This window comes from Pseudomonas sp. Pse35, from assembly GCF_024519715.1.
Taxonomy (GTDB): Bacteria; Pseudomonadota; Gammaproteobacteria; order Pseudomonadales; family Pseudomonadaceae; genus Aquipseudomonas; species Aquipseudomonas paracarnis.
The window spans coordinates 1-51949 of sequence record NZ_JALJRP010000016.1; the positions used below are offsets into that span (position 1 = coordinate 1).

Genomic DNA, 51949 nt, shown 5'->3' on the forward strand with positions numbered 1-51949 from the left:
TTTGGGGCCGCTTCGCGCCCCAGCGGGAGCAAGCTCCCTCGCCACAGTTACCGATTCTGTGTTAACTGACTGGCATTAGGGCTTGCCCACCGCTATCGCAGGCAAGCCCAGCTCCCACAGTTGATGGTATTTCAAATGTAGATCGCAAAAAAAACGCCAACCCTAGGGTTGGCGTTTTCGTGCAGCGCTTAGCGCATCACTGCGGCTTCTTGCGGCCAAAACCAGGACGCTGGCCGGAACCGGCCGGGGCGCCACGGCGCTTACCCGAAGGCTCGTCCGCGACCAGTTTCGGGCCAGGGCGCTTGTTCGCCGCTGGCTTGGCTGGACGCTTGGTGCTGGCGTTGTCGGCCGGGCGATCCGCTTCACCACGGTTGCTGCGACCACCCGCCGGAGCAGGACGCGGCGTACGTGGCGCACGCTCACCTTCTTGACGCGATGGCGCGGTGGGGCGGCGTTCGCCTTCAATGTGCGGCTGACGCGAGATACGACCGCCGGTGGCCGGTGCATCCAGCGCAGGGCGCAGGGTGCGAGCAACACGTTCGGTACGTGGCACTGGGCGCGACGATTTACGCTGCATACGCTCAAGCTTGTCTTTGCTCTTGGCGTTCATCTGCGGCATGGCAACCGGCGTCAGGCCCACTTCGGCGCTGAGGATATCGACTTCGTACTGGCTCATTTCGCGCCAGCGGCCCATCGGCAGGTCGGAGTTCAGGAACACCGGACCAAAACGCACGCGCTTGAGGCGGCTGACCACCAGGCCCTGGGACTCCCACAGGCGACGCACTTCACGGTTACGGCCTTCCATCACCACGCAGTGGTACCAGTGGTTGAAACCTTCGCCACCCGGCGCCTGCTTGATGTCGGTGAACTTGGCCGGGCCGTCTTCGAGCACCACGCCCGCCTTGAGGCGTTCGATCATCTCGTCATCGACTTCACCACGTACACGCACGGCGTATTCACGGTCCATCTCATAGGACGGGTGCATCAGGCGGTTGGCCAACTCACCGTCAGTGGTGAACATCAGCAAGCCGGTGGTGTTGATGTCCAGGCGACCGATGTTGATCCAGCGGCCTTCTTTAGGCTTGGGCATCTTGTCGAACACGGTCGGACGGCCTTCCGGGTCGTCACGGGTGCAGATCTCGCCGTCGGGCTTGTTGTACATGATCACGCGGCGCACCGATTCGGCGGCCTCTTCACGCTTGATGACCTTGCCATCAATGGTGATTGCATCGTGCAGGTCGACGCGCTGGCCGAGGGTTGCCTCGACGCCGTTGACCTTGATGCGCTTCTGGGTGATCCAGGCTTCGACGTCGCGGCGCGAGCCCACGCCGATACGCGCCAGCACTTTTTGCAGCTTTTCGCCTGCTGGGCCGATTTCCTGGTCTTTCTGGTCTTGGTCATTCATCGTAAGCACCTCCCGGTGGGTCGATTCAGGCGTGGCCTGAGGGTATTGAAAGCGGGGCCTTGGCCGAATAGGTCGGCAAGGGGTCGCGAATCATACGCGCATAGCGCGTGTTGCGCATCACAGACTAGTCGATAACGCCCAGCTCATTTGCTTTTCCGCCGACCGGTGGCCCCCAGGGCCAGCAATCGCAGCTCGGCTTCGGCCAGCACCGTGCGCTTGTCGGCTTTATCGAGTTTCTTCCAGGCACGGATTTCACGCTTGCTGCGGCCACAGCCGACGCAGATGTCATCGTTGAATTTGCAGATGCTGATGCACGGGTCTTTCATGGCACTCATGGTCGATCCTCTGTGGGAGCTGGCTTGCCTGCGATGGCATCACCTCCTTGCATCTGGGAGACCGAGGCGTCTGCATCGCAGGCAAGCCAGCTCACACATGGGTTGCGCAGTGAAAGTCAGAGCCGGTCAGTCTTCGAGCTGGCGGCGCTCGTTCTCGATGGCCTCGGCCAGCGCCCGGGCTTCGTCTTCTTCGTCACTCAGGGGCGGCTGTTCGAGGGCGGCGACGGCGGCCAGGAGCTTTTCCCGGGCTTGGGCCACGCCAAGCACATCGTCTTCGGCTTCGACCTCAGGCTCGGATTCAACGTTCACCTCGGTTTCTGGCTCCGCCGCACCATCACGCAGCAAATCGTCGAAGTCGGTCTTGATCCCCTGCTCCATGTCGTCCAGCTCCAGCAACAACGTATGGAAACTGGTTTCGTCCTTGGGCTCCTCCGGCTCGGCGCTGGCGTCGGCCAGTTCCTGCAGGCTTTGCGGCACCGGCGCGTCGTCGAAGTCGAGCACCGGCTCGGCCTCCATTTCGCGCAGCTCGGCCAGGGGTGGCAGGTCGTCGAGGTTTTTCAGGTTGAAGTGATCGAGAAACACCTTGGTGGTGGCGAACATGGCCGGTTTGCCCGGCACATCGCGGTAGCCAACAATGCGGATCCACTCACGTTCCAGCAGGGTCTTGACGATATGGCTGTTGACCGCCACACCACGCACATCTTCGATCTCGCCCCGGGTGATGGGCTGGCGATAGGCGATCAGCGCCATGGTCTCCAGCATCGCCCGGGAGTAGCGCTGGGGGCGTTCTTCCCACAAACGCCCGACCCACGGTGAAAACTTCTCACGGATCTGCAGGCGGTAACCCGACGCCACTTCACGCAGTTCAAAGGCACGGCCCTCGCAAGATTTGCGCAGGATCTCCAAGGCCTTCTTGAAGACCGGCGGCTCCGGGCGTTCGGCCTCTTCAAAGAGTTCGAACAGGCGCTCCAGAGATTGCGGTTTACCCGAGGCCAGGAGAAAGGCCTCCAGCAAAGGGGCCAGTTCGCGGGGTTCAGTCAGATTCATCGATTCAGCTCGTTATTCGGCTCGCGCCCGCACGTGGATAGCCGCAAAAGGCTCATTCTGCACCAGCTCGACCAAGGACTCCTTCACCAGCTCAAGGATCGCCATAAAGGTCACCACCACGCCCAGTCGGCCCTCTTCGGCAGTAAACAACTCGACAAAGGGCACAAACCCACCTCCCTTGAGACGTTCCAGCACATCGCTCATGCGCTCGCGGGTGGACAGCGCTTCACGGCTGACCTGGTGGCTCTCGAACATATCGCCACGGCGCAGTACTTCGGCCATGGACATCAGCAATTCTTCCAGACTCACGTCCGGCAGCAACTTGCGCGCGCGCGCCTCGGGAGCGTCGAGCTTGGGCACCACCACATCACGGCCCACACGGCTCAGGCCGTCGATGCCTTCGGCGGCGGCCTTGAAGCGTTCGTACTCCTGCAGGCGGCGGATCAGCTCGGCGCGCGGGTCATCCTCTTCGGCTTCCACCGTCTCCGAGCGCGGCAACAGCATGCGCGACTTGATCTCGGCGAGCATGGCCGCCATCACCAGGTACTCGGCGGCCAGCTCCAGGCGCACCGACTGCATCAGCTCGACATAGCCCATGTACTGACGGGTGATTTCTGCCACCGGAATGTCGAGGATGTTGATGTTCTGTTTGCGGATCAGGTACAGCAGCAAGTCCAGCGGGCCTTCGAAGGCTTCAAGGAACACCTCCAGGGCGTCCGGCGGGATGTACAGGTCCAGGGGCATTTCCATGACTGCCTGGCCATACACCATGGCAAACGGCAGTTCCTGCTGGGCGCCAGCCTGGGGATCAGCGGCTTCCACGGCTGACATTCAGGCCTCGACCATGAACGGAGCCGGATCGCCACAACCCACACGCACCACTTCTGGTTCGCCATCGGCCAGGTTGATCACCGTGGAGGCCTTGTTGCCACCGTAGCCGCCGTCGATGATCAGGTCGACGTGCTTTTCCAGCAAACGGCGCATTTCGTAAGGGTCGTACAACGGCTCGGTTTCGCCGGGCAGGATCAACGACACGCTCATCAGCGGTTCGCCCAATTCGGCCAGCAGCGCCAGGGCAATCGGGTGTTCCGGCACGCGCAGGCCAATGGTGCGCTTCTTCGGGTGCAGCAACAGGCGCGGCACTTCGCGGGTGGCGTTGAGGATGAAGGTGTAGGGCCCCGGCGTGTGGGCCTTGAGCAGGCGGAAGGTGCCGGTGTCGACCTTGGCGAACAGCCCGAGCTGGGACAAGTCGCTGCAGATCAGCGCAAAGTTGTGCTTGTCGTCCAGCTGGCGCAGGCGTCTTACTCGCTCCACCGCGCCCTTGTCGCCGATCTGGCAGCCAATGGCGTAGGACGAATCAGTCGGATAGATCACCACGCCGCCGGCACGGATGATCTCCACGGCCTGTTTGATCAGGCGCGCCTGAGGGTTTTCCGGATGAATCTGGAAGAATTGGCTCACGTGCTCTACCTGTTCAGACGGTGGCAATAATGGGGTCATGCTTGAATCGCCCCACAACAGCGGCAGATCTTCCGGGACCTGGCGATATTCGCCAATCTCGGACCAGCCGCCTGGGCCATGAAAATCACTGCCGGCACTGACCAGCAGACCAAATTCGCGGGCGAGGATCGCCAGGCTGCCGACCTGTTCGGCGGGTTGATGCCCGTTGACAACCTCGATGGCGTGGCCACCCGCTCCAATATAGTCGCTGATCAGCTTGCGGCGCTTGCTGCGGGTGAAATCGTAATGCCAGGGATGCGCCAGGCTCACCCAGGCCCCGGAGGCCCGCAGGGTCTGGACGGTGTCTTCCAGGGTTGGCCAGTGCAGCTTCACATCGCCCAACTTGCCGGCGCCAAGCCATTTGCGAAAGGCCTCGGCGCGATCCTTCACATAGCCTTCACGCACCATCCAGTCGGCAAAGTGCGGACGGGCCGGTGCGTTGCCGCTGTCGCCCAGTTCCTGCTGGATAGCACGGGCGCCATCGAGGGCACCAGGCATGCCTTTAAGGCTGAGCTTGCGGCTTATTTCTTCGGACCGCAGCCAGCGGCCATCGTGCAATTGGGCAATCGCCGCCACCAAGGGCGGGGCCTTTTGATCAAAACCGTAGCCCAGCACGTGGATGGTGGCGCCGCCCCAGGTGCAGGACAATTCCACGCCGTTGACCAGCTGCATACCCAGGGAGTGCGCGGCCTGGCGGGCTTCGTCGAGGCCTTCAAGGGTGTCATGGTCGGTCAATGCCAAAACTCGCACGCCTTTTTCAAACGCACGCGCAACCAGTACCGCGGGCGCCAGGGCGCCGTCGGAGGCCGTGCTGTGGCAGTGCAAATCAACATTCACGGGGGTGTGTAACCTCAAGTCAGCTGGCGCTATCGCAACCAAGGATGTTTGTTATTATGCCGACACATCCAGCTTCTGGCTCTTACTGTGAAACAATTCATCGACTTCATCCCGCTGTTGCTGTTTTTCATCGTTACCAAACTCGACCCCAGGGTCATCGAAATCGCCGGCCACGAGCTGTCGTTCGGGGGCATCTACAGTGCCACTGCGGTACTGATCATCAGCTCTATCGTAGTGTACGGCGCCATCTTCATCTCGCAGCGCAAGCTGGAAAAAAGCCAATGGCTCACCCTCGTCGCCTGCCTGGTGTTCGGCGGCCTGACCCTGGCCTTCCACAGCGAAACCTTCCTTAAATGGAAAGCCCCGGTGGTCAACTGGCTGTTCGCCCTGGTGTTTATCGGCAGCCACTTCATCGGTGACCGCCTGCTGATCAAGCGGATCATGGGCCATGCGCTGACCTTGCCGGAGCCGGTGTGGGGGCGCTTGAACGTGGCCTGGATCGTGTTCTTCCTGTTCTGCGGCGCCGCCAACCTGTTCGTGGCCTTCACCTTCCAGGACTACTGGGTCGACTTCAAAGTGTTTGGCAGCCTGGGCATGACCGTATTGTTTTTGATCGGCCAGGGCATCTACCTGTCACGCCACCTGCATGACACCACACCGAAAACCGAGGACTGACATGCTCTACGCCATCATTGCCACCGACGTTGCCAACTCCCTGGAAAAACGCCTGAGCGTACGCCCGGCCCACGTCGAGCGCCTCAAACAGCTGCAAGCCGAAGGCCGCATGGTACTGGCCGGCCCGCACCCGGCCGTCGACAGCAACGACCCAGGCGACGCGGGTTTCAGCGGAAGCCTGATCGTCGCCGAGTTCGCCTCCCTGGCCGACGCCCAGGCCTGGGCCAAGGCTGACCCTTATGTCGCAGCAGGCGTCTACGCCGATGTAGTGGTCAAGCCGTTCAAGCAAGTCTTGCCTTGAGCCTGGCTGCGTCGAACCTAATCGTTTCGGCGCACTCCTAATGGCTCACGGCGTCACCGGTGGGGCCTTCGCCGCCGACAATGGCTAAATTGAGTGAGTCATGAGCGAGCTGTTACTGATAGATGATGACCAGGAGCTCTGTGAGCTGCTGACCAGTTGGTTGAGCCAGGAAGGTTTCCAGGTACGCGCCTGCCATGACGGCTTGAGTGCCCGAAAAGCCCTGGCCGACAGTGCGCCGGCGGCCGTCGTACTGGATGTTATGCTGCCCGACGGCAGCGGCCTGGAGCTGCTCAAGCAATTGCGCAACGACCACCCGGAGCTGCCGGTGCTGATGCTCTCGGCCCGGGGCGAACCCCTGGACCGCATCCTCGGCCTGGAACTGGGCGCCGACGATTACCTGGCCAAGCCTTGCGACCCACGCGAACTGACGGCGCGCCTGCGCGCCGTATTACGCCGCAGCCACCCGGCCGCGGTATCGACCCAGCTGGAACTGGGGGACCTGTGCTTCAGCCCGGTGCGCGGCGTGGTCAGCATCGATGAACAGGAGTTCGCCCTCACCGTCTCCGAAAGCCGCCTGCTCGAAGCATTGCTGCGTCAGCCCGGCGAGCCCCTGGATAAACAGGAACTGGCGCAGATCGCCCTGGGCCGCAAGCTGACCCTGTATGACCGCAGCCTGGATATGCACGTCAGCAACCTGCGTAAAAAGATCGGCCCACACCCCGATGGCCGGCCACGGATCGTGGCGCTGCGTAGTCGTGGTTACTACTACAGCCTCTAAACATCACGCTCAACCCTGGGGGAGCTGGCTTGCCTGCGATAGTGGTGGGCCAGTTAGCATGAGGGTGACTGACACACCGCTATCGCAGGCAAGCCAGCTCCCACCCGCGTTCTCATCAGCCTCGAGGGTTTTGTCAGTTCCTATCAAACCCGTCTTTACCGAAGCTTTACCCTCCCCTGACCGCCGCTGACCTTGCGCTGCGTAACCTACTCACATCCGGACTCACCGGAATAGAGACAGGAGAATCACCATGCGCAAGACCCTTATCGCTTTGATGTTCGCCACTGCCCTGCCCACCGTTGCCATGGCAATGCCGGAAGGCCCAGGCCCGATGGGTGGTCCTGAAAGCCACATGATGGGCGGCCCAGGCCACGGTGAACACGGTCCGCGTGGCAAAGGCGGCCCGTTCAGCCAGCTGGACTTGAGCAAGGAACAGCGCGAGCAGATCCGCAAGCTGATGGGTGACCAATGGCACGCCCGCAAAGACCTGGTCAAAAAGTACCTGGACAAACTGCCAGCCGCTGACCAGAAGGCGATGCAGGACGAAATCGCCGCAGGCAAGCAGAAAACCCAGACCGATATCCGTGCCGTGCTCAAGCCCGACCAGCAGAAGAAGTACGACGAAATCGTCAAGAAACAAGCCGAACGCCGCGCCGAATGGAAAGAGTTCCAGGCCTGGAAAGCCCAGCAAGCGCAAAAAGCGCAATAATGACCTAGCTTCACCCCAGCCCAGTGGTTCGCGCCGCTGGGCTTTTCCTGTTTGAGGGTTTCCTGTGCGTTCATTGTTCTGGCGTATCCTGGCGAGTTTCTGGCTGGCCATCGCCCTGGTTGCCGGTTTGTCGATCCTGCTTGGGCACATGCTCAACCAGGATGCCTGGATTCTCAGCCGCCACCCTGGCCTCAACAACCTGGCCCAAGAGTGGACGCAGCTCTACGAAACCCAGGGCGAAGACGCCGCCCAGGAGTTGCTGCAGCAGCGCAAACGCCAGTACCACATCGACGTGCAAGTGCTTAACGAAAGCGGCGACCCGGTGGTGCGCGGCACCTTCCCGCGCCGCGCCGCCGCGTTCGAAGCCCGCCAGAACGACAGCCAGGACGGCCACCTGCCGTGGCGACGCCTGACCGCCGAGTACACCAGCGCCAAAACCGGCGACACCTACCTATTGATCTACCGTATTCCTCACCCGGAGCTGGACGCCTGGCACCGCAGCAGCCTGCTGTGGCCGCTCAGTGCATTGGCGATTACCCTGGTGGTGCTGACCCTGTTCAGCCTGCTGGTGACCTTGTCCATCACCCGCCCACTCAGCCGTTTGCGCGGCGCGGTGCATGATCTGGGGCAAACCACTTATCAACAGAACAGCCTGGCGCAACTGGCCAATCGGCGCGACGAGTTCGGCGTGCTGGCCAACGACTTCAACCGCATGGGCGCACGCCTGCAAAGCCTGATCGGCAGCCAGCGCCAGTTGCTGCGCGACGTGTCCCACGAACTGCGCTCGCCGTTGGCGCGCTTGCGTATCGCCCTGGCCCTGGCCGAACGCGCCAGCCCCGAAGAACGGGAAAAACTCTGGCCGCGCCTGACCCGCGAATGCGATCGACTGGAGGCCTTGATCAGCGAGATCCTGGTATTGGCGCGGGTCGACGCCGACAACGCCAGCGCCGAAGACATCGACCTCACCCCGTTGCTTAAAACGCTGCAAAAGGACGCCCAACTCAGTGCCCCCGAGCAAGTGGTGCAACTGACGACTGCCAATGACTTGCAGCTTAAAGGCTGGCCGACCATGATCGAACGCGCCGTGGACAACCTGCTGCGCAATGCCCAGCGCTTCAACCCGGTGGGCGAACCGATTGAATTGCAGGCCCAGCATCAAGGCGGGCGCATTCTGATCAGCGTACGCGACCACGGCCCCGGCGTTGAAGCCGAGCACCTGAGCCAATTGGGCGAGCCGTTCTACCGGGCGCCAGGCCAGACCGCCCAAGGCCATGGCCTGGGCCTGGCCATCGCCCGTCGCGCCGCCGAGCGCCATGGCGGTAACCTGATCCTGGCCAACCATCCCGATGGCGGCTTTATCGCCAGCATCGAACTGCCCTTGATCCCTGGGGTTGCCACACCGGTGGGATGATCTTCTATAGTGGCCCTTCTCTTACGGAGGGCCTTTGATGACAGACCTGCTGACTCCCATCCAAGCCGCACTCGCTTTACCGCACGCCCCACTGCCCCAGACCCAGGCCGGCGCCTTGCCCTCGACCTTCGCCGTGACAGACCTGGCGGCCGCCAGCATCGGCGCCGCGGGCCAGGCCGTCGCCCAGTTGATTGAGCAACAAACCGGGCGCCTGCCCAGCGTCAGCGTGGATCGGCGCCTGGCCTCGTTGTGGTTCTCCTCGTCGATTCGCCCCGTGGGGTGGCAAGTGCCGCCTTTGTGGGACCCGGTAGCGGGTGATTACGCCAGCGTGGATGGCTGGATCCGTCTGCACACCAACGCGCCCCATCACCGCGCAGCGGCCGAGCGGGTATTGGGGCCTGCCGCTGATCGCGCAGCCATGGCGAGTAGAGTCGCGACCTGGAAAGCCGCCGAACTGGAACAGGCGGTTGTCGATGCGGGCGGTTGTGCGGCGCAGATGCGTAGCTGGCAAGCCTGGCAGCAGCATCCCCAAGGCTTGGCGGTAAACGCCGAAGCGTTGATCCAGCGTCAGGTCTTCGAACCCGGCACCGACAAACCCTGGCTCGGTTCCGCAGCGCGCCCACTGGCCGGCATCAAGGTGCTGGATTTGACCCGGGTGCTGGCCGGCCCGGTGGCCAGTCGTTTCCTCGCCGGCTTGGGTGCCAGCGTACTGCGCATCGACTCGCCCACCTGGAACGAACCTGGCGTCGTCCCGGAAATGACCCTGGGTAAACGCTGCGCCCGCCTGGATCTAACGAGCCACGACGACCGGCAAGTGTTCGAAGCGTTGCTCAAGGACGCCGACATCCTGTTCCACGGTTACCGCGCCGATGCCCTGGAGCAACTCGGTTATACCCTTGGCGAACGTCAGCACATCGCCCCCGGACTGATCGACGTCAGCCTCAACGCCTACGGCTGGAGCGGCCCATGGCGTAATCGTCGTGGCTTTGACAGCCTGGTGCAGATGAGCAGCGGGATTGCCGAGGCCGGCATGGCCTGGAAACAGACGGATAAACCGCTGCCGCTGCCGGTGCAGGCGCTGGATCACGCCACCGGCTATTTGATGGCCGCCAGTGCGATCCGGGCTTTGGCCGAGCGCCTGGACTCCGGACGCGGCGGTTCGGCGCGCTTGTCGTTGGCGCGTACGGCGAAGTTGCTGGTGGAGGCCGGGCAAGTGCCACAGCAAGCGGCATTGCGCGAAGAAGACATCAATGACCAAGGCCTGGTGGTGGAGCAGACAGCCTGGGGCCAGGCCCACCGGCTACTGGCGCCGCTGAGCATCAGTGGCACGCCGTTGCAGTGGGATTTGCCGGCGGTGGAACTGGGCTCGCACCGGCCGCAATGGTGACTAATACCCTGTAGGAGCGAGCTTGCTCGCGAAGGTCGCCAACGATAACGCGGGAAACCTGATACACAGCGGCGTTCTCAGGTTTTTCGCGAGCAAGCTCGCTCCTACAGGGTTGTCCACAAATGCTGCGCCGCATACGCCCTCAACGGCCGCCACGCGTCGGCCCGCGCCAATAACTGCCGCGCCGACACCGGCCCACCTTCCAAAGCCGCCAAAGCATTGATCAGCCCGATATCCCCCGACGCAAACGCATCCGCCTCGCGCAACTGGCGCATGGCGATGTACTGCGCGGTCCACTCTCCAATCCCCGGCAATGCCACCAACCGTGCAACGCCGTCCTGGAGGCTGGCCTTGGGTTCGAAAAGCTGTGGGTCATCCAATAGCGCCTGGGCCACACCAGACAACGTACGGCCGCGCGCCTTGGGCATGCCCAGGGCGGCCAGGTCCGCCGCCGCCAGCACTTCAGGTGTTGGAAACAGGTGGGTAATATCGGCGTGCGGGGTTTGCAGGGTCTGGCCATACTGCGCCACCAGCTTGCCCGCCAGGCGAATCGCCGCCACCACGGTGATCTGCTGGCCCAGCACTGCACGAATCGCCAGTTCCAACCCATCCCAGGTGCCAGGCAACCGCAGGCCAGGGCGGGCCGCAACCAGTTGCGCCATCAGGGGGTCTTGCGACAATTGCGCGTTGATCACCTCAGGCACCGCGTCCAGATCAAACATCCTGCGCAAGCGCCGCTCGATCTCAGGCATCGCGGCAGGCTCGGGAAAGTCGACCGTCACCTCCAGCCAATCCCCCGCGCCCGGTTCGACGCTGACCCAGCCATGTCGCCCCGCCACACTGATACTGCGCCGATACACGCCGGCAACCACGGTTTCCAACCCGGTAATCGCCCGCGCCGATAGGAACCCCAGCATCGCCGCCCAGTCGTAGGGCGGTTGATACGCCAATCTCACAGTGACAATACCCCGCTATACAGCCCATACGCGGCTAACCCGGCGCCCGCGATCACGCCGCTGAAAATGCCTTTTTCCACGGTGGTAAACAAGGGTTGGCCCTGCTCGCGCTTGGCCAGGGCAAACAGGATCACACCCGGTGCGTACAGCAACGCCGACAGCAGCAAGTACTTCAAGCCCCCCGCATACAGCAGCCAGATCGCATAACCGAGGGCAACCAGCCCCACCAGCAGATCTTTCATGCGCCGACGCTGCCAGCCTGCATAGGTTTCGCCGCGCGCGCTCAACAGCACCGCATAGGCCGCCGACCACAAGTAAGGCACCAGGATCATCGAGGACGCCAGGTAGATCAGGGTGGTGTAGGTGCTGGCTGAAAACAGCGTGATCACCAGGAATGCCTGGATCATCACGTTGGTCAACCATAAGGCATTGACCGGCACCTGATTGGCGTTTTCCTTCTTCAGGAACGCCGGCATGGTCTTGTCCTGAGCGGTGGCATAGAGGATTTCCGCGCACAGCAGCGCCCAGGAGAGCAACGCCCCGAGCAGCGAAACCGCCAGGCCGAGGCTGATCAATACCGCGCCCCAAGGCCCGACGATATGCTCCAACACACCGGCCAGGGACGGGTTCTGCAATTGCGCCAACTCCGGCTGGCTCATGATGCCCAGGGACAGCACGTTCACCAGCACCAGCAAGGCCAGCACGCCCACAAAACCAATCACCGTGGCGCGCCCCACGTCCGAGCGTTTCTGTGCTCGCGCCGAGTACACACTGGCGCCTTCGATGCCGATAAAGACAAACACCGTGACCAGCATCATGTGGCGCACCTGCTCGACCACGCTGCCCATCTGCGGGTTGCCCAGGCCCCAGATATCGCGGGTGAAGATATCCGCCTTGAATGCAACCGCAGCGATCACGATAAACATCAACAGCGGTACGATCTTCGCCACCGTCGTCACCTGGTTGATGAACGCTGCCTCTTTGATCCCGCGCATCACCAGAAAATGCACGGCCCACAGCAACAGCGACGCGCAGCCGATGGCGAGCGGTGTATTGCCCTGGCCGAATGCCGGAAAAAAGTAGCCAAGGGTGCTGAACAGCAAGACGAAATAACCGACGTTACCCATCCACGCGCTGATCCAGTAACCCCAGGCGGATGAAAAGCCCATGTAATCGCCAAAACCCGCCTTGGCGTAGGCATACACCCCGGAGTCCAGTTCGGGCTTACGGTTCGCCAACGTCTGGAACACAAAGGCCAGGGTCAGCATGCCGATGGCGGTGATCGCCCAGCCGATCAAGATGGCCCCCACTTCGGCACGGGCAGCCATGTTCTGCGGCAATGAAAAGATGCCGCCGCCAATCATCGAGCCCACCACCAGGGCAATCAGGGCACTGAGCCGAAGTTTCTGGGCGGGTTGGGTCATGCAGCTTCCTCGAAATAAACGGTTGGGCGACAACTGCGCACATAAGTAATTCAGATTAATGACGTTGTCATAACATAAGGATATGTAAAGGTAGGAAGTTTAGGCTTATTTAGAATTTAAATACGTCAATTATGAAGCGATAGTCAAACAACGTACAAAAAATTTGCACATTCGCAAATACGAACTAGCGTCAACACCCATGTCCTCGACCAAATGATTAACCACAAAGCAAAGAGCGCTCTATCAAGCGCCTTTGCGGGACTTGTTCGCCCGCAAAAACCTCACCCTAAGTCGTTAATTCACAATGGAATGTGCCAATGAAGTGATCTGAGTCAGCTGTTTGATTAGCGCACGGAATTATTCTGTGGTCTCTCTTCTCCTGCATTGGAGTCATGCAATGTCTGAAACTCCCGGAAAACTTCGACTAGGCGCCCTGGTCGCACTTGTCGTCGGCTCGATGATTGGCGGCGGTATCTTTTCATTGCCACAAAACATGGCCGCCAGCGCCGATGTCGGTGCGGTGTTGATCGGCTGGGTGATTACCGCCATCGGCATGTTGACCCTCGCCTTCGTGTTCCAGACCCTCGCCAACCGCAAGCCTGACCTCGACGGCGGGGTCTACGCCTACGCCAAGGCCGGTTTCGGCGACTACATGGGTTTTTCATCTGCCTGGGGTTACTGGATCAGCGCCTGGCTGGGCAACGTCGGCTACTTCGTCTTGCTGTTCAGCACCTTGGGCTATTTCTTCCCGGTCTTTGGCGAGGGCAATACCCCGACGGCGGTGATCGCTGCGTCAGTGCTGTTGTGGGCCGTGCATTTCCTGGTGCTGCGCGGCATCAAGGAAGCCGCGTTCATTAACCTGGTAACCACCGTCGCCAAGGTGGTGCCGCTGCTGCTGTTCGTGCTCATCGCGCTGTTCGCGTTCAAGCTGGACATCTTCACCGCCGACATCTGGGGCGTGAAAAACCCGGACCTGGGCAGTGTGATGAACCAGGTGCGCAACATGATGCTGGTCACCGTGTGGGTGTTTATCGGCATCGAAGGCGCGAGCATCTTCTCGTCCCGTGCCGAGAAACGCAGTGACGTGGGCAAGGCCACCGTGATCGGCTTTATCACTGTGCTGCTGTTCCTGATGCTGGTGAACGTGCTGTCCCTGGGGATCATGACCCAGCCGGAACTGGCCAAGCTGCAAAACCCGTCGATGGCCGCCGTGCTGGAGCATGTGGTGGGCCACTGGGGCGCGGTGCTGATCAGCGTGGGCTTGATCATCTCCCTGCTCGGCGCGCTGCTGTCCTGGGTGCTGCTGTGTGCGGAGATCATGTTCGCCGCCGCCAAGGACCACACCATGCCGGAGTTCCTGCGCAAGGAGAACGCCAACCACGTGCCGGTCAACGCCCTTTGGCTGACCAACGCAATGGTGCAGATATTCCTGGTGATCACGCTGTTTTCCGCCAGCACTTACCTGTCACTGATCTACCTCGCCACCTCGATGATCCTGGTGCCTTACCTGTGGTCGGCGGCCTACGCCCTGCTGCTGGCGGTGCGCGGCGAGACCTACGAGAACGCCCTCAAAGAGCGCAGGAAAGACCTGTTCATCGGCGCCATCGCCCTGATCTATGCGATCTGGCTGCTGTATGCCGGCGGCACCAAATACCTGCTGCTCTCCGCCCTGCTCTACGCCCCCGGCGCGATCCTGTTCGCCAAGGCCAAGCGTGAACTGGGCAAACCGATTTTCACCCCCGTCGAGAAGCTGATTTTCGCCGCAGTGGTCATTGGCGCCCTGGTGGCGGCCTATGGGCTCTACGACGGCTTCCTGACCCTGTAATTGTTGTTCACTGGAGGATCTGTAATGACCACGGAAAAAGTGAAGTACGGCGTACATTCCGAAGCCGGCAAACTGCGCAAAGTCATGGTGTGCTCCCCAGGTTTGGCCCACCAGCGGCTGACCCCCAACAACTGCGACGAGCTGCTGTTCGATGACGTGCTGTGGGTGGCCCAGGCCAAGCGCGACCACTTCGACTTCGTGACCAAGATGCGCGAGCGGGACATTGATGTGCTGGAAATGCACAACCTGCTCACCGACATCGTCGCCAACCCCGAAGCGCTGGACTGGATCCTGGAGCGCAAGATCACCGCCAACACGGTAGGCCTGGGCCTGGTCGATGAAGTCGGCTCGTGGCTGCGCAGCCTGGAGCCGCGCAAAATCAGCGAATACCTGATTGGCGGCGTATCGGCCGACGACCTGCCGAGCAGCTTCGGTGGCAAGACCATCGAGATGTTCCGCGATTTTCTCGGCCACGCCAGTTTCATCCTGCCGCCGCTGCCCAATACCCAGTTCACCCGCGACACCACCTGCTGGATCTACGGCGGCGTGACGCTCAACCCTATGTACTGGCCGGCGCGACGCCAGGAAACCCTGCTGACCAGCGCCATCTATAAATTCCACCCTGAGTTCACCAACGCGGACTTCCAGATCTGGTACGGCGACCCCGATCAGGAACATGGCGCCGCGACGCTGGAAGGCGGCGACGTGATGCCGATTGGCAATGGCGTGGTGTTGATCGGCATGGGTGAGCGCTCCTCCCACCAGGCCATCGGCCAACTGGCGCGCAACCTGTTCCAGAACAAAGCCGTGGAACGCGTCATCGTTGCCGGCCTGCCCAAATCCCGCGCCGCGATGCACCTGGACACCGTGTTCAGCTTCTGCGACCGCGACCTGGTCACCGTCTTCCCCGAAGTAGTCAACCAGATCGTGCCGTTCACCCTGCGCCCTGACGAGAGCAAGCCCCACGGCATCGACATCCAGCGCGAGAAAACCAACTTCCTCGAAACCGTGGCCGCAGCGCTCAACCTCAAGGCGCTACGTGTCGTCGAGACCGGCGGCAACAGCTTCGCCGCCGAACGCGAGCAATGGGATGACGGCAACAACGTGGTGGCCGTGGAACCGGGTGTGGTGATTGGCTACGACCGCAACACCTACACCAACACCCTGCTGCGCAAGGCCGGTGTGGAAGTGATCACCATCAGCGCCGGTGAACTCGGCCGTGGCCGTGGCGGCGGCCACTGCATGACCTGCCCGATCATCCGCGACCCTATCGACTATTAAGGAGATTCCATCATGGCTTTCAATATGCGCAACCGCAGCCTGCTGTCGCTGATGCACCACACTACCCGCGAGCTGCATTACCTGCTGGACCTGTCCCGCGACCTCAAACGCGCCAAATACACCGGCACCGAGCGCCCGCACTTGCAGGGCAAGAACATCGCGCTGATCTTCGAAAAAACCTCGACCCGCACTCGCTGCGCCTTCGAAGTCGCGGCCCATGACCAGGGCGCCCACGTCACCTACATCGACCCGGTGTCGTCGCAGATCGGCCACAAAGAAAGCATGAAAGACACCGCCCGCGTGTTGGGCCGGATGTTCGATGCCATCGAGTACCGTGGTTTTGAGCAGGAAATCGTCGAAGAGCTGGCCAAGTTCGCCGGTGTGCCGGTGTTCAACGGCCTCACCGCTGAATTCCACCCGACCCAGATGATCGCCGACACCTTGACCATGCGCGAACACAGCGACAAGCCGCTGCATGACATCAGCTACGCGTACCTCGGGGACGCCCGCTACAACATGGGCAACTCGCTGCTGATGATCGGCGCCAAGCTCGGCATGGACGTGCGCATCGGCGCGCCGAAAGCACTGTGGCCCCATGAAGATTTCATCAAGCAATGCCAGGCCTTTGCCGAGGAAAGCGGCGCGCGCATCACCATCACCGAAGACCCGAAAGAAGCCGTGAAGGGCGTGGACTTCATCCACACCGATATCTGGGTATCCATGGGCGAACCGGTGGAAGCGTGGGACGAGCGCATCGAGCAACTGCTGCCGTACCAGGTCAACGCCAAGATGATGAAAGCCTCGGGCAACCCTCGGGTGAAATTCATGCATTGCCTGCCGGCGTTCCACAACAGTGAAACCAAGGTCGGCAAGGACATCGCGGCGCGCTATCCGCACCTGGCCAATGGCGTGGAAGTGACCGAAGAGGTGTTCGAGTCGCCGGCCAATATTGCCTTCGAGCAGGCGGAAAACCGCATGCATACCATCAAGGCGATTCTGGTGTCGGCGTTGGCGGATATCTAACCCCACTCTGATCGTTCCCACGCTCCGCGTGGGAATGCAGCCAGTGGCGCTCTGCGCCACAAGAGCGGACGCAGAGCGTCCGGTGGGGCATTCCCACGCAGAGCGTGGGAACGATCATTCTAGAAGGACATTCTGTATGCGCATCGTCGTAGCCCTGGGCGGCAACGCCCTCCTGCGTCGTGGTGAACCCATGACCGCAGACAACCAACGCGCCAATATCCGCATCGCCACCGAACAGATCGCCAAGATCCACCCCGGCAACGAGTTGGTGATCGCCCACGGCAACGGCCCGCAAGTCGGCCTGCTGTCATTGCAGGCAGCGGCCTACACCAGCGTCTCGCCTTACCCACTGGACGTGCTGGGCGCCGAGACCGAGGGCATGATCGGCTACATCATCGAACAGGAACTGGGCAACCTGCTGGACTTCGAAGTGCCATTCGCCACCCTGCTCACCCAGGTCGAAGTCGACGCCAAGGACCCGGCCTTCCAGAACCCCACCAAGCCTATCGGCCCTGTGTACGCCAAAGCCGAAGCCGAGAAGCTCGCCGCCGAAAAAGGTTGGGCCATCGCGCCCGACGGCGACAAATACCGCCGTGTAGTCGCCAGCCCGCGTCCCAAACGCATCTTTGAAATTCGCCCGATCAAGTGGCTGCTGGAGAAAAAAGCCATCGTGATCTGCGCCGGTGGTGGCGGCATCCCAACCATGTATGGCGAAGACGGCAAGCTGCGCGGCATTGAAGCGGTGATCGACAAAGACTTGTGTTCCTCCTTGCTGGCCACGCAACTGGAGGCCGATTTGCTGGTGATCGCCACCGACGTCAACGCCGCCTTTATCGACTTCGGCAAGCCCACCCAGAAGGCCATCGGCCAGGCCCACCCCGACGATATGGAAAAACTCGGCTTCGCCGCCGGCTCCATGGGCCCCAAGGTACAAGCCGCCTGCGAGTTCGCCCGTCAGACTGGCAAAACCGCGGTGATCGGTTCACTCTCGGACATCGAAGCCATCGTCCAGGGCAGCGCCGGCACGCGCATCAGCACGGCAAAACCTGGCATCACCTACCTGTGAAGTTGAGGAGAAACGCCTATGGCTATCTTTGAACCCGGCCACTTGCATATCGAGCGACACGCGCTGAACAAGGACGATGTCAGCTACGACCTGTGCCTGGACTACGAAGTCGTCACGGATGACCGCGAAGGCAAAGGCATGCAGTTCACCCTGCATGGCAGCATCCAGGGCAAGGACATGAAGGAAACCTTTTTCCTGCCCAAGGACCAGGCCTATAACTTCGCCAGCAATGTGACCAAGATTGTCGAAAAATACGGCATTCCCAAGACCCATAGCAGCGTCGGTTCACAGCACAAGCATTACGACCTGATGTTTGAGGATGTGCGCCAGCAGTTGGATATGAAATCCGGCGACCCGGTCAAACCCGAACACCTGGAATAACCTGCCCCCCAATCGAATGTGGGAGCTGGCTTGCCTGCGATAGCGACGTGTCAGACGATATTTTCGGTAACTGACCCACCGCCATCGCAGGCAAGCCAGCTCCCACATTTTGATCTCCACCGGCTCCAAGGCATACTGGCCACCCTCAGCACTCCAGAATCAAGATCCGCCCCATGCGTATCCACGTCAGCTTCATCGACCGCGTCGGCATCACCCAGGAAGTCCTGGCCTTGCTCGGTGGGCGCAATCTCAATCTGGATGCGGTGGAGATGGTGCCGCCCAATGTCTATATCGATGCGCCGACCCTCAGCGCCGAAGTGCTCGAAGAACTGCGCGACGCGTTGTTCAGCGTGCACGGCGTGCAAGCGGTAAAGGTCGTCGACATCCTTCCGGGCCAGCGTCGCCACTTGCAACTCGATGCCCTGCTGGCGGCCATGACCGACCCGGTGCTGGCCCTGGACAGTGCAGGCAAGATCCTGCTGGCCAATCCGGCGCTGATCGCCTTGTACGGGCGTGAACCGGCTGGTGAGAGCATCGCCGAGCTGTTCGATGATCCGGCCTTGCTGGAAACCTTGCTGGACCAGGGCTTTCGCTTGCCGTTGCGCGAGATCAGCGTCAACGGCCAAACCCTGCTGCTGGGCGCCACGCCGATCACCGACGCCGGCGCCCTGCTCACCCTCTACCAGCCCAACCGCATCGGCGAACAACTGTCGGCGCTGCACCATGACCATGCCGAAGGGTTTGATGCGCTGCTGGGCGAGTCCCCGGCGATCCGCACGCTCAAGGCGCGGGCGCAACGGGTGGCGGCACTGGATGCACCGCTGCTGATCCAGGGCGAAACCGGTACCGGCAAAGAGCTGGTGGCCCGCGCCTGCCACGCCATCAGTGCGCGCCACAGTGCGCCGTTTCTGGCATTGAACTGCGCGGCACTGCCGGAAAATCTCGCCGAAAGTGAATTGTTCGGCTATGCCCCTGGCGCCTTTACCGGCGCGCAACGCGGTGGCAAACCGGGGCTGATGGAGCTGGCCAACCAGGGCACGGTGTTCCTCGATGAGATCGGTGAGATGTCGCCGTACCTGCAAGCCAAGCTGCTGCGTTTTCTCAATGACGGCAGCTTTCGCCGCGTGGGTGGCGACCGCGAAGTGAAGGTCAATGTGCGCATCCTCAGCGCCACCCACCGCGACCTGGAAAAGATGGTCAGCGAAGGCACCTTTCGCGAAGATCTGTTTTACCGCCTTAACGTGCTCAACGTCGCCGTGCCGCCCTTGCGTGAACGCGGCCAGGACATCCTGCTGCTGGCGCGCTACTTCATGCAGCAAGCCTGCGCGCAGATCCAGCGCCCGGTCTGCCGCCTGGCGCCGGGTACCTATCCAGCCCTGCTGGGCAACCACTGGCCGGGCAACGTGCGGCAGTTGCAAAACGTGATCTTCCGCGCTGCCGCCATCTGCGAAAGCAGCCTGGTGGACATCGGTGACCTGGACATCGCCGGCACCTCCGTGGCGCGCCAGAGCGATGGTGAAGTCGACAGCCTGGAACAGGCCGTGGAAGATTTCGAGCGCAGCCTGCTGGAAAGCCTCTACAGCCGCTACCCCTCGACCCGCCAACTGGCCAGCCGGCTACAAACCTCCCACACGGCTATCGCCCATCGCCTGCGCAAATACGGCATTCCCAACAAACCCTGACGGAATAAACGCGGTTCAACTGTAGGAGCTGGCTTGCCTGCGATAGCGTCGGGTCATCCAACGCCTTAGTGACGGGTAGACCGCTATCGCAGGCAAGCCAGCTCCCACAGAAACCGCATTACAGATTTGGTCTGAGAACGACATTCCGTGTACTGAAAGCGCTACAGCGTAACGATATCGCTACAACCCTGTTTTTTGCGTGCCATGCAAGGCTTTGATCCACATAGGCTTTTTTTCACGCACCTGACTGTAGCGAAATCGCTACAGCTCACTCCTCGGACTTTATAGCGAAATTTATTAACCCATTGATTTATAACGGCTTAATAACGTTGGCCGCAATATTGCTAAGCAACTCCTCATTATTCCAATCCCGTCCACCAGACGATTCTGGCCCTGAGGAGTTTCCATGAGCGAGTTGCGTTTCACTGAAGATCACGAATGGCTGCGCGCCGAAGCCGATGGCAGCGTCACCGTGGGTATCACCGCTTTTGCGCAGAACGCGCTGGGTGAAGTGGTTTTCGTGCAACTGCCGGAGTTGCAGGCTTATACCAAGGGCGCCGAAGCCTCCACCGTGGAGTCGGTCAAGGCCGCAAGTGGTGTGTACATGCCGTTGGACGGTGAAGTCCTCGAAGTCAACGACAAGCTCGATGGCAGCCCGGAACTGGTCAACGAAGACCCGATGGGCGAAGGCTGGTTCTTCCGCTTTAAACCCGCCAATGCCGATGCAGTGGCTAAGCTGTTGGATCAGGATGCGTACGACCGCCTGATCAAAGCCAACGCTGAAGCTTGAGGAGCGCGCCATGACCGTTAATCTGACCACCGCCAACGAATTCATCGCCCGCCACATCGGCCCGCGCCAGGAAGATGAGCAGCAAATGCTCGCCAGCCTGGGGTTTGATTCCCTCGAAGCCCTGAGCGCCAGCGTCATCCCGGAAAGCATCAAGGGCACCAGCGTGCTCGGCCTGGAAGACGGCCTGAGCGAAGCCGAGGCCCTGGCCAAGATCAAGGCCATCGCCAGCCAGAACCAACTGTTCAAGACCTACATCGGCCAGGGCTACTACAACTGCCATACGCCGTCGCCGATCCTACGCAACCTGCTGGAAAACCCGGCCTGGTACACCGCCTACACGCCGTATCAACCCGAGATTTCCCAAGGCCGCCTGGAAGCCCTGCTGAATTTCCAGACCCTGATCAGCGACCTCACCGGCCTGCCGATTGCCAACGCCTCCCTGCTCGACGAAGCCACGGCCGCCGCCGAAGCCATGACCTTCTGCAAGCGCCTGAGCAAGAACAAAAGCAGCAACGCGTTCTTCGCTTCGGTGCACAGCCACCCACAAACCCTCGACGTCCTGCGCACTCGCGCCGAACCACTGGGCATCGATGTAGTAGTGGGCGATGAGCGCGAACTGACCGACGTCAGCCCGTTCTTCGGCGCCCTGCTGCAATACCCGGCCAGCAACGGCGATGTGTTCGACTATCGCGAACTGACCGAACGTTTCCACGCCGCCAACGCACTGGTCGCCGTGGCCGCCGACCTGCTGGCCCTGACCCTGCTGACGCCGCCGGGTGAATTCGGCGCCGACGTCGCCATTGGCAGCGCACAACGCTTTGGCGTGCCACTGGGCTTCGGTGGCCCGCACGCGGCGTACTTCTCCACCAAGGATGCGTTCAAGCGCGACATGCCAGGCCGTCTGGTCGGTGTTTCCGTCGACCGCTTCGGCAAGCCGGCCCTGCGCTTGGCCATGCAAACCCGCGAGCAACATATCCGCCGCGAGAAAGCCACCAGCAACATCTGCACCGCGCAAGTGCTGCTGGCCAATATCGCCAGCATGTACGCCGTGTACCACGGCCCCAAGGGCCTGACGCAGATCGCCCAGCGCATTCACCAGCTGACCGCGATCCTGGCCAAGGGTTTGACGGCCCTGGGCCAGAAAGTCGAGCAGGCACACTTCTTCGACACCCTGACAATCCACACCGGCGCCCACACCGCAGCCCTGCACGACAAGGCCCGCGCCCAGCGCATCAACTTGCGCGTGGTGGATGGCGAACGCGTTGGCCTGTCGGTCGACGAAACCACCACCCAGGCCGATATCCAAGCCTTGTGGGCCATCTTCGCCGATGGCAAAACCCTGCCAGCCTTTGCTGCAACCGAAAGCACCCTGCCGAGCGCCTTGCTGCGCCAGTCGCCGATCCTCAGCCACCCGGTGTTCAACCGTTATCACTCGGAAACCGAGCTGATGCGCTACCTGCGCAAGCTGGCCGACAAGGACCTGGCCCTGGACCGCACCATGATCCCGCTGGGCTCGTGCACCATGAAGCTCAACGCCGCCAGCGAAATGATCCCGGTGACCTGGGCCGAATTCGGTGCCCTGCACCCGTTCGCCCCCGCCGCGCAAAGCGCCGGCTACCAGCAACTGACCAGCGAACTGGAAGCCATGCTCTGCGCGGCCACCGGTTACGACGCGATCTCCCTGCAACCCAACGCCGGTTCCCAGGGTGAGTACGCCGGCCTCTTGGCCATCCGTGCCTATCACCAGAGCCGTGGCGAAGAACGTCGCGACATCTGCCTGATCCCGTCGTCAGCCCACGGTACCAACCCTGCGACCGCCAACATGGCCGGCATGCGCGTGGTGGTCACCGCTTGCGATGCACGCGGCAACGTCGACATCGAAGACCTGCGCGCCAAGGCCATTGAGCACCGCGAGCACCTCGCAGCACTGATGATCACCTACCCCTCTACCCACGGCGTGTTCGAGGAAGGTATTCGCGAAATCTGCGGGATCATTCATGACAACGGCGGCCAGGTGTACATCGACGGCGCCAACATGAACGCCATGGTCGGCCTGTGCGCACCGGGCAAGTTCGGCGGCGATGTGTCCCACCTGAACCTGCACAAAACCTTCTGCATTCCCCACGGCGGTGGCGGCCCGGGCGTTGGCCCGATTGGCGTCAAGTCGCACCTCACGCCATTCCTGCCCGGCCACGCCGCCATGGAACGCAAGGAAGGCGCGGTGTGCGCTGCGCCGTTCGGCAGCGCGAGCATTCTGCCGATCACCTGGATGTACATCAGCATGATGGGCGGCGCCGGCCTCAAGCGTGCGTCGCAGTTGGCGATCCTGAATGCCAACTACATTTCCCGTCGCCTGGAAGAGCACTACCCGGTGCTGTACACCGGCAGCAATGGCCTGGTGGCCCACGAATGCATCCTGGACCTGCGCCCGTTGAAAGACAGCAGCGGCATCAGCGTGGACGACGTGGCCAAGCGCCTGATCGATTTTGGTTTCCATGCGCCGACCATGTCGTTCCCGGTGGCCGGCACCTTGATGATCGAGCCCACCGAAAGTGAATCCAAGGAAGAGCTGGACCGCTTCTGCGACGCCATGATCGCCATCCGCGAAGAGATCCGCGCGGTAGAAAACGGCACCCTCGACAAAGACGACAACCCCCTCAAGAACGCGCCGCACACGGCTGCGGAACTGGTGGGCGAATGGAGCCACCCATACAGCCGTGAACAAGCGGTGTACCCGGTGGCTTCATTGATCGAAGGCAAGTACTGGCCGCCGGTTGGCCGGGTCGACAACGTGTTTGGAGATCGCAACCTGGTGTGTGCGTGCCCTTCTATCGAGAGCTACGCCTGATCTGACGGGAGATACGCGGCCAGTGTGGGAGCTGGCTTGCCTGCGATAGCGGTGTATCAGCCGACAGTGATGTTGCCTGACCCACCGTTATCGCGGGCAAGCCCGGCTCCCACATTGACCGAGTCGGCTTTCAGAAAATAATAAGAAACCGGAGAACAACCATGTCCCTTAGCGTGTTCGACCTGTTCAAGATTGGCATCGGCCCCTCAAGTTCCCACACCGTCGGCCCGATGCGTGCCGCTGCTCGATTCGTCGAGGGGCTCAAGCGTGACAACCTGCTGGAGGCCACCACCGGCATCAAGGTGGAACTCTACGGATCACTGGGCGCCACCGGCAAAGGCCACGGCAGCGACAAGGCTGTGTTGCTGGGCCTGGAAGGCGAACACCCGGACACCGTGAATACCGAAACCGTGGCAGCACGCCTGGCGCAGATGCGCAGTGACGGGCGCCTCAACCTGCTCGGCGAACACAGCATTGCGTTCAACGAGAAAGAACACCTGGCGATGATTCGCAAGCCCCTTGCCTATCATCCCAACGGCATGATCTTTCGTGCCTTTGACGCCGCCGGCATCCAGACCCGCAGCCGCGAGTACTACTCGGTCGGTGGCGGTTTCGTGGTGGATGAAGACGCGGCGGGCGCCGACCGTATCGTCGAAGACGCTACCCCCCTGACCTTCCCGTTCAAACACGCCAAGGACTTGCTCGGCCACTGCACCACCTATGGCCTGTCTATCAGCCAGGTGATGCTGACCAATGAAAGTGCCTGGCGCCCGGAAGCCGAAACCCGCAGCGGTTTGTTGAAGATCTGGCAGGTCATGCAGGATTGCGTCGATGCCGGCTGTCGCAACGAAGGCATCTTGCCCGGAGGCTTGAAGGTCAAGCGCCGGGCAGCGGCCTTGCACAGGCAGTTGTGCAAGAACCCGGAGTCGGCGCTGCGCGACCCGCTGTCGGTGCTCGATTGGGTCAACCTGTATGCGCTGGCGGTCAACGAAGAAAACGCCAATGGCGGGCGCGTGGTCACCGCGCCCACCAACGGCGCGGCCGGGATCATTCCCGCCGTGCTGCATTACTACATGCGTTTTATCCCCGGCGCGAACGAAGACGGCGTAGTGCGCTTTTTGCTCACCGCGGCCGCCATCGGCATTTTGTACAAGGAAAACGCTTCGATCTCAGGCGCCGAAGTCGGTTGCCAGGGCGAAGTCGGCGTGGCCTGTTCCATGGCCGCAGGCGCACTCTGCGAAGTGCTGGGCGGCAGCGTGTCCCAAGTGGAAAACGCCGCCGAGATCGGCATGGAACACAACCTCGGCCTGACCTGCGACCCAATTGGCGGGCTGGTGCAGGTGCCGTGCATCGAGCGCAATGCCATGGGCTCGGTGAAGGCGATCAATGCGGTGCGCATGGCCCTGCGTGGCGACGGGCAGCACTTTGTGTCCCTCGACAAGGTCATCCGCACCATGCGCCAGACGGGCGCCGACATGAAAAGCAAATACAAGGAAACCGCCCGTGGCGGTTTGGCGGTCAACATTATCGAGTGCTGACGCCCACAAGCGCGTCGGCACGTTTTTCAGGAGTTGAATATGTCCACCGAAACCCTGTTGAAAACCCCATTGCATGCCCTGCACCTGGAACTGGGCGCACGCATGGTGCCCTTCGCCGGCTACGACATGCCGGTGCAGTATCCATTGGGCGTGATGAAGGAACACCTGCATACCCGTGAACAGGCCGGGTTGTTCGACGTCTCCCACATGGGCCAGATTCGTCTCACTGGCGCGAATGCCGCCAAGGCTCTGGAGACCCTGGTGCCCGTCGATATCATCGACCTGCCAGTAGGCATGCAGCGCTATGCGATGTTCACCAATGAGCAAGGCGGCATCCTCGACGACCTGATGGTCGCCAACCTGGGCAACGACGAATTGTTCCTGGTGGTCAACGCCGCCTGCAAGGACCAGGACCTGGCGCACCTGCGTACACATATCGGCGACCAATGCACCATCGAACCGCTGTTCGAAGAACGCGCCCTGCTGGCCCTGCAAGGCCCTGCGGCAGTGAAAGTATTGGCGCGCCTGGCCCCTGAAGTCACTCAGATGACCTTCATGCAATTCGCCACCCTGCGTTTGCTGGGCGTGGACTGCTACGTCAGCCGCTCCGGCTACACCGGTGAAGACGGTTTTGAAATCTCCGTGCCGGCCGCCAATGCCGAGAGCCTGGCCCGCAGCCTGCTGGCCGAAACCGAAGTGCAGGCGATCGGCCTGGGCGCTCGCGATTCGCTACGCCTGGAAGCCGGCTTGTGTTTGTACGGCCACGACATGAACACCGACACCACGCCAATCGAAGCCAGCCTGCTGTGGGCGATTTCCAAGGCTCGGCGTGCCGATGGCGCACGGGCCGGCGGCTTCCCTGGCGCCGACCGCATCTTCACTCAGCAGCAAACCGGTGTGGCGCGCAAACGCGTAGGCCTGCTGCCGCAGGAGCGTACCCCGGTGCGTGAAGGCGCTGAAATTGTCGATGCACAAGGTACGGTTATCGGCAGCGTCTGCAGCGGGGGCTTTGGTCCAACCTTGGGCGGCCCTCTGGCAATGGGTTACCTGGACAGCGCATTTGTCGCACTGGATACCGAAGTTTGCGCAATGGTACGTGGGAAAAAGGTGCCACTGCGTGTAAGTAAAATGCCATTTGTTCCGCAACGTTACTACCGTGGCTGATTGACTGTTTCTATAAGTAACGCGGTTGCGTTAACGTGCACTAAACTGTAACGCAACCGCCATAAAACAGTGCATTCACGATAGGCTTTTTATAGCTGAGGCCCTATAACAAGTGAATAGATCTATCGAATAAGCCAGTATCAGAACATTCAACAAAGTGTCATGAGCCCCAGTAAAATCAGGGCCTGCACAAGGGCTTGTTTTTTTCATATTAGTTGGCGTAGAGTTTGCCCACTGTGTTTGCATGGGTCGCTTGGAACCTGGACCTGGGCAGTAGCTCAAGTAGTTTGCTACAACCCGTTCGACGTCTCTTACTTTCCTGCAACCCAGCCCAGTACTCTTTCGTTTGAAAGGGGCTGTCATTAATTTTTAGCGTCAAAGGAAAGAAGAAAATGGCTGAGCGTCAGAGCGGTACCGTCAAGTGGTTCAACGACGAAAAAGGCTTTGGTTTTATCACTCCTGAAAGCGGCCCGGATCTGTTCGTGCATTTCCGCGCTATTCAGGGCAATGGCTTCAAGAGCCTGAAGGAAGGCCAGAAAGTGACTTTCGTCGCTGTGCAGGGCCAGAAAGGCATGCAGGCTGACGAAGTCCACGCAGAAGCCTGACCCTTACCTGCGACAAAAAGCCCCTGATATGACATCAGGGGCTTTTTTATGGGCGCCATTGCGTAAACTGCGTGCTTTCTCCAGAGAGCCCTGCCATGTCCAAACCCCTGTTGAGCCCCCAGGGCGAATTCCCCGCCGTTGGCCTGGGCCGCCGCCTGGCAGCGATGTTCTACGACTTTCTTTTATGTACCGCACTGCTGATCGTCACCGCTTTTATCTACAAGCTGGTGTGGATCGCCTTCGTGGGCGAAGCGAAGATGCGCACGCTCACCGAATCCGGCGCGCTGGACGGTGACCCGTTGCTGTCCACGATCCTGCTGTTCGTGCTCTTCGGGTTCTTCGCCAAGTTCTGGACTCATTCGGGGCAAACCCTGGGCATGCAGGTGTGGGGCGTGCGCGTGCAGAACGCCGACGGGTCGCGGATCAGCCTGTGGCAGGCACTGCTGCGTTTTGTGGTGTCGATTGCGTCATGGCTGTGCGTGGGGTTGGGATTTATCTGGTCGTTGTTCGATAAACACAAACGCAGCTGGCATGACATCTATTCGGATACGCAGTTGGTGCGGATCCCGAAGCAAAAGAAGTAACTCAAGCGCATCACAGATCAACTGTGGGAGCTGGCTTGCCTGCGATAGCGGTGTTGCAGTCAAAAACACCTGTGACTGTTACACCGCTATCGCAGGCAAGCCAGCTCCCACATTTTGATTTGTGTTCAGGCGTTGCCGGCCAGTTTCAATCGTGCTGCCTGGGTAAAGTCGAGCATGCGCTTGAGCGGTCGTACCGCCTGCGGAATCACCGCCGGCTCCACGAAGATCTCATTACTGCCCTCACGCAAACACTGCAACGTACGCTCCAGTGTGTTCATTGCCATCCACGGGCAGTGCGCGCAACTGCGACAGGCTGCACCGTTACCGGCGGTAGGCGCTTCGACAAAGACTTTGTCCGGGCACAACTGCTGCATCTTGTAGAAGATGCCGCGGTCGGTCGCGACGATAAAGGTCTTGTTCGGCAAGCGTTGCGCCGCAGCGATCAGTTGGCTGGTGGAACCCACCGCGTCAGCCAATTCGATCACCGAAGTCGGTGACTCCGGGTGCACCAGGATTGCCGCATCCGGGTACAACGCCTTCATGTCTTCGAGCTGCTTGGACTTGAATTCTTCGTGGACGATGCAGGCACCGTCCCACAGCAGCATATCGGCACCGGTCTGGCGCTGGATGTAGGTGCCCAGGTGTTTGTCCGGGCCCCAGATAATGGTCTCGCCGTTGTCCATCAGGCTTTCGACAATTTCCAGCGCGCAGCTGGAAGTCACCACCCAATCCGCCCGAGCTTTGACCGCCGCCGAGGTGTTGGCATAGACCACCACGGTGCGCTCGGGGTGCTGATCGCAGAACGCGGAAAACTCATCCACCGGGCAACCCAGGTCCAGGGAGCACGTGGCTTCCAGGGTAGGCATCAGGATGCGTTTTTCAGGCGTAAGGATCTTGGCGGTCTCGCCCATGAAGCGCACGCCAGCCACCAATACGGTTTTGGCCGGGTGAGCGGCACCAAAGCGCGCCATCTCCAGGGAGTCGGAAACACAACCACCGGTTTCTTCGGCCAGGGCCTGAATCACCGGGTCGCAATAAAAGTGGGCAACCAGCACCGCGTCCTGAGCCTTGAGCTCGGCGGCAATGGCGGTTCGCAGGCTCGCCTCTTCGGCAGCGCTGAGAACCTTGGGCTGCTTGGCGTCGAGGTGAGCTTGAACCAGTAGGCGTTCGGAAATGTGCGTCATGTTCGCAAGACCTGCAGGCGCAGTAGCGCGAAAGTCGAGTGTACCACCGGCTCAGGAGCCCTTCGGGCGCCGCCGGACGAAGTGTTTTTGTTCATCAAGCACGGGTACAGCTTAAAGCTGCGCAAGGCTACAGAATATCCAATGGATTCAAAAGCCTAATCTGGCAACCGGGCAAGGTACTCAGTTCCTCGCCGCGGCACGCCGATTAGGTGAAGCCCAGACAACAATCAAAACCGCGCCGCCCCCTCCCGCCTCCTGAAAAATCAGGATTTTTGGGCTGGGACGCCCATTCGCGCACTGAATTTGTGCATTTGAGCACTGCATCACACGATTTTTCTTACAGAATGTGCAATAAATCCTACGGCGATGTAACAAACCGTTCAGCACTCACTCAAGTGGGGCAAGTCTGCGCTGAGTTCAAGGTTTAGCTCGTGCGGTGTGGATCGTGTGTATTTCTACGTTAAGGATGTCGAGTGCCAAATCAGCTCTCAACCGGACACTTGAGTTGTACCCGGAACCTGGGCATTGCCCTGCTCTGCCTGTGGGCGCTGCCCGTGGCTGGCGCCGAGGCGCCGCAGCCAGGCCAGGAAGCCCTGCGCTTGCAACAGCAACAGCAACGCGACCTGCAGCAATTACAATTGGAGCAGCGCCAACGTCAGATGCAACGTGGCAGTTTCGGTACGCCAGCGGCCACACCGGCCTTGCCAACAGACATCGCCAAGGACGAACGCTGCTGGCCCTTGAGCGGTACGCGCCTGGCCGGGGTCACGCTGTTCAGCCGTGCCGAGTTGGACAAACACATCGAGCCCTACGTGGCGCCTTGCATGGGCGTCACCCAGATCAACCGCCTGCTGGCCGAGGTTACGCGGCTGTATGTCGAGGCCGGTTATATCGCCAGCCGCCCCTACCTGATCAGCGCGCCCGCCGCCGGGCAACCGCTGGATATTCACGTCGAAGAAGGCTACCTGGAGGCCATCGAACTGGCCGACCAGAGCCTGCCGGTGTCATTGGGTGGGGCATTCCCCGGGATGCTCGGCAAGCCACTGAACCTGCGAGATCTGGAGCAGGGCCTGGACCAGCTCAACCGCCTGCGCTCGGTGGACCTCACGGCCGACATCGCCCCAGGCAGCACCGCGGGCGCGTCGCGCATCATCCTGCGCTCGCGCAGCAGTGCCTCGCGCTGGGCCCTGGGCCTGGGGGTGGATAACCTCGGCAGCGCCGGCACCGGGCGTGATCGCAATGCGATCAACTTGAGCCTGGACAGCCCGCTGCAAATCAACGACTCGCTCAACCTGAGCTTCAGCGACACGCTCAACCATGGGCCGCGCTACAGCCGCAGCCACAGCCTGTTCTACTCGATCCCCTACGGTTACTGGACCTACAGCCTGTTCGCCAGCCATGCCGAATACCGCTCGCCGTTCAAACTCAGCCGCACCACGTTTTACAACAGTGGCCGCACCGATCAGGTCAGCCTGCGTAGCGACCGTGTGTTGTGGCGCGACCAGGGCCACCAACTCAGCGCCAACCTGCAACTGGCCTACAAAGACGTCGACAGCTACCTACAGAAGGTACACCTGGACATCCAAAGCCCCACGCTGACCGTAGCCGAAGCGGGCATGAACCTGTTCTGGCTCAACAGCGCGGTGTGGAACCTGGACGTCAATTACGCCCAGGGCCTGACCTAGTTCGGCGCCGATCGCGATGCCGACCAGGTGCAGAAAAACCGGCCCAAGGCGCAGTTTCAAAAGTACCGCGCCAACCTCACCCAATGGCGCAACGGCCAATGGGCAGCGCAGCCATGGCAGTGGCAGAGCCAGTTGTCGGTGCAGTACAGCCCGGATGCGTTGCCCGCCATCGAACAGTTGCTGATCACCGACGACTCGGCCGTGCGCGGCTACCGCGAAAACAGTAGTTCCGGTGCCATTGGCGCGGTCTGGCGCAACACCTTGCGCCTGCCGCTCAACACTGACTTGCCGGTGAAGCTCACCCCGCGCCTGGGCCTGGACAACGGCTGGGTCAAGCACGAACACGGCGCCCAGAGCCAACGCCTGAGCGGCGCCAGCGCGGGGCTCAACCTGAGCTGGAAGAACGTACAGCTCGACATCGACTACCAACGCAACCTCAACACCCCCACAGGTTTTCGCCAGGAGCCGGAGGTCTGGCTGACGCGCCTTAGCTTGCAGATATGAGTGTGCACCGATGAGCCAATACCTGTTTTTAGCCTGAGTCACCGCCGTACCTGACCACCCCAGCAGCGTTGCAACGAACAACGCGCGTCGTGGATCAGCCAACACAGAGCGAGATTATTTATGCCGACTACTTCACATAGCTTCCACCTTTCACCCCAGGGCAAACTGCGCTGGGCCATCGCTAGTCTCTTCCTGCTGCCGCAGCTCGCGCTCGCCGCAGGCTTGACCGTCGTCGAAGGCCCTGGCGGTACGCCGCAGCTGCAAAACCAGGGCGGCGTCCCCATCGTCAACATCGTCGCGCCGAACGCCGGTGGCCTGTCCCATAACCAGTTCCTGGATTACAACGTCGACCGCCAGGGCCTGGTGTTGAACAACGCCTTGCAAGCTGGCCAGTCCCAACTTGCCGGGCAACTGGCGGCCAACCCGCAGTTCCAGGGCCAGGCGGCGAGCGTGATCCTCAACGAAGTGATCAGCCGCAACGCCTCGACCCTCAACGGCGCCCAGGAGATTTTCGGCCAGGCGGCCGATTACGTGCTGGCCAACCCTAACGGTATTTCGGTGAATGGCGGCAGTTTCATCAACACGCCCAATGCCAACCTGGTGGTGGGCCGCCCTGAACTCAACGACGGCAAGCTGCAAGCCTTGAGCACCCGCGATGCCAACGGCCAACTGACAGTGCAAGGCCAGGGCCTGCACAACCGCGAAGGGTCCATCAACCTGATCGCGCCGCGCATCGACAGCGAAGGTCGCCTCAGTGCCCGCGATCAATTGAACCTCACCGTCGGCAGCAACCAGGTCGATTTCGCCAGCGGGCAGGTACGCCAGGTGGACCCGGCCAGCAAGACCCAGGACCAACGCATCGACGCGCGCCTGTTCGGCGCCATGCAGGCCGGGCGCATCAACATCATCAGCACCGCCGAAGGCGCCGGTGTACGCGTGGGCGGCGTGCAGGTGCAAGGCACTGACGGGGTGAAGATCAGTTCGGCCGGCGACCTTGATATCAGCGGCCAGGTGCGCGCCGACAGCCTCGACGCCACTCGCGCTGACGTGCACAGCCGCCAGGGCGATATCGACTTGCACAGCGCCAAGGACCTGAACCTGGCCGCCACCGACGTCAGCGGGCGCAACGTCAAACTCGACGCCAGCCGCAACCTGACCCTCAGCAGCCTGGAAAGCCGCAAGCTCCAGGAAAAGCGTGAACAGTGGAACAACAGCAACTTCCTGTTCACCTACGAAACCTACGACCGCACCACCACCGACAAAGACTCGCGCCAGCACGGCAACAAGGTTGTGGCGCAACAGGATGCGGCGCTGTCTTCCGGTGCCAACACCGAGATCAAAGCCAGCCATGTGGAAGCGGGCAACACTCTGCGCGTCGACAGCGGTGCCAACCTGCACGTTAACGCCGCCACCGAAACCCATGAAACCCGCGACCAGGGCAACCATCGCAAGCACCTGTGGAAAGCCAACTGGGATAAATCCAGCAGCGAACAACGCAGCATCACCAGCAGCCTCAAGGCCGGAAAGACACTGGAGCTGACCAGCCAACAGAAGCTGCAATTGCAAGGCGCCGAGCTGAAAACCCCCGGCGATATCCAACTGGCCGCCCGGCACGTGGAAATCGCCAGCGCCAGCCGTACCCAGAGCAGCAGCGACAATGCCTACTCCGGCGACCTCACCGGTGGCAGCTTCTTCGGCAAGCAAGGCGACGGTAACCAGGGCAAGACGTCGAACACTGGTAGCAAGGTCAACGCCGACGGCAAGCTGATCGTCAAGGCCGACGACGTGCGCATCAGCGGCAGCCAGGCCCGAGGCGGCAAACAGGCCAGCGTCATCAGCGACAAAGGCTCGCTGGTGATCGACGGCGTCCAGGACACCTCCCACGACAACCGCTACAGCAATGACAGCAAGTTCTTCGGTATCTCCAAGGACGAAAGCCGCAAGAACCTCAAGGACAGCACCGTGGTTGCCAGCAACCTGCGCTCGGACAGCAACCTCAAGCTGCAAAGTGCCAAGGACATCACCGTCAGTGGCTCCCAGGTGTCCGCCGCGGGTGAACTGCAAGCGGATGCCAAGGGCGATATCAAGGTCGTTGCCGCCGAGAACACCACCCACGACACCACTCGCACCCATAGCCGTGGCTTCGATGGCTACGCCAAGGAAACCGAGGGTGTCAGCCGCCAGTACCGTGCGGGCCTGAGTTATGAAGACCAGCAGCAAACCCGCCAGACCGACACCACGCAACAACAGGCTTCCAGCCTTAAAGGCGCCAGTGTGGCGGTTAACGCCGCAGGCGATGTCAGCATCACCGGGTCCAACCTCCAGGCCACCGAAGGCGATGCCAGCCTGAGCGGCAAAAACGTCGAGCTGTTGGCCGCCCACGACAAGCGCACCGAAGCCGTCGACAAAACCGCCACCGGCGGCAGTTTCTACTACACCGGCGGCATTGATCGGGCAGGCAGTGGCGCTCAGTTCAGCCACCAAAGCAGCCAAGACACCGCTGAAAAAACCACTGCGCAAACCAGCACCGTGGCCGCGGCCGGCAAGCTGACCATCAACGCTGGCAACACCTTCACCAGCGAGGGTGCACAGGCCAAGGCCGGCGCCGGGCTGCAGGTCAACGCTGGCCAGATCGACAACCAAGCCGCCCATTCCACCGAGACCAGCACCCACAAGGAAAACGGCTGGACCGCCGATGTCGGCGCCAATGTGGAATACAAAGGCATTACCCGCCCGATCGAAAAAGCCGTCGAGGGCGTGGCCCAGGCCAAGTTCCATCAGCCCGGTTTGCTGGATGCATTCGAGCAACCCAATGTCGGCCTGGATGTGGAAGTCGGGCACACGAACAAAACCGGCACAACGCAGGGCAGCACCGCAGTGGTCAGCCAGTTCAGTGGCGCCACGGTGCAGGTCAATGCGGCCGGCACCTTGCAGGACGAGGGCACCCAGTACCGCGCCACCGAGGGCGGGCTGAACATCAAGGCGGGCGAGCACGTTGCTACCGCAGCGGCCAACACCCACAGCAGCAGCGAGCAAGGCGTGGACGCCAAGGCTGGCGTGCGAGTCTATACCACCACCGGTGAAGACCTGAATGTGCGCGGCAGTGGCCTGGGCGGCAGCAGCGATGTGCGCGAGTCCAGCAGCACGGCGGTAGTCGGCAGCTATGTGGCCAGCCAAGGCGTGAGCATCGAAGCCAAGGGCGATGCTCGTTATGAAGGCAGCCAGTTCGACGGCGGCCAGGCCGGGGTCAACCTCAAGACCGACGGTGAGCTGGCGCTCAACCAGGCCACCAACACCCAGAGCAAAAACAGCAGCACGCTGCGCGGCAACGGCTCACTGACGGTGGGCACCGCGCCCGGCGCCAATGGCAGCAACGTCAACCTCGGTGCCGGCGTGCAGTTGGATAACAAGCGCCTGGACACCCAGGACAGCCAGGCCCAGGTCGCGACCATCCAGGGCAGCGGCCCCGTCAAGCTCAGCAGCGGCGCTGACATGACCCTGCAAGGCACGCAGATCGGCAGTACGGGCGCGAAGGCTGGCGATATCAGCCTCAATGCCGGCGGCAAGCTAAACCTGCAAACCGCCACCGATAGCCACGTCAGCAACGGCAGTAACCTGGGCGGTGGCCTGACCCTCGGTGCCGGCAAGACCAGCAGCGCCGAAAGCAGCAGCAAGACCGGCAGCCTCAGCGCCAACTTCAACATTGGCAAAGTAGCGGAAAACGACCAGAGCGCCGTCGTCGGGCAGTTGCACAGCAGCGGCAAGGTCAGCCTCGCCAGCGGCGCTGATGCAACCGATGCCATCCACTTGCAGGGCACTCAGGTCAGCGCAGCCAGCGTTAGCCTGGATGCGCAAAACGGAGGCATCCTGCAAGAGTCTGCGCAATCGAACCAGGCCCGTGGCAACTGGGGCGTCACCCTGGGCGCAGGGGGCAGCGTCGGCCAAACCACCCTGGCCGACGCCGGTGAACATGAGACACCCAAGACCCAGCGCGGCATCAATGCGCGGGCCAAGGTCGATGTGGATTACTTGCAAGGCACCACGCAGCACAACAGCGTGATCACAGCGGGTGACGTCACCCTCAACAGTGCCGGCGATACCCATCTGGCCGGAGCGCGTATCGACGCCAACAAGGTACATGGCACGGTGGGCGGCGACCTCGTCGTCGAAAGCCGCAAGGACCAGGTCAACAGCACCCAGGTGAATGTCGACGCCAGGCTGGATGTCGAGAAAAACCAGCCGGGGGTGGTGGATAAGCTGGCCAAAGCCAGCGGCCCATTGAAGGACAAGGTACAAGCCAAGGCTGAAGGCGCGTTCGACAAGCATCGCGACAAGCTGGAGAACGTCGTCGACAAAGGCACCGGGCACCTGGCTTCGGCCAAGGACAGCGTGGTCAACAGCGTGGTCAATGCCAAGGAACGCTTGGGCGAAAAACTCACTCGCAGTGGCAGCTACGATGTGAACCAGGAACCCCGTGGCGCCTTCGGTACCCGCGTGGACAAGGCCAAGGCATACCTGGCAGACAAGACCGATGCCCTGGGCACGCGCTTGTCTGGCTTCAAGGATAAGGTCTGGCCAAAAACCAGCGACAGCTACACCGTCAGTGGCAAAGACACCACCGGCAGCAAGGTGGCCAATACCGCCGAAAGCGTGTTGTTCGGCGACAAGAGCGGCAACACCAGCTACACCCCGACTCTGTATCTGGATGTCAGCCATGTGGCCAAGGACAGCGTCACCCAGGCGTCAGGCATTCGCGCGAGCCACGGCGTCAACCTGCAGGTCAAGGGTGATACCCAGCTTACGGGCGCGCGGATCAGTGCGCCCAATGGCAAGGTTGAGCTGGGTGGCTCCAAGGTGACGGCAACCACACTGGCCGGCAGCGACTACCGCGCCGATGTCGGGCTGAACGTTTCGAAGTCACCGGTCAACCTGGCCCTGGGTGCCAAGAACGAACTGACCCAGAAACACGACGACGCCACACGCAATGACCAAGCCTTCAACCTGGGCCCGCTGCGAGCGGGTGGGCACAGTGAAAGCCAGGCCTTGCAGGCGGGGATTGATCAGGCCATCAACTAACGCTTAAAACAGCAGAACGCTTCTGTGGCGAGGGAGCTTGCTCCCGCTGGACTGCGCAGCAGTCCTATTCTCAGGGTCGCTTCGCGCCCCAACGGGAGCAAGCTCCCTCGCCACGGAATCAGCCACTGCCTGCTCTTCCTATGTCAGTTGAAGAGCGCCTGTACGTTCTTCATCGCGTCATCGGCAAAGCCTTGCAGGAAAGCTTCGAACGCCGGTACGTCTTCCTTGCCGCCCGTGTAGGGCTGGCCAATGATGGTCCAGGTCGCCAGGCTCTGGTTCGGGCCTTGTGGCACCACCTCCATCAGCGCCCACAGGTTACCGATGTTCAGCGAGGTGTAGATCAGCGACCAGGTCATGGTCATGGCTTGATCGTCATGGCTGTTGAGTTGCTCAATCACGACATTGCCGTCCTTGAACAGCTTCTTGCGTACCGAGCGCACGCCCTCGCCCGTCATCTCGATATGGGACAAGGCCGGAATAAACTTCGTGAAACCGGCGAAATCTCCGACGACATTCCACACACTGCGAGCATCGCCATTCACGCTGACGCTGGCGACGACAGGGTTGCCGACTGGATTACGGACCAGGGTATCGGGTTCAAAATGTTGCATGGGTAAGCTCCTTTTTTTGCTCAGATGAAATCGATTTGCTTGAGGTAGTCACAGCCTTTTTGCAGCAACTCACTGTTCTTGGCTGGGTAGTCTTCGCCCATGCTCTGGATGCCTGAGAGTGCATTGCGGTACTCGATCATCGAGATATCGCCAATGTCTTCTTCAAACCCATTGAGGTAAAAACCGACCACGCCGAACAACGCGTTATCACTGTCGATGGCCGACAGGCGTTGCTGCCATTGTGTCACCGGGACCATCTGGAAATCGTGACCGGCCGCGCGGAACGCCTCCAGATAGTGAGCCCATGTCAAAGGCAGCGGGTTGTGCAAGTTGAACACCGCTTTGGTGCGGTTATGACGGCTGGCGTGAAACGCAATGAAGCGTGCGAGGAAGTCCACCGGCATCAGGTCGAAGTTGAGCGCCAGTTCGGGCACTTGCTTAAGCTGCAAAGAGCCTTTGAGCATCAGCATCAAACGGTTCTGATGAGGCTGGCACACACCGGTTCGCGTATTGAACGCGATGTTTCCAGGGCGATAGAGATTGACCCACACCCCCGACTCACTGGCGTTCCACAAGATGCGCTCAGCCACCCATTTGGAGAGGTTGTAACCATTGCGGATGTAGATGGGCGGCGTGAAGGCAGGCGGTTCTTCCAATACCCGGCCCTGCTCGTCCACCGTGCTGGAGGCCGACAGGGTGGAAATGAAGTTGAAAATTTTCTTGCTGCGCCCTTCACACAATTGCAGGCATTCCAGCACCGGCGTGACGTTGTCCTTGACCAGCGACTCGTAGTCGAGCACGTGGTTGACGTTGGCCGCGTTGTAGATCAACACGCCGTATTCACGATCCAGCCATTCATAGTCCTGCTCGGACAACCCCAGGCGCGGCTTGCTGATATCCGCCGCCAGGACCTTGACCCGGCTCAGGTCCAGATGTTCAAGGCGGTTCTGGATCAGCGCATCCTCGAAGCGCTCTTGCGCGCTCATGCCGCCGGACTCGCGCACCAGGCACGCCACTTCGGTGCTGCCCAGTTCCAGCAGGGCCTCGACGATATGCACACCCAGGAACCCGTTGGAGCCGGTCACGATGACTTTATGTACGTTGCCCAATCGACTGATGGGCAGTACCTCCAGCTCAGGCCGAATCATGGCGTCTTGCAGCGCCTGCGGACTGACCGTAGCAGTGGCCTCGACGTCCTGCTCGATCAGGTTGGCGAGGTTGACCAAGGTGGGTTGCTCAATAAAACGGTTGATCGAGACTCCTTTGCCGAACGCCTCGCGAATCCCCATGAGCATCTGCGACAACAGGATCGAATGGCCACCCAGATTGAAGAAACTGTCATCTACGGAAATGTCCGGCCCAGGCAAGTCGAGCAGCCTGGACCACAGCTCCAGCAACTGCGCCTGGGTGGCGTTCTGGGGCGCCAGGCGCGGCCCTTGCGTCTTGTAGTTGACCGGCAGGTCTCTCAAGGCCTTGCGGTCGACCTTGCCATTGGCCGTGGCCGGCAACCGGTCCAGCAGGCAATAGGCGCTGGGGCGCATGTAGTCGGGCAAATGCTTGAGCGCATAGGCCTGCAACTGCTCGCTGGCCGCCTGGCCCTCGCCCTCTTGGGGCTGGGAGAAAAACGCCAGGATGCGGCGCTGGTGATCGATGACCACCGCCAGTTGCCGGAACAACTGGCTCGATTGCAGCAGGTGTTCGATCTCTTCCGGCTCCACCCGAAAACCGCGGATCTTCACCTGGTTATCCAGGCGCCCGATGATCTGGATGCCCTCCTCGGTCCAACGCGCCAGGTCACCGGTACGGTAGAGGCGCACCCACTGGCCATCGGGCAACTCGTGCAGCCGATAGCGTTCGGCCGTCATTTGCAAGGCGCCCAGGTAACCGGCGCCCACCCCTGGCCCGGCGATGTGGATTTCACCGCTGTCATTTTCGCCTACCGGTTGGCCGTGCTCATCCAGCAGGTAAATCGCGGTATTGGCAATCGGTACGCCCAGGTTGCGATTGTTGTCCCCCCGTTGGAAGGTACGGCAGGTGGCGAGCACCGTGGTCTCGGTGGGGCCATAGATGTTGTGCAGTGCACAATGGCCAACCAGTTGTTCGATCACGTGGGGTTCGCACACATCGCCGCCCGTCACCAAGTGCTGCATGCCGTACAGCGATTCAAGCTGGATGATGCTGAGCAAAGCCGGCGGCAAAAAGGCGTGGGTGACCTGCTCCTGTTGGATCAACTCAGCAAGCGCCACCGGGTCGCGGCGCTGGTCTTCGGTGGGCACGATCAACTCGCCACCCTGGATCAGCGTCGGGAAGATATCCAGCAGCGATGCATCGAAATTGATGGTCGAGAACTGCAGGGCGCGGCTATGGCGGTCCAGTTCCACGTAACGGGCATACCACGCACAGAAGTGGCTCAAGTTGTCGACTGTGAGCAACACGCCTTTGGGTTGGCCGGTGGTACCGGACGTGTAGATCGCCACACAGGGTGCCGAACCATCCAGCGCTACGCGCAACAGGCTCTGATCCGGGGCCAGGGCGACACGGCTGTAGCCCTTGGCGCCGTGGTGGAAGAAGTCCAGATGGCCAATATCCAGGGTAGCCAGGCCCGGTAGCGGGTTGTCTGCCTCGGTGTCCTGGATCAGCAGGCTGGCACCGGCATGCTTGAGGATGGCTGCACGGCGTTCGACAGGATGGTTCGGGTCCAACGGCAGGTACACCGCACCGCAACCAATCACCGCCAGGATCGCTGCATAGAGCGCAGTGCCTTTGGGCAACGAGATGCCGACCACCGTCAACCCTGGGGTCGAGGTTTCAAGCAAGGGTTGCAAGCGTTCCTGGATCGCAACGCTATAAGCGTGCAGTTGCGCATAGGACATACCCCGCCCTTGCACTTTCAGGGCGTTGCGCTCGGCGTTGGCCAACAGGCTATCGGCCAAGCGCTGCACAAAGGGGCGCCTGGCCTCCTCCAGAATGCCGGTATTAGCGCTCGCATTGTGGCGATGACGCCAGGCCAGGCCATCCAACAGGGTCAGGCTCGACAAGCGATCAATCGCCTGCACCGGCTCACGGGGCGCCTCAAGATAGTCAGCACTGCGTGAGAAACGCCCGATGTGCACACTGGCCATCTCTACCACTTGCGCTATCGCTTCACGTGCCCGGTCGGCACCGTTGCCGGCGAGGGAGGCGCTGACTTCACGACGCCCCAGCAGCATCCAATCGCCATCGCCAGGACGCCACAGGCAGTCCACCCGCAGTGGCGCGAGAACATCACTGTCATCGTCAGCCTGCGCCCGCAAAGATAGGCGATGACACGACGGATAGTGCGGGAGTCGCGCCGTGCTGGCGTCGTCTATCAGCACGTCCGGCGCCGATAACTGGCAAAGCTCAATGGCGTTATCGCTGGTCAACAAGCGGGCGGTGTGCCCCATCTGTTCCAACTCTTGCGTAAGGCAGGCGAGCGCATGGCTGCGCCCGCACAAAACGATATCAAGATGTCTCATCGAAGTTGTCCTCTAGCGCAGATAATCGGCGAGCGCTTCCTGCATGCAGGGAGCGTCGAGCAGGCCGCTGTGTTTGAAGAATCGGACGATGTTGCCTACCAGCGGGTGAGACGGCGTGATCGGAAAACTCATGCCTTCGACCTCTTCACGCAACGCCGCCTTGACGCTGGGGTTCACCGGCAGTTGCTCGATCAGCGCGAAATCAAACCCCTGCTGGATCTCGTTGGTCAGGTACTCACCCAGGAACACCGGCATGATCGAGGCCAGCACACGTTTGTCCTCTTCGCTCGCGGTATTCCAGTAAATGCGCGTCAACTTGGCCCAAAAGCCCGAATGTCGACCCTCATCCGCCAAGTGGTCGGCCATCAACCCCTTGACCGATGCCTTGACCGAGTCGTCGCGGGCAAACGCGGCAACATCGTTGGTCAGGGTGTTTTCCGCAATGGCCACGCAGATCAGCTCGACAGCAGCCTTGAGGTGCGCGGGCGCCATGGCCAATGCCTTGGGGATAGAACGGCTGAGCTCGATTTCCGCTGGCAAGGTGATGGGTTCGATGCCCGTCAACTCGATGGTCTGTTGCATGTAGTCCATCGCCACTAGCGCGTGATAGTCCTCATCGACGACCACGGTCATCGCGTCGTAACGGCACGCAAACGGAAAGCGGATAGCGAAGTTATCTTTCGCAATGCTCCTGGCGGTCTTGTCGACAATTTCGGTTTCGAAAATCACCACATCATTAATGAACTTATACAAGCTCTGAACGAGAACAAAATGCTGTAAGTGACTACACTTCTGCATAAAGGTAGCGCTCATGACCAATGGTTGACGACTGGTCGGAAATATTAACTTTTCGTCATCTTCCAAGCGTCGTCTCGGGCGCGTCCGAATGGTCGCCCTTTCCTCCCACGACTCGGAAAACGATTGATATGCTTCAGCTCTCATGACTACTTCCTTTATTCATGATACTCAGTAGTAGTGCACTTCAAACAACAGGCATCCGTCTTTCGAATTAAACGGCCCGTGCTCCGTGTGTGCGGCCCTGAAGAAGTAACTACCGTCGCGGTAAGTTTTCTCCGGGCGCCCCTCACTGGCCTGCTCTGTCTGGTCGCCGTCAATCAAATACACTTCTTCGTGATAATCATGGGTATAGATTTCACGGGTGCCGCCCCCAGGGTGAAAACGTACCAGACGTGTACGCACTCCAGTTTTCGTAACAGGGTCCAATGTGTCTTTGAAGACGGTCAGCGTGATACCGCGTTCAGAGGTCACCTCAAACCATTGGGCCTGGTCGGCCTCGATCACTTCGAAGTTCATGCCACGCACTCACTGACCGTTTCGCCCATGGCCACGCGCAGGTTGTCCCACAACGCCAGGCGGCTTTGTACCGCCGCGATAGCCGATACGTAGACCTCTTCCTGACGCTGCGCATCGCCATTGACCAGGCGCGCCAACAGGCTTTCTGCCGCCGGGCCGTGGTCTTCCGAGTCGACTTCGATGTGGCGCTGCAGGTAATAGCGAAAGGTTGGCGCGTCGTCTGCGGTGATATCCCAATCGTCCAGAATGCGCTGGAACATCTGCGGGATGACACTTTCACGGCCATGCAAAAACGCAGCAGCCACACTGTGGGTGGAAGCGTTGATGGCGGTTTCGATGGTGTCAGTGACGAAAGCCGACGCTGCCAGGCCTGCACCGCAACGGCTCAAGGCCGTTTTCAGATCGACGCCTTCGCGCATCAGTTTGACAAAGTGTTCGATCTTGTCGGTGCTGGCGCCGACTTCGCGCATGGCATGCAGGTAGAGTTCGAAGTGGCTGTAGTGACCGCCTTGCAAGTTCTGGTCGGACTCTTCGCCCAGGATGATTTCGTTGATCAGGTGCGCGGCCGCCGGGTCCACGGGAGGCAGCCAAGGCAGGCGAGTACAGGTGAGGTCCTGTTGCAGGCGCTTGGCCAGGGACATGAAATCCCACACCGCAAACACATGGGTTTCCATAAAGGCGCGCAGGACCGGCAGCGAATTGATTTCAGCAAAGATCCGATGATTGCCCAGCTCTACTTTCTTGGCGTTCAACAGCGTCTTTTTATCTTCCATGTTGCGCTCCTTATCAGGCTTTAGTTAACGCTGACCACTCGAGAGATACCCGCTTACCTTTTTTCAGGCATAAGCAGGCCTGCCTCGCCGTTCTTGGCCAGTGCTAGAGTCTTATTCAATTAAGTTGTACGGTTATGCTTCCGTGACCCGAAGGTCAGCCGTCGAAGCAAGACGAAACTTAGAGGAAGTTCATGATGATCAGCAAGTGTTTTTTGGAAAATTAATACAATTTATTTCCAAGTTGTAAAACCCACAAAAACAGAAGCCCGACCGAAGTTAATAAAATCAACTTCGCCAGGCAATAGTTAGCTAACACCCCTCAAGGGAGTGCAAACAAACTGTATGGAATTGCTAAGTTAGCAATTAACTAGTCTATGAACGCGGCCATTCGCCTTTTTACCATTCAAGTTCCCTCTTACCGCTGATAAGCGCCCGCGTATTACCTGCGGGCAGTAATGAGTTCAGTTCTTTGCTGATTGGCGCAATGCCAGGGCCGCGACCCCGCACAAGATCAAAGCAATACAGGACACATAGAACGCATCGCTGTAGGCCATCAGGTACGCCTCACGACGCACGGTGTGGATCAAGCCCTCAAGGACCTGCTGTTGAGCGGGTAATAGCTGGTTGAAGATAAAAGCCTCGCTGTCGGCCATGCTGGCGCGCAGGCGCTCCTGAAAGGCCGGGGAAAACAGGGTGATCGACTCCCCTACCCGCTCAGAGTGAAAGCGCTCGCGCATGGCCACGATCTGCGTCAGGCCCGCCGTGCCCACGGCACCACCCAAGTTACGCAGCATGGAAAACAAGGCCGAGGCCGAGCCGGCTTCATCTTTGGCCAGGCCAGACACCGCCAGCACGGAAAGCGCCACCATGATCAGCGGCTGCCCGATGCCCCGTACCACGGTGGACGGAATAATCACGTTGGCGGCGCTGTCCACGTCCAGGTGCGCGCCGAGATAGCACCCCAGGGCCATGATGAAAAAGCCACTGGCAACCATCAGTTTCGGGTTGAGCCACTTCATCAAGCGCGGCATGAACGGCGCCAGTACCAGTTGCACCATGCCGTAGGCGATCAGGCTGATGCCAATCTCCCGGGCGTTGTAGCCCTGCAACTGAGACAGGTAATTGGGCACCAGGAACACCAGGCCGAAGGTGGCCGCGCCAAAGATGAACATCGCTGCGCTGGCCACGCCGAAGTTGTAGCTCTTGAGCAGGCGCAGGTTGATGAAGGAGCGACTGCCATACAACTGCGACAGCACGAAGTACACCAAGGCAACGCCGGCAATCAGTGACATCCATACAATGAAATCGGAGCCGAACCAGTCCTTGCGGCCACCTTCTTCCAGCACGATCTGCAAGCCACCCAGGCCGACGATCATGGCGATGATCCCGCCCCAGTCGCCGCGCTTGAGCAGGCTCAACTGCATGGGCTTGGCATCGATCGACCATGCCACCGCCAACAGCAAGAGAATGCCGGGGGCCAGTTGCAGGTAGAAGATCCAGCGCCAGGAATAGGCATCGGTCAGCCAGCCGCCAATGGACGGCCCGGCGGCCTGGGCGACGCTGTTGGACAACGCGAACAGCGCCATGCCCATCGCGATCTTGCTGGGCGGCAGTTCAGTGATGATCAGCTGGAATGACAAGGGAATCAGCACTGCGCCGGCAGCGCCCTGGATTACCCGAATGATGATCATCACTTCCAGGTTGGGCGCCCAGGAGCAGGCAATGGACGCCACCAAAAATACAAACGAGCCCACGAGCATCACACGTCGCAGAGAGAACACCTGCACCAACCAGGCGGTCAGCGGGATCATCACGATTTCCGCGACCAGGTAGGCGGTGGAAATCCACGAGCCTTCCTCGAACGTCGCGCCCAGGGAGCCTTCGATCTCCGGCAGCGCGGCGCTGGTCACGTGCACGTTCATGCCGGCCATGAAACAGCCGAACAGCCCCCCGATCACCGCCACCCAGGCGCGAAAGGAGACGCTCTTTTCAGCCGCTTCAGTCATGTGCAGCGCCCTGCTCAGCTGGGCGGGTGTCCACCGTGGTGATCACCGACATGCCCGGCAGGATGGGCCCGCCTTCGTCATGCTCATCAATGACGATCTTGACTGGAAAGCGTTGCACGATCTTGGTGAAGTTGCCGGTAGCGTTGTCCGACGGCAACAGTGCGAACACCGCCCCGGAGCCTGGCGAGAAGCTCACCACATGGCCTTTGAGCTTGCGCCCCGAATAACTGTCGACGCTGATATCCACCGGTTGGCCGGCACGCATATCGCGCAATTGAGTTTCTTTGTAGTTGGCCACGACGTAAGCCTGCTGCAAAGGCACCACCGCCAGCAGTGGCAACCCTGGCGCGACGTATTGGCGGGTACGGACTTTGCGCTGCCCCACCACGCCGTCGATGGGTGAGCGGATCAAGGTGTCCTCCAACGCATGCGTCGCCAGGTTCAACTGCGCCTCGGCCTGGCTGCGCCGGGCTATCTGCTGCTGGAGCGAAGCCTGGGCCAGTTGACGGCGGGTGATGGCCACGGTCAAGCGGGTTTCCTGCTGGCGTTGCATCGCCTTGGCAATTTCCACCGCAGCATTGGCCTGGGTGTAACTGGCGGCGGCCGTTTCCAGACGCTGCGCGCTGGCAGCATGTTCGCGCACCAAGCCTTCGTAGCGACGCTGGTCAAGGCTTGCGCGGCGTAACTCAGCGGCCACACTGCGAGCATGGGCCTCAGCCTGGGCAACCCCGGCCTTTTGCTGGGCGATCAGGCTGTCAGTGACTGTCAAGTTGGCCTCTTGCGCTGCCACCGAGGCCTGGGTCTCGGCCAGTTCTGCGCGGGCTTGTGCCAAGCGGGCCTGGTAGTCACGGTCCTCGATGCGTACCAGCACATCCCCTGCCTTGACCGGCTGATCATCCTCTACTATCACCTCGGCCACGTAGCCTGAGACTTTCGGGCTGATGGGGATCCAGTCGGCCCGCACATACGCATCATCGGTCTGCTCCAGATAGCGGCCGACGGTCATCCAGTACACGCCGAACACCACCGCCGCGATCAACAACCCGGCGCCGCCCAGCAGGATCAGGTTTCTTTTGCGCCGTTGCTTACGCGCATGCATAAGTTGCTCGAGCACATTCTCCTGCTCGTCCTGGACAGCAGTTTTTTCATCAACGGCGATATTCATGGCTGGGTACCGGAAGAAGGGATAGACGCGTGGGTGGGCGCAGCGGCCGGGGTATCGACGGCGCCGGACTGCCAACCGCCACCAAGGGCACGGAATAGGTCGATCTGGCGTTGCAGTAACTGGCCATCGGCGTCGGCGCGCGTGGCCTGCAAGCGGATCAGTTCACGCTCACTGTCCAGCACGTCGAGAAAGTCGATAGAACCGGCGTCGTAGTTGAATTGGGCCAACTTGTAGGCTTGGCGGCTGCTGTCCAGCGCCCGGCTCAAGGCCGCGTGGCGCTGCCGTTCGCCGTCGTACAACGCCAGGGCCTGGCGCACCTCCTTGAGGGCCTTGAGGACGCTGGCCTCGAACTGCGCGACCTCCACCTGCTCGAGTGCCCGTGCCTGCTTGACCCGCGCGCGGTTGGCCTGCCAATTAGGGAACTGCCAGGTAATCAGTGGGCCGATGCCGAACATCACCGCACTGCTGTCCCCCAGCTCATGGGGTTTGTTGGCCGAGGAGGACACTGAAGCGCCGAAGGTCACCTTGGGGTACAGGTCGGCCTGGACGATATCCACTTGCAGCGTGGCCGCCTGCAACGCGCGCTCGGCCTGACGTATGTCGGGGCGGCGCGCCAATAGTTGCCAGCCATCACCCACCGGCAACTCGGCATTGAGTTGGGGCACCACTTCACACGTTGCGGCGCCAGAGCCTTGGTCCAGTTCAGCGACGCCGGTCAGCATGGCCAATTCGTAGAGCGCGGCTTGTCGACGCGCCTCCAACATCGGCAGCAACGCCTGGGTTTCGCCTTGCAGGGCTTGCATGCGGCTGTATTCAAGGTCTGTCACCACACCGGCCTGGCGCTGGCGATCGGTCAACGCCAGGCTATGCCCGACCACGTCCAACGAATGGCGCTGTACCTTGGCACGCGCCCCCAGGGCGCAGGCATTCACATAGGCGCGAGTGGTTTGCGCCACGACCGTGATGCGCAGCAAGTCCTCGGCATCCTGCGCCGCTGCGGTTTGCACGTGGGCACGTTCAATGGTGCGCTGAACCTGGCCCCACACATCCACTTGATAAGCCAGCTCGAAGCCTGGGTTGAATGCCCATTCTGACGGCGCATGGCTATCGGTGGCCTTGGCCAGCGTCTGGTCATCGGTCGTCTTGCCATAAGCGGCCCCCAGCGACGCCTGGGTGGACGGCCAGCGCTCGGCATCGGCCTGCTGGATCCCGGCCAGCATCGCTTGCACATGGGCCTGGGCCGCCGCCAGGTCGCGGTTGTGCAGTAACGCCTGTTGCACCAGCGCATCGAGTTGCGGATCGTTATACAACTGCCACCAGCGCTCAGGTAACACTTGGTCCGAGACACCTTGGGGCAGGTGGCTCAGGGCATTGATGCGTTCCGGATGTGGCTGTGCCGGTGTATGGGCGACCCAGGACGAACAACCCGCCAACAACGCCACCGCCATGCCAAGCAGCGAAAGACGGTAATGCCGTGGGAAAAGAGAAGGCGAACCCATCGAAGAAATCCAGAATGCCAAGTAGAGACGCAGGGTAAGAGAGCAACCGGTTGCGCATCTCCCGAGTTCCAGACAACCATCGTTTCGATTGGGACAATGTGCCGGCGCGCCCTCTGCGCCGCAGGCTCCATACACCAGGCACAGGTAAACATGGCCCTGCCTGGAGGCGGGGCCATGTTCAAAAGGAGGTGGTGCTATCGCCAGTCAGATTCAGACCAAGCGACAGTTACTCGGGGTGTAGCCCATGGTGCGTTTGAACATCGCGGTAAATGCACTCGGACTCTGATAACCATGCTCCAATGCCACTTCAAGGATGGAGGCACCACTGGCCAGCCGCTGCATGCTGAGCAGCAGCCGCGTGCGCTTGCGCCACTCGCCGTAACTCATGCCCAACTCTTTCTGGAACAGCCGAGCCAAGGTGCGTGAACTCATATTGAGTTGCACCGCCCAACTCTCCAGTTTCGACTCCTGAGAAGGGTTGTCGATAAAGTCCGCACACAGAGACTTGAGCCTAGGCTCGTCCGGTATCGGCACGTGAGCCAGCACCCTTTGCGCACGGTCAAGTTCCGAGAAAATCAGCTCGACAATCTGTACATGCCGCAACGACGCCGGGTGGCTGTCAGGCTCATCGCCGGCGGCCACAATCAGCTCGCGCAGCAAGGGTGAAACCCTGATGACCTCGCACTCCTCCGTCAAACGACGGTGCGCTCCCGGTGAGATCAACAAAGTGCGCATGCGCACTTCGCCGGTCATGCGGATCTGATGTTCCAAACCTGAAGGCACCCACAGGGCATGCCCGGAAGGTACCACCCAGGTGGTCTCCTCCACCGACACAAGCATCACGCCGTTGATGGCGTAGACCAGTTGGCCTTCGTCATGTCGATGCGAGGCCACGATGTCACCGTGGCCATAATTACCGGCAAGTGCCGCCAATGCGGTATGCGCGTTCATCTCAGGACGGCACCGCAGCATTCACCACGCTGAGCAGGCCCAGGCGCGATGCACGATTGACCGCACTGGTGACCGCTTCGAGGGAAGCGAGCAGGCTACTGCCATCGCGAGCGGCGCCGAACAGCAACTGGTTGCCCACGCGAATTTCCACATAGGCCAACGCCTCAGCCTGGGCACCGTCACGGGTGGCATGTTCGTGGTAATCGGCGATATCAAAATGAATGCCACGCTGGGCAAACGCATCGACCAGCGCCGCAAGCGGGCCGTTGCCCTCGCCACTCAAGTCGATGCGCTGTGTACCTTGTTCAAGGGTGGCCTCCAGGTAAGTCACATCGCCCTCGCTCACCAGTTTGGGGGCTCGTAACGCGTAAGGCTTGCCCTGCTCCAGGTAATGCCGGGTGAAGCAGGCAAGGATCATCTCGCCACTGATTTCCTGGCCGGAGCCATCGGCTTCCTGTTGTACCAGGCTGCTGAACTCCATCTGCAAGCGACGCGGCATCACAATGCCGTGCTGCTCCAACAGATAGGCCACTCCCCCCTTGCCCGACTGGCTGTTCACGCGAATCACCGCTTCATAGCTACGGCCCATATCGGCAGGATCGATAGGCAGATACGGCACTTCCCACATGCCCTGCGGATTGGCCTGGCGCGCCGCAAAGCCTTTCTTGATCGCGTCCTGATGCGAGCCGGAGAACGCGGTAAACACCAACTCACCGGCGTAAGGGTGACGAGGATGGGTCGGCAACTGATTGCAGAACTCCACCTCACGCTGGACGTGCAGGATGTCGGAGAAATCCAACTGCGGATCGATGCCGCTGGTGTAGAGGTTCATCGCCAGCGTGAGGATATCGACGTTGCCGGTACGCTCACCGTTACCGAACAACGTGCCCTCGACACGCTCGGCACCGGCCAGGCACGCCTGCTCCGCGGTGGAAACTCCAGTGCCCCGATCATTGTGCGGATGCACGCTGATGACCACACTGTCACGGCGACTGAAGTGCCGGCAGAACCATTCGATCTGGTCGGCGAAGACATTGGCGGTAGACACCTCCACGGTGGTGGGCAGATTCAGGATCATCTTGTTGCTCGGGGTCGGCCCGAACGTATCCGTCACCGCTTCACACACCTGCAATGCAAAATCCAGCTCGGTGAAGCAAAAGGTTTCCGGGGAGTACTGGAACGTCCACTGCGTATCGGGGTTCGCGTCCATGTGCTGCTTGATCTCTCGTGTTGCCTGGGTAGCAATCTCGATGCAGCCCGCCTTGTCCACATTGAAGACAACGTCCCGAAACACCGGCGCCGTCGCATTGTAAACATGCACGATGGCGCGAGGCGCGCCCTTCAACGCCTCAAACGTGCGTGCGATGAGGTGGCTGCGCGCCTGGGTCATGACCTGAATCGTCACATCATCAGGAATCGAACCGCTTTCAATCAGCTCACGGACATAGTCAAAGTCGGTCTGCGAAGCGGCAGGAAAGCCCACCTCGATCTGCTTGAAACCGACCTTCACCAGCAAATCGAAGAAACGCCGCTTGCGCTCGGCATTCATCGGCTCGATCAAAGCCTGGTTGCCATCACGCATATCCACACTGCACCAGGTGGGAGCAGCAGCCTGGACAGTGCTGGGCCATGTGCGATCCGGCAGGTTGACCGTGGTGAAGTGGCGATATTTGCGGGAAGGGTCCTTGAGCATCATGGCGTTTCTCCTTTTTCAGCAGTTTGTTTGTGTCAGACACACCACCGGCAATGCCGACTGATTGGATCCAATACTAAACGAACATAGTTTGATACAAATTGCGTTGTTGAGTTTGCGGAATGAAAAAATCCAAAGAAAAATCCAAAAAGCTCAAAAAAACCGAAAAAATATTGCGCAAAGAAATAAAAACAAACAATCAAAGACCGGAAGTCAGGAGTTACCGGCAAAATCAGTAAAAAAGAACCTATCGCTTGGATGAACGGGCTGAGGGAGCCAGGGAAAACATTTCTGACGGGCAAAAAAAACCCGAGAACCTTACCTGTGTAAGGCTCTCGGGTTTTCTGAACACACTTGATTGGATACCTGTAGGTTACGTTCAGGACGAGCAAAAAGCGACCAAAAAGGGGGTGACGACCAAAAAGGGGACCGACCAAAAAGGACCAAAAAGGGGACAGATTTATTTACCACCATCCAACCTCGGCCGCCCTTGCCCTCGGCGCTCAATACGAACGCCTGCAATCCTCTCAAATTCTTCAATGAAACGAGCAGTTCCGGTAAGCTGCCCCCGTTGCAACGCCTCACGAATAATTCTCGTCTCATCACTCGAAACGGACTGCTTCACAAATACCTTATAATTTTCGCGGCGCTTCAGCGTTGTATCTCCCAATATGGAAAAACAAGCATCAACATCAAGCCAGTCACTATCAGGCACCAGCCCTGTGCGGGCACTGTAACTTGACCATGGATAATCCGCCGCGTCAGCTACCATGCATGCACGAACCGGATTTAATTCAATGTACCGGCAGCAAGCTAGCAAGTAAGTCTCCGTTTGCATCACGCTTGATTTATACCGTCCCTCCCATAATGTACCTGTCCGCCCTTCTAACCTGTTTCGATACCGAGTGGCCCGAGCCGCGAGCGCCTTCATTAACTGCCCTAGCCCTGCAACCGAGTTACCCGGAGAAACCAGTAAATGGACATGATTAGTCATCAAACAGTAGGCGTATATTTTTATGCCAAATGCGTCCTTAAGCTCTCGAAGGTCTCTCACGTAGCGCTGGTAGTCCTCCTCGGCAGCAAAGATCACCTGGCGGTTGTGACCACGCTGTACAACATGATGAGGATAGTTGGGCAAAACGACACGTCCCACTCTGGGCATAGGTAACCTCCTTCCTTAGAGAATTACAGCCTAGCAAATGGGAAAAAAATAAATCTGCCCCCTTTTTTCGTCCCCTTTTATCCAGTCCCCTTTTATCCAAAACCTTACCCGATGCTGATGCAAACGCGTTCGGCGGCAAGGGCCGAGGTCAGGAGAAATGGACAACCAAAGAAGGTTAAGTAAGTGCCATTCAAATCTGTCCCCTTTTTCTACTTCTTCCAAATACTAGTGCCTTTTTTTGTCTTTACGACTTTTCAGCCATGACAACATCCAAATACCCGCACCTACTGGAACCCCGCAGTAAGCAGCGACTTTCAGAGAGGCATTGATAACGCCAGCCTCAAGCGCCCAATGACCCAGCTTGAAATATGCAATCGTCGCCACGAGTAAATTACCGACAATACCTACCACAAAAAAAACCAGAAAAAAATACACAGCTAGCGTACCCAATAGGTACCAACCTACCGTTTTTGGCTTCACTTATTACTTCCCATATTAGATACACCACGACAAAAAGCAAAAAGGGGACAGATTTATTTACCACCATCCAACCTTGGCCGCCCTTGCCCTCGGCGCTCAATACGAACGCCTGCAATCCTCTCAACTTCTTCAATGAAACGAGCAGTTCCGGTAAGCTGCCCCCGTTGCAACGCCTCACGAATAATTTTCGTCTCATCACTCGAAACGGACTGCTTCACAAATACCTTATAATTTTCGCGGCGCTTCAGCGTTGTATCTCCCAATATGGAAAAACAAGCATCAACATCAAGCCAGTCACTATCAGGCACCAGCCCTGTGCGGGCACTGTAACTTGACCATGGATAATCCGCCGCGTCAGCTACCATGCATGCACGAACCGGATTTAATTCAATGTACCTGCAGCAAGCTAGCAAGTAAGCCTCCGTTTGCACCACGCTTGATTTATACCGTCCCTCCCATAATGTACCTGTCCGCCCTTCTAACCTGTTTCGATACCGAGTGGCCCGAGCCGCGAGCGCCTTCATTAACTGCCCTAGCCCTGCAACCGAGTTACCCGGAGAAACCAGTAAATGGACATGATTAGTCATCAAACAGTAGGCGTATATTTTTATGCCAAATGCGTCCTTAAGCTCTCGAAGGTCTCTCACGTAGCGCTGGTAGTCCTCCTCGGCAGCAAAGATCACCTGGCGGTTGTGACCACGCTGTACAACATGATGAGGATAGTTGGGCAAAACGACACGTCCCACTCTGGGCATAGGTAACCTCCTTCCTTAGAGAATTACAGCCTAGCAAATGGG

40 protein-coding genes and 2 pseudogenes are annotated in these 51949 nt (G+C 60.3%); 20 read left to right on the forward strand and 22 right to left on the reverse strand.

The features are described 5' to 3' along the window. Nucleotides 1–196: 196 nt before the first annotated feature. The 6 genes and pseudogenes from rluB to OC445_RS15110 form a co-directional block, all read right to left on the reverse strand. Nucleotides 197–1405 carry a 23S rRNA pseudouridine(2605) synthase RluB gene (gene rluB / locus OC445_RS15085; protein WP_060763603.1) on the reverse strand — a complete coding sequence of 403 codons (1209 nt, stop codon included), beginning with the start codon at nt 1403–1405 and terminating at the stop codon, nt 197–199. 143 nt (nt 1406–1548) lie between these two features. Continuing rightward, nucleotides 1549–1740, reverse strand: a complete 192-nt coding sequence (locus OC445_RS15090) for a DUF1289 domain-containing protein (RefSeq protein ID WP_034128540.1) — start codon at nt 1738–1740, stop codon at nt 1549–1551. 126 nt (nt 1741–1866) lie between these two features. Further along, complete coding sequence (gene scpB / locus OC445_RS15095; protein WP_034128541.1) at nt 1867–2787, reverse strand: SMC-Scp complex subunit ScpB; 921 nt, start codon at nt 2785–2787, stop codon at nt 1867–1869. A 12-nt stretch (nt 2788–2799) separates the two neighbouring features. After that, entirely contained in the window at nt 2800–3498 is a 699-nt protein-coding gene (locus OC445_RS15100) for a segregation and condensation protein A (protein WP_164365898.1), read from the reverse strand. 120 nt (nt 3499–3618) lie between these two features. Next, nucleotides 3619–4248 (reverse strand): L-threonylcarbamoyladenylate synthase, encoded by a 630-nt coding sequence (locus tag OC445_RS15105; protein WP_003193796.1) that lies wholly within the window; start codon nt 4246–4248, stop codon nt 3619–3621. 13 nt (nt 4249–4261) lie between these two features. After that, nucleotides 4262–5124, reverse strand: a pseudogene (locus OC445_RS15110) (PHP domain-containing protein). Nucleotides 5125–5211: 87 nt separating this feature from the next. Between OC445_RS15110 and OC445_RS15115 the strand changes: the two are divergent. The 6 genes from OC445_RS15115 (at nt 5212) to OC445_RS15140 (ending at nt 10385) form a co-directional block, all read left to right on the forward strand. Beyond that, nucleotides 5212–5799, forward strand: coding sequence for a septation protein A (locus OC445_RS15115; protein WP_054898401.1), 588 nt, complete (start codon nt 5212–5214; stop codon nt 5797–5799). Between the two features lies 1 nt (nt 5800). Next, nucleotides 5801–6100 carry a YciI family protein gene (locus OC445_RS15120; RefSeq protein WP_034128543.1) on the forward strand — a complete coding sequence of 100 codons (300 nt, stop codon included), beginning with the start codon at nt 5801–5803 and terminating at the stop codon, nt 6098–6100. Between the two features lie 100 nt (nt 6101–6200). Continuing rightward, nucleotides 6201–6878, forward strand: coding sequence for a response regulator transcription factor (locus OC445_RS15125; RefSeq protein WP_003193803.1), 678 nt, complete (start codon nt 6201–6203; stop codon nt 6876–6878). 250 nt (nt 6879–7128) lie between these two features. Next, nucleotides 7129–7587 (forward strand): LTXXQ domain protein, encoded by a 459-nt coding sequence (locus OC445_RS15130; protein ID WP_034128544.1) that lies wholly within the window; start codon nt 7129–7131, stop codon nt 7585–7587. A gap of 64 nt (nt 7588–7651) precedes the next feature. Beyond that, nucleotides 7652–8998 (forward strand): sensor histidine kinase, encoded by a 1347-nt coding sequence (locus OC445_RS15135; RefSeq protein ID WP_054898400.1) that lies wholly within the window; start codon nt 7652–7654, stop codon nt 8996–8998. A 37-nt stretch (nt 8999–9035) separates the two neighbouring features. Next, nucleotides 9036–10385, forward strand: coding sequence for a CoA transferase (locus tag OC445_RS15140; RefSeq protein WP_034128546.1), 1350 nt, complete (start codon nt 9036–9038; stop codon nt 10383–10385). Between the two features lie 104 nt (nt 10386–10489). Here OC445_RS15140 and OC445_RS15150 read toward each other — a convergent pair whose 3' ends face one another. Together OC445_RS15150 and arcD (OC445_RS15155) are read right to left on the reverse strand one after the other, a co-directional pair. Then, a complete protein-coding gene (locus OC445_RS15150) occupies nt 10490–11341 on the reverse strand; it encodes a DNA-3-methyladenine glycosylase family protein (RefSeq protein ID WP_181123889.1) in 852 nt (283 codons plus the stop codon). Then, nucleotides 11338–12765, reverse strand: a complete 1428-nt coding sequence (arcD, locus tag OC445_RS15155; protein WP_072448461.1) for an arginine-ornithine antiporter — start codon at nt 12763–12765, stop codon at nt 11338–11340. Before arcD (OC445_RS15155) ends, OC445_RS15150 begins: the two co-directional genes overlap by 4 nt. 397 nt (nt 12766–13162) lie before the next feature. On the opposite strand from arcD (OC445_RS15155), the gene arcD (OC445_RS15160) reads away from it, so the two are divergent. From arcD (OC445_RS15160) to OC445_RS15215, 12 genes are all read left to right on the forward strand, one after another. Further along, complete coding sequence (gene arcD, locus OC445_RS15160; RefSeq protein WP_014719693.1) at nt 13163–14590, forward strand: arginine-ornithine antiporter; 1428 nt, start codon at nt 13163–13165, stop codon at nt 14588–14590. Between the two features lie 24 nt (nt 14591–14614). Beyond that, nucleotides 14615–15871, forward strand: a complete 1257-nt coding sequence (gene arcA, locus OC445_RS15165; protein ID WP_014719694.1) for an arginine deiminase — start codon at nt 14615–14617, stop codon at nt 15869–15871. Nucleotides 15872–15883: 12 nt separating this feature from the next. After that, nucleotides 15884–16894 carry an ornithine carbamoyltransferase gene (locus tag OC445_RS15170; RefSeq protein ID WP_014719695.1) on the forward strand — a complete coding sequence of 337 codons (1011 nt, stop codon included), beginning with the start codon at nt 15884–15886 and terminating at the stop codon, nt 16892–16894. A 136-nt stretch (nt 16895–17030) separates the two neighbouring features. Further along, nucleotides 17031–17960, forward strand: a complete 930-nt coding sequence (gene arcC / locus OC445_RS15175) for a carbamate kinase (RefSeq protein ID WP_014719696.1) — start codon at nt 17031–17033, stop codon at nt 17958–17960. Between the two features lie 18 nt (nt 17961–17978). After that, nucleotides 17979–18341, forward strand: a complete 363-nt coding sequence (locus OC445_RS15180) for a DUF5064 family protein (RefSeq protein WP_057975114.1) — start codon at nt 17979–17981, stop codon at nt 18339–18341. A gap of 173 nt (nt 18342–18514) precedes the next feature. Continuing rightward, nucleotides 18515–20023, forward strand: a complete 1509-nt coding sequence (locus OC445_RS15185) for a sigma-54-dependent transcriptional regulator (RefSeq protein ID WP_003193823.1) — start codon at nt 18515–18517, stop codon at nt 20021–20023. Nucleotides 20024–20429: 406 nt separating this feature from the next. After that, a complete protein-coding gene (gene gcvH, locus OC445_RS15190; protein ID WP_262020202.1) occupies nt 20430–20813 on the forward strand; it encodes a glycine cleavage system protein GcvH in 384 nt (127 codons plus the stop codon). 10 nt (nt 20814–20823) lie between these two features. Beyond that, complete coding sequence (gene gcvP, locus OC445_RS15195) at nt 20824–23661, forward strand: aminomethyl-transferring glycine dehydrogenase (RefSeq protein ID WP_198790640.1); 2838 nt, start codon at nt 20824–20826, stop codon at nt 23659–23661. Nucleotides 23662–23822: 161 nt separating this feature from the next. Further along, the gene (locus tag OC445_RS15200; protein ID WP_034128553.1) at nt 23823–25199 is read left to right on the forward strand and encodes an L-serine ammonia-lyase; all 1377 of its coding nucleotides are present in this window, start codon (nt 23823–23825) and stop codon (nt 25197–25199) included. Between the two features lie 39 nt (nt 25200–25238). Continuing rightward, nucleotides 25239–26363 carry a glycine cleavage system aminomethyltransferase GcvT gene (gene gcvT / locus OC445_RS15205; protein WP_054898393.1) on the forward strand — a complete coding sequence of 375 codons (1125 nt, stop codon included), beginning with the start codon at nt 25239–25241 and terminating at the stop codon, nt 26361–26363. A 392-nt stretch (nt 26364–26755) separates the two neighbouring features. Then, the gene (locus OC445_RS15210) at nt 26756–26968 is read left to right on the forward strand and encodes a cold-shock protein (RefSeq protein WP_034128555.1); all 213 of its coding nucleotides are present in this window, start codon (nt 26756–26758) and stop codon (nt 26966–26968) included. Nucleotides 26969–27063: 95 nt separating this feature from the next. Next, on the forward strand, nt 27064–27552 hold the full coding sequence (locus OC445_RS15215; RefSeq protein ID WP_034128556.1) for an RDD family protein: 489 nt from the start codon (nt 27064–27066) through the stop codon (nt 27550–27552). Between the two features lie 125 nt (nt 27553–27677). Here OC445_RS15215 and nadA read toward each other — a convergent pair whose 3' ends face one another. Further along, nucleotides 27678–28736 carry a quinolinate synthase NadA gene (gene nadA, locus OC445_RS15220; protein WP_003193840.1) on the reverse strand — a complete coding sequence of 353 codons (1059 nt, stop codon included), beginning with the start codon at nt 28734–28736 and terminating at the stop codon, nt 27678–27680. A gap of 518 nt (nt 28737–29254) precedes the next feature. Here nadA and OC445_RS15225 point away from each other — a divergent pair. Next, nucleotides 29255–30925, forward strand: a pseudogene (locus OC445_RS15225) (ShlB/FhaC/HecB family hemolysin secretion/activation protein). A 120-nt stretch (nt 30926–31045) separates the two neighbouring features. After that, nucleotides 31046–36001 (forward strand): hemagglutinin repeat-containing protein, encoded by a 4956-nt coding sequence (locus tag OC445_RS15230; protein ID WP_262020203.1) that lies wholly within the window; start codon nt 31046–31048, stop codon nt 35999–36001. A gap of 143 nt (nt 36002–36144) precedes the next feature. Here the strand turns inward: OC445_RS15230 and OC445_RS15235 are convergent, their stop codons facing one another. The 13 genes from OC445_RS15235 to OC445_RS15295 form a co-directional block, all read right to left on the reverse strand. Next, the gene (locus tag OC445_RS15235) at nt 36145–36612 is read right to left on the reverse strand and encodes an SRPBCC family protein (RefSeq protein WP_054918472.1); all 468 of its coding nucleotides are present in this window, start codon (nt 36610–36612) and stop codon (nt 36145–36147) included. Nucleotides 36613–36632: 20 nt separating this feature from the next. Then, on the reverse strand, nt 36633–40109 hold the full coding sequence (locus OC445_RS15240) for an amino acid adenylation domain-containing protein (protein ID WP_198790643.1): 3477 nt from the start codon (nt 40107–40109) through the stop codon (nt 36633–36635). Nucleotides 40110–40121: 12 nt separating this feature from the next. Continuing rightward, nucleotides 40122–41051, reverse strand: coding sequence for a diiron oxygenase (locus tag OC445_RS15245; RefSeq protein ID WP_072448457.1), 930 nt, complete (start codon nt 41049–41051; stop codon nt 40122–40124). Nucleotides 41052–41075: 24 nt separating this feature from the next. After that, on the reverse strand, nt 41076–41423 hold the full coding sequence (locus tag OC445_RS15250) for a DUF4437 domain-containing protein (RefSeq protein ID WP_089042406.1): 348 nt from the start codon (nt 41421–41423) through the stop codon (nt 41076–41078). Next, entirely contained in the window at nt 41420–42196 is a 777-nt protein-coding gene (locus OC445_RS15255) for a DUF3050 domain-containing protein (protein ID WP_054898387.1), read from the reverse strand. Before OC445_RS15255 ends, OC445_RS15250 begins: the two co-directional genes overlap by 4 nt. Nucleotides 42197–42657: 461 nt before the next feature. Beyond that, nucleotides 42658–44202, reverse strand: coding sequence for an MDR family MFS transporter (locus OC445_RS15260; RefSeq protein ID WP_054918466.1), 1545 nt, complete (start codon nt 44200–44202; stop codon nt 42658–42660). Next, a complete protein-coding gene (locus OC445_RS15265; RefSeq protein WP_198790644.1) occupies nt 44195–45367 on the reverse strand; it encodes an HlyD family secretion protein in 1173 nt (390 codons plus the stop codon). Before OC445_RS15265 ends, OC445_RS15260 begins: the two co-directional genes overlap by 8 nt. After that, complete coding sequence (locus OC445_RS15270; RefSeq protein WP_198790645.1) at nt 45364–46866, reverse strand: TolC family protein; 1503 nt, start codon at nt 46864–46866, stop codon at nt 45364–45366. Before OC445_RS15270 ends, OC445_RS15265 begins: the two co-directional genes overlap by 4 nt. A gap of 210 nt (nt 46867–47076) precedes the next feature. Beyond that, nucleotides 47077–47817, reverse strand: coding sequence for an AraC family transcriptional regulator (locus OC445_RS15275; protein WP_054899116.1), 741 nt, complete (start codon nt 47815–47817; stop codon nt 47077–47079). Nucleotide 47818: 1 nt separating this feature from the next. Continuing rightward, nucleotides 47819–49513 carry a 2-isopropylmalate synthase gene (leuA, locus tag OC445_RS15280; RefSeq protein ID WP_034128567.1) on the reverse strand — a complete coding sequence of 565 codons (1695 nt, stop codon included), beginning with the start codon at nt 49511–49513 and terminating at the stop codon, nt 47819–47821. A gap of 457 nt (nt 49514–49970) precedes the next feature. Beyond that, nucleotides 49971–50672, reverse strand: coding sequence for a transposase (locus OC445_RS15285; RefSeq protein WP_262020204.1), 702 nt, complete (start codon nt 50670–50672; stop codon nt 49971–49973). 225 nt (nt 50673–50897) lie between these two features. Next, the gene (locus OC445_RS15290) at nt 50898–51152 is read right to left on the reverse strand and encodes a hypothetical protein (RefSeq protein ID WP_146120443.1); all 255 of its coding nucleotides are present in this window, start codon (nt 51150–51152) and stop codon (nt 50898–50900) included. 53 nt (nt 51153–51205) lie between these two features. Further along, entirely contained in the window at nt 51206–51907 is a 702-nt protein-coding gene (locus OC445_RS15295; RefSeq protein ID WP_054918456.1) for a transposase, read from the reverse strand. Between the last annotated feature and the right edge of the window lie 42 nt (nt 51908–51949).

What these genes read in the sequence shown, in the direction of transcription:
- OC445_RS15180 (WP_057975114.1), top strand. Translation starts at nt 17,979, where the DNA reads ATGGCTATCTTTGAACCCGGCCACTTGCATATCGAGCGACACGCGCTG.
- gcvP (WP_198790640.1), top strand. Translation starts at nt 20,824, where the DNA reads ATGACCGTTAATCTGACCACCGCCAACGAATTCATCGCCCGCCACATC.
- OC445_RS15120 (WP_034128543.1), top strand. Translation starts at nt 5,801, where the DNA reads ATGCTCTACGCCATCATTGCCACCGACGTTGCCAACTCCCTGGAAAAA.
- OC445_RS15090 (WP_034128540.1), bottom strand. Translation starts at nt 1,740, where the DNA reads ATGAGTGCCATGAAAGACCCGTGCATCAGCATCTGCAAATTCAACGAT.
- leuA (WP_034128567.1), bottom strand. Translation starts at nt 49,513, where the DNA reads ATGATGCTCAAGGACCCTTCCCGCAAATATCGCCACTTCACCACGGTC.
- OC445_RS15130 (WP_034128544.1), top strand. Translation starts at nt 7,129, where the DNA reads ATGCGCAAGACCCTTATCGCTTTGATGTTCGCCACTGCCCTGCCCACC.
- scpB (WP_034128541.1), bottom strand. Translation starts at nt 2,787, where the DNA reads ATGAATCTGACTGAACCCCGCGAACTGGCCCCTTTGCTGGAGGCCTTT.
- OC445_RS15215 (WP_034128556.1), top strand. Translation starts at nt 27,064, where the DNA reads ATGTCCAAACCCCTGTTGAGCCCCCAGGGCGAATTCCCCGCCGTTGGC.
- OC445_RS15260 (WP_054918466.1), bottom strand. Translation starts at nt 44,202, where the DNA reads ATGACTGAAGCGGCTGAAAAGAGCGTCTCCTTTCGCGCCTGGGTGGCG.
- OC445_RS15235 (WP_054918472.1), bottom strand. Translation starts at nt 36,612, where the DNA reads ATGCAACATTTTGAACCCGATACCCTGGTCCGTAATCCAGTCGGCAAC.
- gcvH (WP_262020202.1), top strand. Translation starts at nt 20,430, where the DNA reads ATGAGCGAGTTGCGTTTCACTGAAGATCACGAATGGCTGCGCGCCGAA.
- OC445_RS15185 (WP_003193823.1), top strand. Translation starts at nt 18,515, where the DNA reads ATGCGTATCCACGTCAGCTTCATCGACCGCGTCGGCATCACCCAGGAA.
- OC445_RS15250 (WP_089042406.1), bottom strand. Translation starts at nt 41,423, where the DNA reads ATGAACTTCGAAGTGATCGAGGCCGACCAGGCCCAATGGTTTGAGGTG.
- OC445_RS15125 (WP_003193803.1), top strand. Translation starts at nt 6,201, where the DNA reads ATGAGCGAGCTGTTACTGATAGATGATGACCAGGAGCTCTGTGAGCTG.
- OC445_RS15210 (WP_034128555.1), top strand. Translation starts at nt 26,756, where the DNA reads ATGGCTGAGCGTCAGAGCGGTACCGTCAAGTGGTTCAACGACGAAAAA.
- arcD (WP_072448461.1), bottom strand. Translation starts at nt 12,765, where the DNA reads ATGACCCAACCCGCCCAGAAACTTCGGCTCAGTGCCCTGATTGCCCTG.
- OC445_RS15200 (WP_034128553.1), top strand. Translation starts at nt 23,823, where the DNA reads ATGTCCCTTAGCGTGTTCGACCTGTTCAAGATTGGCATCGGCCCCTCA.
- OC445_RS15240 (WP_198790643.1), bottom strand. Translation starts at nt 40,109, where the DNA reads ATGAGACATCTTGATATCGTTTTGTGCGGGCGCAGCCATGCGCTCGCC.
- gcvT (WP_054898393.1), top strand. Translation starts at nt 25,239, where the DNA reads ATGTCCACCGAAACCCTGTTGAAAACCCCATTGCATGCCCTGCACCTG.
- OC445_RS15275 (WP_054899116.1), bottom strand. Translation starts at nt 47,817, where the DNA reads ATGAACGCGCATACCGCATTGGCGGCACTTGCCGGTAATTATGGCCAC.
- OC445_RS15265 (WP_198790644.1), bottom strand. Translation starts at nt 45,367, where the DNA reads ATGAATATCGCCGTTGATGAAAAAACTGCTGTCCAGGACGAGCAGGAG.
- OC445_RS15255 (WP_054898387.1), bottom strand. Translation starts at nt 42,196, where the DNA reads ATGGAAGATAAAAAGACGCTGTTGAACGCCAAGAAAGTAGAGCTGGGC.
- OC445_RS15285 (WP_262020204.1), bottom strand. Translation starts at nt 50,672, where the DNA reads ATGCCCAGAGTGGGACGTGTCGTTTTGCCCAACTATCCTCATCATGTT.
- nadA (WP_003193840.1), bottom strand. Translation starts at nt 28,736, where the DNA reads ATGACGCACATTTCCGAACGCCTACTGGTTCAAGCTCACCTCGACGCC.
- OC445_RS15140 (WP_034128546.1), top strand. Translation starts at nt 9,036, where the DNA reads ATGACAGACCTGCTGACTCCCATCCAAGCCGCACTCGCTTTACCGCAC.
- OC445_RS15230 (WP_262020203.1), top strand. Translation starts at nt 31,046, where the DNA reads ATGCCGACTACTTCACATAGCTTCCACCTTTCACCCCAGGGCAAACTG.
- OC445_RS15245 (WP_072448457.1), bottom strand. Translation starts at nt 41,051, where the DNA reads ATGAGAGCTGAAGCATATCAATCGTTTTCCGAGTCGTGGGAGGAAAGG.
- OC445_RS15170 (WP_014719695.1), top strand. Translation starts at nt 15,884, where the DNA reads ATGGCTTTCAATATGCGCAACCGCAGCCTGCTGTCGCTGATGCACCAC.
- OC445_RS15270 (WP_198790645.1), bottom strand. Translation starts at nt 46,866, where the DNA reads ATGGGTTCGCCTTCTCTTTTCCCACGGCATTACCGTCTTTCGCTGCTT.
- arcD (WP_014719693.1), top strand. Translation starts at nt 13,163, where the DNA reads ATGTCTGAAACTCCCGGAAAACTTCGACTAGGCGCCCTGGTCGCACTT.
- OC445_RS15295 (WP_054918456.1), bottom strand. Translation starts at nt 51,907, where the DNA reads ATGCCCAGAGTGGGACGTGTCGTTTTGCCCAACTATCCTCATCATGTT.
- rluB (WP_060763603.1), bottom strand. Translation starts at nt 1,405, where the DNA reads ATGAATGACCAAGACCAGAAAGACCAGGAAATCGGCCCAGCAGGCGAA.
- arcC (WP_014719696.1), top strand. Translation starts at nt 17,031, where the DNA reads ATGCGCATCGTCGTAGCCCTGGGCGGCAACGCCCTCCTGCGTCGTGGT.
- arcA (WP_014719694.1), top strand. Translation starts at nt 14,615, where the DNA reads ATGACCACGGAAAAAGTGAAGTACGGCGTACATTCCGAAGCCGGCAAA.